Origin of the sequence: Acinetobacter sp. YH12152 (genome assembly GCF_013418285.1) — a bacterium.
GTDB lineage: Bacteria > Pseudomonadota > Gammaproteobacteria > Pseudomonadales > Moraxellaceae > Acinetobacter > Acinetobacter amyesii.
Genome location: NZ_VPCH01000025.1, coordinates 1 through 51373, shown reverse-complemented (window position 1 = coordinate 51373; position 51373 = coordinate 1). Strand labels below are relative to the sequence as shown.

The window sequence follows — 51373 nt, the reverse complement described above, 5'->3', positions numbered from 1 at the left end:
TGGAAGCAGATGAAATATTATTGGCGAGATTTTCAAGTCATGACAGCTGATAAAATAGAGCAATGGGTGGAGAAAGTATCAAACCAATTCGGAAAAGAATACATGTTTACTTTTTAATGACAACTTATGATGATTATTTAAGTTTAGCATCAAGAGGGGATATTGCAGCCCAAATTAAATTGGGTGAAATGTATGAAATGGGATGCGGCGTCGAAAAAAATGATTTAACAGCACAAGGATGGTATCAAAAAGCGGTTGATCAAGGGGATGCTGAAGTTAGCAGCGCTGTTGTTCAAAAAACCATGTAAAACAGAGGTTCATATTGCTTTAGATCTACTGAATCAGTCAGTGGAAAAGGGAAATATAAACGCAAGAACGGCCCTTGCTGAAATATATGAAAAGGGCGAAATTCTTGATCAAGATTATAATCTAGCTATGAACTTGTACAAGCAATCGGCAAAACAAGGCTGTGCAATTGCCCCCTATAAAATTGGTTTAATGTATGAGCTGGGTAATGGTGTAAATCTAGACTTAAAGATAGCAAAGCGCTGGTATCACCAAGCGGCGAATGCTTTTAATCAAGATGCAGAAATTCGATTACAGAAATTAATCCAGTATTTTAATGCTTAACTTCCTAAGCACCTTATTTAAATTACTGATGTTACTGCGTAACATCAGTTAGGCAGAATAACAAGGCACTTTTTATGAAGGGCGATGTGAATCATTTGAATGAGGAAGCTGATGCTTGAAATTAAAATGATCTGTGGTTGAGCCGGAAATTTAATCGGCTCAGTCATTTTTATTGTGATTTTAAGTGATTCGCTATTTTTTGAGATGAATATTTACGGCGAGAGATGATTTATTTTGTATTTATTCAGTGCAAATACCCGCAACAAATTTGTATTTCATTATAAAAAATCATGCCCTTGATGTAAGATAAAATCCATTACAGATTATATGTATTTCGAGTGAATTTCCTAAATTCGAATACTTGATAAAAAAGGAAGTAAGCATGCAGCAAGAAGTCATCATTGTCGGTGGTGGTATGGTCGGTTTAAGTCTGGCACTCATGTTGGCCAAAGCCAAAATTGGCGTAAAACTTTTAGAAGCCATTAAATACCCAAATTATGATGATGCAAACCTTGCGCCTTATCACTCTAGTTTTGATGCGCGAAACAGCGCCTTGTCACGCCGTACGGTGCAGATTTATCAAGAACTTGGCCTGTGGAGTGCTTTGCAGGAGCACGCCACGCCTATCTTAGAAGTGAATATTACAGAGCAAGGCAGTTTTGGTAAGGCACGACTCAAAGCAGAACAAGAAAAAGTCGAAAGCTTTGGACAAGTTATTGAAAATGCATGGCTCGGCCGTGTGTTGCTCACAGAAGTCAAAAAAGAACCGCTGATTGAATTGATTGATGGCGTACAAGTGACTTCACTGACGCAAGATGCAGACTTTGCATATATAGAAGCACAGCGTGCTGAAGAACAGCTCAAGCTGCAATCTAAAATCGTGATCGCAGCAGATGGTCGTGACTCATTCTGCCGTAAAGCCTTAGGTATTGGTGCATCGGTGCATGACTATGACCAAGTGGCGATTGTCACTACGGTGCAAACCTCTAAACCACATGGACATGTCGGTTTCGAGCGCTTTAGTCCGCTCGGTCCGTTAGCGCTGTTGCCACTTCCGGGTGAATACCGCCGTTCAGTGGTTTGGCCAGTGCCTAAAGGAACTGAAGGCGAGTGGATGGGTGATGAAAATGATCAGCATTTTTTAGATGCCTTACAAGAAACTTATGGCGACCGTGCAGGTAAATTCCAAAAAACGGGTAAACGTTTCAGCTTCCCATTGTCCCAAGTGCTTGCAGAAAAACAAGCTGTCGGCCGTGTAGTGCTGATGGGCAATGCAGCGCATACCATTCATCCAGTGGCGGGTCAGGGTTTTAACTTATGTATGCGCGATGCCTATGTACTGCGTCGTTATTTAACAGAGCAAGTTGAAAAAAATGCCGATTTGGGTGATGCAGCTATGTTGCTTGATTATGAAAAATCGCGCCTGACCGATCAGCAGCGGGTGATTAAATTCTGTGATTCAGTTGTTCGTGGTTTTAGCAACCAGAACCCATTTTTAAAATTGATTCGCAATACTGGATTAGTTGCCTTTGATACCATTCCGGGGATTAAGCCTTTGGTCGCGAATTATGCAATGGGGCTAAAAGCATGAGTTTAAATCAAACAAATGTACTGGATGCCGTGATTGTCGGCGGCGGCTTGGTCGGTGGCTTAACGGCATTGCTGCTGGCGCAAGGCGGTGTGCAGGCTACGGTATTGGATGCGGCACCTATTTTGGATGCAGAAAAAACCAAAAGTGTTGCGAATCCTCGAGTTTTGGCGCTCAGTCAAGCCACCATTCATTTACTCAAGACTGTGGGTGTTTGGGAAAAGCTTGCCCGTCAGCAGCCTTATACTGGTATGCAGGTGTGGAATAAAAATGGCTATGGAGAAATCAATTTTGGTCATGTGGCAGAGCAAACACCATCAGTTGAGCAAGCTTTAGGTTCAATGGTTGAACCAAGTGTATTGAATTTAGCCATTCAAGAAAAAATGCTAGAACAGCTTGAAGACTACCGAACCCAAGTTAAGGTCAGTCGAGTTGAGCGTGGCGTTGGTGTGTGGATCATTCACCTCGCAGATGGTACCCAGCTCAAAACAAAACTGGTGATAGGTGCAGATGGTGCAAACTCATTTGTCCGTGAGCAAGCTTTCATCGATCTAGATGTATTGGACTATAAGCAAGCCGGTGTGAGCTGTGCAATTAAAACCTCCCAACCGCATCAGCATTTAGCACGTCAAATTTTCTTAGAAACTGGCCCTTTAGCATTTTTGCCGATGGCGAGTCTGAAAAAAGAAGAAAGCGGTTATTGGCAATCGATTGTGTGGACCTTACCAGATGATTATGCCGATGAATATGTGGCTTTATCCGATGTTGAATTTACTGCGTTGCTCACTCGAGAAAGCCATCACATGCTCGGCGAAGTCTTAGAAGCAACGCCACGTGCTAAATTTCCATTGAAGGCACGAGCTGCACAGCAATATGTTCATGATGGTCTAGCGCTGATTGGAGATGCTGCCCATGTGATTCATCCACTTGCAGGACAAGGCGTGAATATTGGCTGTTTAGATGCAGCAGTGCTTTGCGATGTGCTTTTGACCGATAAAAAACGGGGTGTGTGGGCACATGAACAAAGTTTGAAGCGCTATGAGCACCGCCGTAAAGGGCAAAACGATGCCATGATGCATAGTATGTCCGCGATTGGTTGGTTAGAAACTACCACTTTTTCACCTGTGGTGTGGGCGCGAAACTTTGGTTTAAAACAAGTGGAAAATCAGACAGTTCTAAAAGATGCGTTTATGGCTCAAGCCAATGGTCTGAGTATTCTAAAAGATACAATCTACGCAGCTTAGGTCAAAGTCAGATATTTTTTAGACAGTTGTATAAACAAGGTTACGATTTTGATTAAAAAAGATACGATTTTTTGATTGTGGGTACTAGTCGAAATGCTCAGAGATTGCTAAATTTCTGTTAATTTAAAACCAGCCATTCGCTGGCAAACAGAAGTCATTCGCGGGGAGAACACAATGACTGATATGAATGATTATGATGATCCAGAAGATTCAGTAGTTGATGAAGATGAAGCACAAGCAGCTGAAAAAGGTGCAGGTGACGCAGCTGATTCTGCCTCTGATGGTGACACCTCTGAAGCTGAAACATTAACAGTGACAGCAAAACTAAAACAACGTCAGGCGCTTGAAGATGAAGTTGCTGCGTTCTTAGCGCGTGGTGGTCGTATTACCGAAGTCCCTCCAGACGAATCGGCAAAAGATTAAAAATGAAAAAACACCACGTCATGTGGTGTTTTTTTTGCTTCATTCGCTTGTGCGAGGCTGAAGGTCATTCATTTTTAAACTAAGCATGTTTAGTTATGACGTTGTGTAGTTATTTTAAGTCGTCTTTGGCTTCATATATTTACGACTGATCGCGTAAATAGGATAGAACACAAAATGCAGTAATAGCAAAAACATACAATTAATAATAAATGCAGCAATATACGGCGGTGCATGCATGGCCGCCACAGCAGCGACAAAAGATTGAAAAAGTAATACCGCACTCAAAATGACATAAGCCCAATAGCGATGCCTATCCCAAAATTGGCTCAGTTTGAGTAAATTACCGACTACAAAATAGAGGGAACAATATCCACAGACCATCGTAATCGCGCTATGATCGGCCGTCATTTGCTCGCCACTAATATAGTGCGGATAGGGTTGAATGCCAGTATAAATAATATGTGCAAGAGCCGTGAGCCAAACCAGATTAAAGAGAATGAACACCAGCGGTTTTTTGACAGACAGATTTATGGACATGTTATAAGCAACTTTTTTTCATTCTATTTAAATTATTGTATGGGATAGCTTATAGAACCCGTAGGTCCCATAAGCGGTTCAAATTAAAAATAAAAAAAATTAAGCTTAATCGTTCGCTTGGGTTAACTCTAAAGCACGTTGATAGGCCACTTTCTTTTTAATCCCAGTTAAATCAGCAGCCAACTGAGAGGCAGCTTTAACGGACAAGTCTTGAAGTAAACGCGTCAACAATTTGTCTAACTTTTCTTGCTCTAGGTCTTTTTCTTCGGTCGCACCACCAATCACTAAAACGATTTCGCCTTTTTGCTGATTATGATCAGATTCGACAAAATGAACCAATTCACCTAAAGACATTTTTTTAATGGTTTCAAATGTTTTGGTAATTTCACGTGCAAAGCCCACGGGACGATCGGCACCAAAGACATTCGACATATCTTTTAGGCAGTCCACAATACGGTGCGGCGCTTCATAAATAATCATGGTTTGAGTTTCGTCTTTCAGTTTTTCCAGTGCTAAAAGACGTTGTGACTGTTTAGACGGTAAAAAGCCTTCGAAACTAAAACGGTCACTGGGTAGGCCGACAGCACTGAGAGCTGCAATGGCAGCACAGGCACCCGGCACAGGAATGACACGAATATTTTTTTCTTGTGCAGCACGAACCAATTTAAAGCCGGGGTCACTGATCAAGGGCGTACCTGCATCACTAATTAGCGCCATATTTTCACCTTTTTCGAGGCGTTCAATGAGCTGGTCTATTTTGTTGCTTTCGTTATGGTCGTGGCAGGCGGTTAAAGGCGTATTGATACTAAAATGTTTAAGTAATTGTGCTGAAGTTCGTGTATCCTCGGCGGCAATAATTTTAACCGACTTCAATACCTCAATTGCACGATAACTAATATCATCTAAGTGCCCGATTGGAGTTGCAACAACAAATAACTGAGCACTCATAGGTTTCTCCATGTTGGATAATAAGAACAAAATTTTGGGTCTTTGCCTTTTAAGCAGTCTGTTTACTGCTGCACAGGCAGACGTCTTGGTCATTCTACCTGAATCTGGCCCTATGGCGCGAGCCGCATCCAGTATTAAGCAAGGTTTCAATAGCGCATATCAATCATCAGACTACAAAGTACCCATTAAGTTTGTGGATTCAAATCAAAAGCAAATTGCAGCGATATTGAAGCAACAGGTCAATAAAAAAACTCAATTGGTGATTGGTCCTTTAGCACGTCAAGATGTAGAAGCACTAGTTAAAGCCAAGCCGAAAGTCCGTGTGTTGGCTTTGAATGAAACTACCAGCCAAATTCCCAATGTTTGGCAGTACAGTTTATCGAAACGGGATGATGCCCTAGCACTCCAAAAAGTCTTCGAAAAAGACAAATTAGCGCAAGTGTTAGTGTTACGTCAGCCTGCAACTGAGGCAGAACATGAATTATTGCTCATGTCCTTAATCAGCCAAAGTTCAGTGCCGATTCAAGTGGTTGAACAGCTCCCAACGAAGCTGGACAAAAATCAAGGGGTGCTGTTGCTGGGCAATAATGAATGGTTAAACAGTCAAAAAAAACTACCTAAAGCAAAACTATATACCGTTGCCAATGCGATTGAAGCCACAAAGCCCATTCCTGTAGGGCTGAAATTTTGTGATGCACCTGCATTGCATGACGCGCGTTGGCCTGACCTGATCCGAGCTTATGAGGAAAACCCAGTAGATATGCCATATCAACGTCTTTTAGCTTTTGGCGGAGACACATGGCATATCGCAAAACAATATTTGCAAGAACCGAAATTAAAAAGCATTGAGTTTCAGGGGCGAACAGGGCTAATCAAAATTAGTCAAAACAATATTCAGCGCGTTCCTCACTGCTATGAGCGAAGTAAAAAAGGCATCGTAGCGATCTCACCTTAGGGATGAAACGATGCAGCTAAACTTAGAGCAGATGAATTTGGGACAGATGAATCTGGGGCAGTGGGCAGAACAGCAAGCGCTGCGTTTGGTTGAGCAGCAAGGCTATGTACAGGTGCAACAGAATTATCATAGTCGTTATGGTGAAATTGATTTGATCGTTGCACGTGGTCAAGAATTGGTGTTTATTGAAGTTAAAGCCCGTTCGAATACCCGCTATGCCCAAGCCATCGAAAGTATCTCTATTCACAAACAACGTAAGATGATGAAGACTGCGTTGCATTTTTTAAATGAACAGTCACATTTTCAAAATTATTATTGTCGCTTTGATGCAATTTGTTTTGATTTTTATCAACACTTTGCAAAAACACTACAGCAAGACTTTTCTAAATACCCGTATCATCAGCAATGGATTGAAAATGCTTTTACTTTTGATCAAGAGTTGATTAATCTTTGATAAAACAAACTGTGTAAACGCATAGAAAAATACGTGTGGAAATTTGAGGAGTCGTGCTGAGTGGTTAAGCGTATTGCAATAACGATGCTTTGTGTCGCAAGTTTATCTGGCTGTGCGAGTTTTATTTCGAATGGAACAGGATCAGCACCTGTAGGAACTGAAAGCGGCGCACGCTCATTGGGACAAGTTTTTATTGACTCTTCCATTGTTCGAACAGCAAAAATTAACTTATATAAATTAGATACTCGTTTTAAACAGTCACGTGTCAATATTGAAAGTTTTCATGGCAATGTCTTATTGACTGGGCAAGTGCCAGATAATCATTTAAAAGAATTGGCAGAAGAAAATGTCCGTTCAATGAGTGATGTCAAAACTGTACATAACTATATTACAGTGGGTAATCAGATCAGCTATAGCACCATCATGCAAGATACTGCGGTCACTGCGAATACCCGTGGTTTGATTATGAAAGCGCCTGTGGTATCTGACAGCAAAGTACACATTCATACTGAAGATGCTGTTCTTTATGTGATGGGCCGTTTAAACAGTGCGGAAATCACAGACTTAAATCAAATCTTGCAACAAGTGGGTAATGTAACGCGAATTGTCACTTTAATCGATAATATTGATCAGAACCCAAATCCACAGGCACGTTCAATTAACTCAAGTTACACCACACCTGCTGTAGGTAATGTGCAACCTGAAGTACAAACGCCTGTAGCGATAGATCCGGATGCTGTCGATCCAAATGCTCAATAAAATGTCGGAAATGATGCTGTAAAATATGAATCAATGGTCTCTGCGGCTTCAGCAAAAAATGGATTTGGCTAAATCTATATACCGAAATTTTCGGTTATATGATTTTGGCAGTTATGCATTAAATCGACTGACACCCAAACAAGGATATCATGTTCAAAACAATATCCCTTATGGTCTAAAAGCGCGCCATCGCCTAGATTTGTATCGCACGTCAGCACCTCGTCAGCAACGTCCACTCATCGTGTTTGTACATGGTGGAGCGTGGATGCATGGTGACAAAAAGGACTATGGATTCATTGGTGAAGCTTTTGCCAAAGAAGGCTTCGATGTTGCTGTCATTAATTACCATCTCGCACCTGAATATATTTTTCCGGCTTCAATTGATGATCTTAGCCTTGCATTAAACTATTTGACGCAGTCTCAGCATAAGTTGCAGATTGAAGTGGAAAATGTGGTGTTAATGGGACATTCGGCAGGGGCATTTAATGTCATGTCTGCACTGTATCATCCGACGCCTTATCAGCTACAAGTGAAAGAGAATATTCGTGCAATTGTGGGATTGGCAGGGCCATATCATTTTGATTATAAGGGTGATCCGATTTGTGCAGATGCCTTTGATCAAAATGTACCGTATCAACAAGTGATGCCGTATTATTTTGTTGAGCACAATCAAGTGAAGCATTATCTATTCACTGCGGATAAAGACAATATCGTTGGCCATAGCAATAGTGAAGATTTTGATCGTCGATTAAAAGCCTCAGGCAACCATAGTCAATTGATTCAAATCCCTCGTGTTGGGCACATCACGATGATTGGTTCAGTTTCGAGTCTATTTAGTCGCTTCTTTAAAACCAAAGCTGAAATCATGCGTGTACTCGATGAAATTAGTCCACCTTAATGTCTTTGGTTAAATGATTGAAAATAAAAAAACCGCCAAGTATGGCGGTTTTTTTATTGCATGATTTATTTACTAAAAATAGCTACTTATAACCATGCTTCGGTGTCATCTGCAACAGCAGACCCATGGATGACATGCATAATCATCGAATGGGCGATACTTCCTTTGAATGGAATTTCAGGTAATGCATCAAATTTAAAGAAAGCCGCATCACTTATTTCTTCTTCTTGTAATTGAAGTTCACCTGAAGCATATTCTGCTTTAAATGCGATCATTAAATTACTTGGGAAGGGCCAAGGTTGGCTTGCCAGATATTGAATATTTTTGACCTTCAGCCCAACTTCTTCTTCAGTTTCACGACGAACCGCTTCTTCTAAAGTTTCACCGACTTCAACAAAACCTGCGATCAGCCCATACATTGCCCGGACATTTTTCGCATTTTTAGCCAATAAGATTTCATCTTCACCACGGGTAATGACGGTAATGACACAGGGGTTTACACGAGGGTATTGGTGATAACCGCAAGCAGGGCAAACCATGGCATATTCTGTGGCGTGGACTTGAGTTGCTGTACCACAGTGGCTACAAAATTTATGATTACGGCGCCATTCTAAGAGTTGAATAGCACGGCTGGCTTGTTCAAATTGCTGTACATTCCAAAGTTGTAGAAGCTGGCGAATAGGAATGAGTTGTAAGCCATCAGGAATTGGCTCATTTTCAAGTAGATCACGGGCAATCACTTGATCACCCGTGCCAATATTTAAATCACTTGCGAGTTGCTCAACTTCGGGAAGTTGAAAGTTTTCATCGACCAGCAATTGCTGTTGTTTGAAGATATACGCAAGTGACAATTTAGACATTAGGCTGCTGCTGATTTCAGTTTTTCGCTACTGTCCAATGCTACCTTAAACATGCCCTGTAAAACAGGTTGTTTGTTCTTTAAATTGTCAATCAACATATCTGCGCTTGCCAATGAATCTAATGCTTGATTCACTTCATTTGCTTCAATCGCAGTTGAAGACTCAACTCGTTTCAAAATGAATTGAGCTGTTGAATTCAGCGCATTTTGAGCCGCATCTGCATTGAGGAACAACATCGCACCACCAATTTCACGGAATTGAGTTGCAGTCGCTTCAAGTTGTGTCAAATCTTGGTTTTGTAAATACTGAACCAAAGATTGGCTAGCAGCATCAATTAAAACCTTGGTCTCATTTAACAGAGCAGCGTGTGCTTCATCTAAACGGTCGAGTGAAATATTCATATTATTCACACGAAGTTGTAAGCGGCTAGAAGTGTGATGACGCTCAAGCACACCAATCGAGTTCATGGCAGACAAGATATTGTTCATCAACTGCTGGGCAAAGCTTTCATCTTGTAAAATCTCAGCATTACCTAATGACGCAGCTTGACGCGACAGGTCGTTATACGCTTCATTTAAGTTCAAGACTTTGAAAATATTTGCCAATTCGTTCAATTTCGCTTGAAGTTCTTGGGTTTTTTCAGGCGTCATATTTTGATAGTTAAATTCAATATCATTACGAATTTGCGTCATTTCAGTCGTAACCAATTCACCAATGGTATGCATGGTTTCGAAGTCAGGACCATATAAATGACGACTGAAAACTTGCAATTGGGTGTCGGTAAGAAGGTCTTCACCGATATTTAATTTGCCACGAATATGATGAGAAATGTCATCTTCTTGGCTAATGTTTAGACTTAAGACATTGGCTAAATCAGAAATGGATGCTTTAAAGCGTTCAGTTCCTGCAAAATATTGAGCCATATTGCGTTCAATGCTTACCAAGGTACGTAAGCGAGCATCGGTAATTAAGATTTGATCAATTTGATTAAACGCAACAAAAACCAAGTTCCAATATTGTTTGCTTGGATGTTTGTCTGAAAGACCTGCTAAATACGCACCGACCAATTTAATCGCTTGCAGATCCAGCTCAGTTTCTTCTTGTTTAATCAATTTATTCAACGCCAACTTATACAGACGGTGAACGTATTTTGATTTTTCAAGTGCAGGAGCTTGAGGTAGGTCAAAGTCAGGAGTAATACAATCGAGTAGGGACTCAATGTGTTGGCCTTCCGACGTTAGAGGTTTACCTAAAGATAGTTCTAGACGATTAAGACTGTCCAGCAGGAATTGTGGAATTTTAACTTCACGTAGGCAGATAAATTCGATATAGCGTTTCAGCATGGTCGTGCCTTCGCTCAGTGCGATGACCTCTTGAGTGTTAATTTGCGCAGGATTCCCCATGATCTTGCGCATTAACTCTGCTGAATATTGAGCGATTTTTGCCAAACTTGGCATATCAACTAAAGCTAGTACTTGAGCACATTGTTCAAATTGAATCAGTGCATCATCAATCCCGAAAGGTAAAGTTTGATCTTCAACTAAGGTGCTGACTGCTGATTCGACTAACTTGATTGAGTTATCAACCTCATTTTTTATTATCAGCAAAGCCGTTGGATCAAAATGGATAGAGGTTTGGTAAGACATGTATCTGCACCTTTCCTAGATGTTTTATCTTGTTTATTAACCGCCCCTTAAGGCGGTCCATGTTTATGGTTTTACTATAGCGTATGTAAGAATTGTTTATATACAAAAAGTAACACGAAATTTAGATTTTATTTCGCAAAAAGGCAAGGTGTACCATGTTTTTCTTCAAATTGTTTGACCCATGTCTCATGGGCTTCAAGTTCATCGGCTGAAGGTAAAATCACTGGTAATTCTATTTCAACAGCGGCGCGGGTTTGCGAACCATCTTCATTTTGCGAGTGGGTCAGGGCATCGATATCAAAGGATACCTGACCACCCGTCATTGCTAGGTATACGTCAGACAGAATTTCCGCATCGAGTAAGGCACCATGGAAGGTACGGTCACGTTGTGGAATTTCGTAACGACGCACTAATGCATCGAGTGAGTTTTTCTGGCCTGGATGCTTGGCTTTGGCCATAGCCAAGGTATCGGTGACTTCGCAAACTTCAGATAAGGCCACAAAACCGGCACGTTTGAACTCCATATCAAGGAAGTTCATATCGAAGGTTGCGTTATGCGCAATGATTTCTGCGCCTTTTAGATAGTCAAATAAGACATCAGCAATTTCAGCATACAGTGGTTTATCTTTTAGAAAGTCATCACTGATTCCGTGAATATTTTCAGATTCACCGACAGGTTTTTGCGGGTTGATATAAATATGAATTGAGCTACCGGTCAGTTTGCGGTTAATCATTTCCACTGCACCGACTTCAATAATACGGTCGCCATCTTGGAAATAGAAACCTGTGGTTTCCGTATCCAAAATTAATTGTCGTGGGCCAGATACATCAACTGTTGCTGGTGTAATGACAATCATTGGATGGATTTCAGCAGCTTGCTTAGACTGTATAGGGGCAGCTTCATTCAACGTTGATGCCGTGTTTATTGCTTGTTGTTCTATCGTAATGTCATCAATCTGCTCTGCGTCAATAGCTGACTCGGCTGAGATTTCTTCTGCTTCATCCTCGCTATCAGCAAATTCAAGTCCAAATGGATCATTTAATAGCCAGTCAGGTTCAGCTTTTTTTTTATGTACTTCAGCTGTAGATGATGCCGCTTGTTTGATGTGTTCGAGGGTTTTTTCAGCGCCTAGATTGGCCAATTGATCAGCCATTTCATTTCCCGGATGGCCTGCATGTCCTTTAATCCAGTTCCATTCAATTTCCCGACCCTGACAAGTTGCATCCAGTAATTTCCACAGATCTGGATTTTTAACATCTTTCCAGTTTTTCTTTTTCCAACCATGAATCCATTCGGTAATGCCTTGTTTGACATAGTTAGAGTCTGTCCAAATGATCAGTTTTGCATCGGACGGACAGTGTTGAATGCCTTCAATTGCAGCAGTCAATTCCATACGGTTATTGGTGGTTTCAGCTTCGCCGCCGCAGAGTTTTTCTTCTCCAGTTTCACGGATGATATAGGCCCCCCAACCCCCTAAGCCAGGGTTGCCTTTACATGCACCATCAACATAAAGCGTGATTGTTTGAGACATAAATCAAATCCGGAGAAAAACAAGCATTCAGAACCGTATATTGTATAACGCAAATGACAGAGAGAAATCCATTTCTGGCGATTTTTTTAATTTCTTGTAACATTTATACTGAAATAGCGTTAAATTAACGCCTTGTGTCTGTGTTCTGCTTCACTACAATGGCATATCTAAAAAATAAATTTTATATGAGTTGTCTGGATTTTTTTATGTATAAATCAACTGCGACTGTCTGGCAGCCTACGTTACCACAAATTTTTAAATTTACAGTCTTGGGTTCTGCGCTCGCAGCTCTTGGTCTGACGGGCTGTTCTTCATCGCAAACGACTAAGCAGAACTCAGCAAGTAAACAAGTCGGCTCAAACTTTCTCGATGCCAATAGTTTAGATTCACTCGAAGATTTACTTTCTGCAACAGACATGCGTGCCGTAGAAGGCGATCGCCTTTTAGTACTTAAGCATGGTGATGTCTGGAAGCGTATGACTGTGGGTTTCAAAATGGATTTGAACCACTGGGATACGCGAATTGAAGCGCAGCGTGGTTGGTTTATTTCACGTCAACCATATATTGATCGTTTAAGTGCGCGCGCGTCCCGTTATTTATATCACACGGTTAAAGAAGCAGAACGTCGTGGTTTGCCGACTGAGTTGGCGTTATTACCAGTGATTGAAAGTTCTTATGACCCAGCAGCAACCTCAAGTGCAGCCGCAGCAGGCTTATGGCAATTTATTCCAAGTACTGGACGTATTTACGGCTTAAAACAAACCTCAATGTATGATGGTCGTCGTGACGTAGTGGAATCAACGCGTGCAGCTTATGAGTTTTTAGGTGCGCTACATAACCAGTTCGGTTCGTGGGAATTGGCTTTGGCTGCATATAATGCAGGGCCGGGCCGCATTCAACAGGCGATTAACCGTAACCGTGCGGCAGGTTTGCCAACGGATTATTGGTCACTAAAACTGCCCCAAGAAACCATGAACTATGTCCCACGTTTTTTGGCTGTTGCTCAAATTATTAAAAATCCAAGTGCTTATGGCGTAAGTTTACCGCCAATTGCCAACCGTCCACACTTTCGTGAAGTGGCTGTAGGGCCTGCAAATTTAAATGAAATTGCATCTATTACCGGTTTAAGCCGTGCAGAACTCTATGCACTAAATCCCGGGCATCGTGGCGATGTGATTGACAGCAGTAGCCCAATGCGGATTTTAATTCCTGCGGATGTGAGTCCATCAGTTGATGCACGTTTGAAAAAATTACAATCAGGTGGTTCATCAGGTTATTGGGCAAGTAATTCAACTTATAACTTACCAAAAAATAATGTTGAAATAACACCGTCACGTGTTACTCCGCCGGAATTAAATAGTAAAACTTTTCAGCCCGCTAAAGTGACGCCACCTACGCTTAAAACACAGCCGACAGTGACAGCTTCTGCCAAACCACCTGTAGTCACTACAACGGTAACGCCGAGTGTTCCATCAGGAACGAAAGGCAAAACGCCAATAGGATCATCTGCTTTGGCTGCATTTGCATCGAATAGTGATATTCCAAGTGCGCCGCGTATTCCAGTCGCTGTAACACCTTCGATGCCTGTGAAAGCCGTATCTGTCGAGCCACCACTCAGCGCAAATGAGCGTGAGCAAATCATGGCGGCTATTAAAGCTGAAGGTGAGACCAAAACAGTCGATGAGGTATTAAAACCAGTAGCGACTAAAGCAGAACAAGAAGAAGTCGTTCAGGAAATTAAAGCTATTGCGCCGAAAGGCACTGAAATTGTCGATCCTTATGATGGCAAGATTAAGTTGACTGCGATTCAGACCAGCCAGTCGATTGCAGATCAACAAGGTAAAGAACTGACCAAAGGGTTCTCTTACCCGAAAAGCGTGGCTGAAAATACAGGTGCAGATTCCGAAGAAGCCAAACGCAACCAAGGTAAAAATGTCATTCGTACAGATTCTGAAATTGTAGTTGTACCACCTAAAGGTAAACGCAGTACTTATACAGTTTTGGCGGGCGACACATTAGCGTTGATCGCGATGAAAAATGGCGTGAATTGGCGTGATATTGCAGCTTGGAACCAAATTTCGCCAGATTCGACCTTGTATGTCGGTACGACCATCTATTTATATGATGCGAAACCGATTGTGCAAAATAATGAAGAATCGAAAGCTAAGCCTATCGCAGATAGCTATGTGGTGAAAGCAAATGACAGTCTTACAGCTGTTGCGAGTCAATTTGGTTTAAGTACGAAGCAACTCGCCGACTACAATGGTTTAACCACCACGAGTGGTTTATATGTTGGACAGAAATTATCCCTAAAAGAAACGCCTGCATCGAAAGCAAAATTGGAAGCTGATAAGAAAGCCGCTCAAGTTGTCGAAAAACCTGCAAAAGTTCAAACCAAATCCTACACGGTAAAACGTGGTGAATATCTAAAACTCATTGCAGATCGTTATGCGCTGTCAAATCAAGAGTTGGCAGATTTAACAACTGGCTTAACGGCTGGCAGTAGCTTGATGGTGGGGCAAAAAATTAATGTGCCATTACAAGCTGTAGCAGAAGTTGAGAAGCTCGAAAGCAAAGTCGTGAATCGCATTGAAAATGTCAAAGTTGATCCTGCGTATAAAGTTGAAAGCTATAAAGTGCAGCGTGGTGATACGCTTTACAGCATTGCGACGCAGTCAAAAATCAGTTTGTCAGAATTGGCGAGTCTAAATGATATGTCGGTAAATAGTGGGCTGATGGCTGGGCAAAGCATTAAAGTTCCTGCAAGTTCAACTGTTCCGGATACATATGTGGTGCAGTCTGGCGATACACTGACAGGCATTGCTAGTCGCTATGATTTAGGCATGGACTATGTCGCAAATTTAAATGGTATAGAGCGTAGTTCTGGTCTACGCGTTGGGCAGAAATTAAAATTAACAGGTGATGTCGCACCGGTTAAAGTAGAAACCAAAGCTGAGGCGACCAAAATTGAAAGCAAAACCAATACACGAACGAATTCCGTTGATGCGACCGATATTCATGTGGTGAAATCAGGTGAAACATTGGGTGTGATTGCGAAGAAATATCATCTTCAATTACGTTATTTAGCTGAATTAAATGGCCTAAATACCAATAGTGCGATTCGTGTAGGGCAGCGTTTAAAAGTAGATGGTGAACTACCTGCTGATGTAGCTAGTAAAGCAACTGAAACCAAAAAAACGGAAGCTAAATCCTCTACGAGCAATGTGAAACCAACAAATACTGAAAGCTATACTGTGAAATCAGGCGAGTCTTTAAATTCGATTGCTAGTCGGACAGGTTTAACTGTGGCAGCATTGGCTGAATTAAATAACTTGAACCCGCGTGCAGGACTGCGTGTCGGTCAAAATTTACAAGTCCCTAAAACTATTAGTGAATACCGTATTAAACGCGGCGATACGCTGATTGGTTTGGCAAGTCGCTATGGACTTGATACATCAAAACTCGCTGAAATGAATGATATGCAACCGTCTGCTCAGTTACGTATTGGTGACGTGATTAAAGTACCGAATTAAGCAACGACTACAGGGAGTTGTCAGTGATGTTGGTGTCGTTCAAATCAGCACATCAAGCTATTGGGATTTGTGTGCTTACTCTGTTCGGTCAAAGTGTGTGGTCTGCGATACAGACCACGCCTTATATTGCGATTCATAGCACACCCAAATATGACTCTGTCAAAGTCATGCCTTATGCCAATGCTTCTGCACCCAAAGGTGGATATTTAAGTACTTCATCAAATGGGACATTTGACAATTTAAACAGTATGAATGGTAAGGGCAGTGCGGCTGAGGGGGTAAATTATTTATTTGACTCCCTTATGGATAGCTCTTTAGATGAACCTGGCGTGATGTATCCATTATTAGCTGAGAAGGTAACGTTCGACCCCGATCATACGAATTTTGTCATTTATCACTTAAATCCAAAAGCACGATTTAGTGATGGTTCAGAACTCACTGCTGAAGATGTTAAATTTAGTTTTGATACTTTTCAGACCAAGTCAAACCCAGGTTTACAAATGTATTTGGCAGATTTAGATAAAACCCAAGTGTTATCTAAATATGAAGTCAAAATGACCTTTAAGTCGGGTAATAACGCTGAAATGCCATTAATATTGGCGCAAATGCCGATTTATTCCAAAAAAGATTGGGCAAAAAAAGATTTTACTAAAATTACTATGCAGCCGATTTTAGGTTCTGGCCCGTATTTACTTGATCGAATTGATTCTGGCCGTAGTATTAGTTTTAAGCGCAATCCTAATTATTGGGGACGTGATTTAGTGATTAATCGCGGACGATATAATTTTGATCATTTGAAATATGTCTATTACCGAAATTTAGATGTTGCTTTTGAAGGCTTTAAGTCTGGCCAATATACTTTGCATGAGGAATTTACAGCACGAAAATGGGTGACGGAATATAAGTTTCCGTCCATCACTGCAGGAATGGTGGTGAAGTATCGTGATAAGCATGAAAATCCAATTGCAACTCAAAGTTTTGTATTTAATACGCGTCGATCGCCGTTTAATGATATTCGTTTTCGACAAGCTTTAACCTATGCTTATGATTTTGAATGGCAAAATAAAGCTCTGTTTTATGGTCAATACCAGCGCCTACAAAGCTATTTTTCAAATAGTGAGTTAGAAGCTAAAGGGGTACCCTCAGATGCTGAAATGCAAATTTTAAAACCATTGTTAACGAAATTAACCCCTTTAGAGCGTAAAGGGGTGTTATCAAACTGGAAATATCCCGTTTCGGATGCTAGTGGATTTAATCGAAATAATTTATTGACTGCTCGTCAGCTATTAATAAATGCTGGTTATCGATTTAAAAATGGTCAATTATTAGACCGACATGGTCAAGCCATTCGTATTGAATTTCTCATTCACCAAGATGGCTTACAGCGAACATTAATGCCTTTTGTGCGCAATATGAAACGTTTAGGTGTGACTGTAAACATTCGCCAAGTGGACGTGCCTCAATATATAGAACGGATGCGTTCGAAAGACTTTGATATGACAACAAATGTTATGCCACAGTCGCTCAATCCGGGTAATGAGCAAGCGCAATTTTGGGGAAGTGCATCGGCAGATCAGCCTGGCAATTACAACTATGCTGGCATTAAAAGTCCGATCATTGATGAAGTCATACAACAGGTGATTCGGGCACCAAATCGTGAACAATTGGTGGTGCGTACCAAAGTATTGGATCGATTATTAAGAGCTGGGTATTATCAAATTCCAACCTATGGTAAAGGTGAAAAATGGTTTGCGTATTGGAATATGTATCAACAGCCAAAAGTAAAACCAAAATTATCAACAGGTATTGATTATTGGTGGAGTAATGAAGCGCAATCGAAAAAAGTTGCAAACTATTTGCGCCAACAATAAATACTAATGAATGACAGGGAATGTTAAAGCAACATGGGCACATATATTTTAAAAAGATTGCTCCTGATTATTCCAACATTGTTTTTCATTTTACTGATTAACTTTGTCGTGATTCAGATTGCACCGGGAGGACCTGTTGAACAAGCCATACAGCAAGCTGAGTCCTTTCAAGGTATGGGAAACACAGGTGGTGGTGAAACTGCGACGACAGGCAGTAAATACCAAGGTGCTAAAGGCCTCAGTGAAGAAATGGTGGCAAAAATCGAAGCGCAATATGGTTTCGATAAACCATTATTCGAACGTTTTTGGCTCATGTTAAAGGGCTATGTGACGCTAGATTTTGGTACCAGTTTCTTTAAAGATAAGCCTGTGACCCAGCTACTTTGGGAAAAGCTGCCTGTATCCTTATCCCTTGGCTTATGGAGTACCTTGCTGATCTATATGGTGTCTATTCCATTAGGCATTAAAAAAGCCCGTCAACATGGTCTGTTATTTGATAAAAGTACGTCTATTTTATTGGCTATCGGCTACGCCATTCCTGCTTTTGCCTTTGCCATTTTACTCATTGTATTTTTTGCAGGTGGTTCATATTTTCAGTGGTTTCCTCTACAAGGTTTAGTTTCAGAGAATTTTGCTGAGTTAAGTGTATTTGGCAAAATTTCAGATTATTTTTGGCATATGGTGTTGCCTTTGTTTGCTATGGTAATTGGTGGTTTCGCTGGCTTAACTTATCTGACCAAATACTCTTTTATGGAAGAATTAAATAAGCAATATGTTCTTGCTGCTCGTTCTAAAGGTTTGACCGAATCACGTGTGCTGTATGGGCATGTATTTCGTAATGCAATGCTCATTGTTATTGCTGGTCTACCAGAAGCATTAATTGGCATCTTCTTTGTGGGAAATCTATTTATTGAAATTATTTTCAATCTAGATGGTCTGGGGTTATTAGGATTTGAAGCCATTGTACAGCGTGATTATCCAGTGATTTTTGGCACCTTGTTTATTTTTACCTTGATGGGGCTGATATTAAGATTAATCAGTGATGTCATGTATCAAATGATTGATCCACGAATTAATTTTGATTCGCAGGGGGCAAAATAATGTCTCCGATCATGCAAGCACGTTTTCAACGTTTTAAAGAAAATAAATTAGGCTTTACATGCTTTATCAGCTTTGCCTTGATTTTTATGTTGTCATTAGCTGTCGAGTTTATTGCCAATGATAAACCGCTCTTGGTCAAATACGATGATTCTTTATACGTTCCCGTATTAAAAAGTTATCCAGAAACTGCTTTCGGTGGCGTATTTGAAACTGAGGCAGATTATAAAGATCCTGTGGTACAGCAACTGATTGATGATAAAGGATGGGCTGTATGGCCACTGATTAAATTTTCCTATCAAACACCGAATTTAGAGTTGGCTGTGCCTGTGCCATCTGCACCGACTGCACAAAATTGGCTCGGTACCGATGACCAAGGGCGTGATGTGCTCGCACGTATTTTATATGGACTACGTGTGTCGCTCTTGTTTGGTTTTGCATTAACTTTTGCTTCAGCCATATTGGGCATCATGGTTGGGGCGATACAGGGCTATTATGGTGGCTGGGTAGACCTCATTGGTCAACGGATTTTAGAAGTCTGGGGCGGACTACCGATGCTATTCATGGTGATGATTTTGGTCAGCATGTTTACTCCGAGTGTGTATTGGCTCTTTGTCATTATGCTGCTGTTTGGCTGGCCCACTTTGGTCGGCTTGGTTCGTGCAGAGTTTTTGCGTGCTCGTAATTTTGATTATGTCCGTGCAGCACGGAGTCTTGGCGTTACAGATAGCACCATTATGTTTCGGCATATCTTACCAAATGCGATGAGTTCCAGTCTTTCACAGCTACCTTTCATGCTCACGGCAAATATTACGGCACTGACAGCCTTAGATTTCTTAGGTTATGGCTTACCGCCTGATGCCGCGTCCTTAGGTGAGTTATTGCTTCAAGGGAAAAACAATCTGAATGCACCATGGCTTGCCTTATCGGGGTTTTTTACCTTAGCGATCGTGCTGTCTTTATTGATTTACATTGGGGAGGCGACACGTGATGCATTCGATCCTAGACGTCAATAATCATCAAGTTAATGTACCTCCCATCGTATTAGCGGTTGAACATTTACATATTTCCCATGCAGCACAGGTCTTGGTTGAAGACCTGAATTTTAATTTGCATGCAGGTGAAACGATAGCCATTGTTGGAGAAAGCGGTTCTGGTAAATCGATTAGCAGCCTAGCTATACTCGGTTTGTTGCCAAGTGATCTGCAGGTCACAGGCAGCGTCAGCCTGAATGGACAGAATATTCTTGGACTGAGTCCTGAGCAGCATCGAAACATTCGTGGACAGAAAATTGCCATGATTTTTCAAGAGCCGATGACGGCCTTAAATCCCTTACATCGTGTGGAAAAGATTGTTGGTGAGTCATTGTTGTTACAGGGATGGTCGAAGGCAAAAACACGACAGCGCGTTATAGAATTATTAAATGATGTGGGTATTCCTGATGCTGAAGATAAGTTAAGGCGCTATCCACATGAATTATCAGGCGGGCAGCGGCAACGTGTCATGATTGCCATGGCATTGGCCTTAGATCCTGATATTTTAATCGCTGATGAGCCAACCACGGCTTTAGATGTCACTTTGCAGGTGCAAATCTTAAATTTATTAAAGTCGCTACAACAGCAGCGCAATATGGCGATGATATTAATTAGCCATGACCTGAATTTGGTCAAGCGCTATGCCGAACATGTGATTGTGATGAATCGTGGGCAAGTGGTGGAGCAAGGTGGTGTTCAGGAAATTTTTGAGCAGCCGAAGCAGGCGTATACCAAAAATTTATTAGACCATGATTTTGGTTCAGCAATACAGGTTTCGCAAACGCAGACACTTTTAGAATTACGCCAGTTAGGAGTGAAGTTCCCAGTCAAACAAGGCTTATTGAACCGCATTAAAAATTATGTCGTTGCGGTAGAAGCTTTGGATTTAACAGTGGCTGAAGGTGAGTCGATCGGTATTGTTGGTGAGAGTGGTTCAGGGAAAAGCTCTTTAGCACTGGCTATTGCTCGGCTCATAGAAAGTGATGGTGAAATTATGTTAAATCAACACGCCATCAATCAACTTTCAGAAAAACAGCTCAGACCTTTACGTCGTGAATTTCAAATCGTCTTTCAAGATCCATTCAGTAGTTTAAATCCACGGCTCAATGTAGAGCAAACCATTGGCGAAGGTCTGGCCTTACAGCATTTATCTGCAAATGAAATTGTACAGCGTATAGATGAAGCTTTGCAGAAAGTCGAATTAGCCAGCTCATTTAAGCAGCGTTATCCACATGAATTATCGGGTGGGCAACGGCAGCGAGTTGCCTTGGCGCGTGCGTTGGTATTACGTCCTAAATTATTGATACTCGATGAACCTACATCGGCACTTGATCGGACGACACAAAAAGCTATCGTGAAGCTACTACGGCGTTTGCAGCAAGAATATAATATGAGTTATTTATTTATCAGTCACGATTTACACGTGGTCAAAGCCTTGTGCCAAAAAGTGTTGGTACTGCGACATGCCAAAGTCATGGAGTTTCAAGACACTGAAGATCTATTTGCACGACCACAAACGGACTATACCCGTAAATTAATTGAAGCCAGCCAATACTAAAATCAAACTTATGGATATTTTGACAAGTGTCATTGTCAAAATATCCTTGACCTTTAGAAAATAATAATTAGAGTAAATACTCAGGACTTATTATTTCATTTTGGACATTGTCATGAGCCATTTAGCTGAAAGCTTTAAAATTCGTAATACCACATTTAAAAATCGCATCATTAAAGGTGCAATGAGTGAAGCATTGGCCAATACCGCAGGCCAACCCAATCACTTACATTTTGGATTATATGAAGCTTGGGCGAAGGGTGGTTTAGGCTGTGCCATTACGGGTAATGTCATGGTGGATTTTCGTGCTAAAAATGAGCCTGGGGTTGTTGTCGCTGAAACTGAGCGAGATTTAGCACAATTAACACAGTGGGCTGAGCTAGGCAAGAAGCACGGCATGGTGCAATTGGTTCAACTTTCACATCCGGGCCGCCAATGTCCAAAAGGTTTAAATAAAGAAACGGTTGCACCGTCTGCTGTGCCATTTAGTCCGATGTTAGCCACAACGTTTGGAACACCGCGCGAACTTCGTGAAGATGAAATTTTAGATATCATTCAGCGTTTTGCACGTGCCGCACACATTTGTGAAAAGGCAGGCTTCGAAGGCGTGCAATTGCATGGTGCGCATGGTTATTTAATTAGTCAGTTTTTGTCGCCACTGACCAATAAACGTCAAGATCAGTGGGGCGGTTCAAATGAAAATCGCATGCGCTTTTTGCTTGAAATCTATAAGGCAGTTCGCGCAGCGACGACCGATGATTTTATCATTTCGGTCAAACTGAATTCTGCTGATTTCCAACGCGGCGGAATTAGCGAAGCAGATGTGATTGAGGTCTTTAAGGCAATCGATGCCGCAGGGATTGATATGATTGAAATCTCGGGTGGTTCCTATGAAGCGCCAGCGATGGCGGGTGCTAAAGAAGAAAAACGTAAAGCCAGTACCATTGCTCGTGAAGCTTATTTCCTCGATTTTGCGGACAATATCCGTAAAGAAGTGAAATGCGCGTTAATGGTTACCGGCGGGTTTAGAACCGTGCAAGGCATGAATGCTGCACTAGACAGTGGAGCTTGTGATTTTATTGGTATTGCACGTCCTTTCGCTGTAGAAGTCGATTTGGCTGATCGTTTATTGGCGGGGCAGGATGTTCGTTACGGTGTGGACAAAATTAAAACTGGCATACCGATGATTGATAAAATGGCGATTATGGAAATTATTTGGTATGCCGCTCAGTTTAAATCGATTGGTGAAGGCAAACAGCCAAATCCTAAACTTTCACCCTTAAAAGTGTTTTTTAAATATCTTAAAGGAAATTTAACAGCGGTCATTAAAGGGCAAGTCAATTCACGTAAGTCGGCTTAATCAATCATTGAATTATTAGAATAAGGGCAATCGGCATACATCCATGTTATGGTTGCCTTTATTCATATCAATATTGCTTACAATAAAAATGTCTAAAATTTTAATATTAATAGTCATTCTTTCGGGGCTCAGTTCTGCCCTCTATGCCCAGTCCGTATTTCAGACGGGGGATATCATTTTTCATATCTCAAAGTCACAGCAAAGTTTAAGCATTCAAAAGGCCACACATTCGCCCTATAGTCACATGGGCATGATCGTAAATAAAAATAACCAAACCTGGGTGCTCGAAGCTATTCAACCTGTGCAATATACCGCTTAAAATCAATGGATCACGCGTGGGGAGAATGCTCACTATGTCGTAAAAAGGCTCAAACAACCCTTAAATGTGCCGCAGAAAACGAAGTTGGTACAACATGCAGAAAAGTACTTGGGCAAACCCTATGATATATATTTTGAATGGGATGACCGTGCAATTTACTGTTCTGAAATTGTTTGGAAAGCTTATCAGCATGCTTTAGGAATCGAACTTTCTCCATTACAACAACTGAAACAATTTGATTTAAAACAAAATGAAGTCCAGCGTCTAATGCGGCAGCGCTATGGTCAAAATATTCCGCTGAATGAGCAGGTGATTGCCCCTAAGGCCATTTATGATTCAAAACTTTTAAAAGAAATATTTAGAAATTAAGGCAATAAAAAAGCCCAAGTCGCAATGCTTGAGCTTTTTAATGAGTGATTAAAACCAACTCGAATATGGCGTCCCTACGGGGATTCGAACCCCGGGTACCGCCGTGAAAGGGCGATGTCCTAGGCCTCTAGACGATAGGGACAGTACAGAAAGCAAATTTTAAAACCGTTTATTTCAGTCTAAGTTTTTAGACTAAATAATGGCGTCCCTACGGGGATTCGAACCCCGGTTACCGCCGTGAAAGGGCGATGTCCTAGGCCTCTAGACGATAGGGACTTAATAAAATGTACTTCTGAAAATTGGCGTCCCTACGGGGATTCGAACCCCGGTTACCGCCGTGAAAGGGCGATGTCCTAGGCCTCTAGACGATAGGGACGTTTCAGAGGTGGGCGTATATTAGGGTGAAAATCGGGGGGTGTCAAACGCTTTTCTATAAATAAATTCAGTTTTTGTTGTTGAGTGCATAAAATTAAAACAATTTGCTAAAAATGTTTGAAAAATACATTATTTATGTCGGTTTTTTCAACACTTGTAAGATTGTAGCAATAACTTCTGGATGCGTTAAATATCCAGCAATATCGTGTGGGTGTTCAATCGATGTCTGAATTTGCTGGTTGATAATGGCGGGTTGAAAATCAAATGGTGCCTGACTCAGTGGAAAAGCGCTGAGAAAATCATCATGTGAATAAAAGTTTAACCAATCGCCTGAAATTGCATCAGGTCGCTGTAAAGGCTGAGGTAAGTGGGCTTGGATGACACGAAAAGCCAAAGGTGAGCCCAAGGTGATAAAGCGCTGTATGTTGAGTTCAGGATGTAACAGTAAAAAATGATACGCAATCACGCTACCTAGCGAATGTGCAATCAACAGGGTGGGTTTCGTTTGATGTAATTGCTCATGCAGACGAGTATGAACTGCCTGAATAAAGTGTGGATTGGATAAATAGAGATAAGTTTCGACCAAAAATTTATGCAAAAGTGTGGCATGTAATTTTGGGAAATAATTCATTAAAACTGCAAAATCGCGTAGGACAAGATCTTTGCCAAGTGCAGTGATCGATTTGAATGATTGGCTTAATCCAATAGCATCATTGAGGGTGATGTCAGGTAGATTATTTTGTACAGCATGATGCTCAAGTACTTTTGGTGATTTTTCTGGGAGTTCAGTGCGATGGATAAACGGAAAATGTGGCCACGTTTGAGGTGTCAAGGTGCTGGCTTGAAGCATATTCTGCAAATGATAACGCGTGAGTAAGTCTCCATAAAAAGGCATGCGCATATGGTGCTGTATATACGATAAAAAAGTCTCTTGATGGCTTTGCTTTAAGCCTTGAGACAACAGTGCAAGCCAATGCTGTTCGAGCGTACGTGCAGTTTGTTGTTGTTGATTCATGCCATGGATAAAGATGATCTGCATATTGCACCTCATCGACGGACCAGTTTTTATTCTACTTTTATTAAAATATAGCCATAAAAAAAGAGCAACCGAAGTTACTCTTTTATCGTGTTTGGTATGACAACGCAGATCAATCTTTGTTGTGATACAAGGTGTAGTAGCTGATATAACACGCCACAATGAAGATCATACAGCAGATAAAGCCAGTTAACATTTCTGGGTCAAATACCATACTAATACAGGTAATAAGACAGAATACAAAACCGAGTATCGGCACGATTGGGAAGAGTGGTGCAGCAAAAGCTAAATCTTTTGCAGTTTTGCCTTCTTTATACCACTGACGGCGGAAGTTGAATTGGCTTAAACAAATACTCATCCATACCACCACCATGGTAAATGCCGCGACACCTAACAAGTTTTTGAAGATGGTTTCTGGTGCAAATTGCTCAGAAAGTAAGCCCGGCATACCACCGATCATGGTCACAATCACGGCAACATAAGGAATACCCCGCGAGTTCACTTTAGAGAACACTGCAGGTAATTGCTTACTATAGGACAATGACCACATCATTCGAGATGCAGCAAATAAACCTGAGTTTGCAGCAGAAAGTAGGGCTGTGATAATCACAAAGCGGATAATGTCTTCTGCATAAGGAATACCAATGTGCTGGAATACCGTTACGAAAGGTGAACTACTTACACCTTCGGCAGATAAGCCGGCCTCTTGGTGTGGTAATAGTGCAGTAATAACAACAATGGTACCCACAAAGAAAATCAATAAGCGGAAAATCGCCGTGTTAATGGCTTTAGGCACATTTTTCGCTGGATCTTTGGTTTCACCCGCAGCAACACCAATCAGTTCAGTACCTGAGAATGCAAAGTTAACAATCAACATTGTAGCGAAGATTGGGAACAAACCTTCAGGGAACCAGCCTTGTGCAGTGAGGTTGCTAAACAGCGGTGCAGCTTCATAGCCTTGATAGCCTAAAACACCAAAAATGGCCAATAGACCTAAAATAATAAAGGCTACAACGGTAATCACTTTGACTAAAGCTAGCCAAAATTCAGATTCAGCAAACCATTTGGTTGAAATCATATTCAAGCAGAATACAAAAGCACCAAAGATTAAGGTCCACATCCACATAGAGCTGTCTGGGAACCATTCCTGCATTAAAAGTGCAGCAGCGGTAAATTCAGTTCCTAGCGTTACTGACCATGTCAGCCAATAGAGCCAAGTGATGGTATAACCCGTACCCGGTCCGATATAGCGTTTAGCATAAGCGCCAAATGAACCAGATTCTGGCATATGTACAGCGAGCTCGCCTAAGCAAAGCATCACCATATAGGCGATAATACCGCCTAAAAAATACGAAATAATGGCACCTACAGGCCCCGTTTGTGCAATGACTTCACCCGAACCAAGAAATAAACCAGTACCGATTGCGCCGCCAAGCGAAATCATCACCAGATGTCGAGTACTCATAGCGCGTTTTAACGGCGCAGAATTGCCCTGATGCGAAGCATCATTCGGAGAATGTGATGACTGCATAGAGAAAAAGGAGAATCAAATAATGAAGCGAGTAATTGTAGAGAAGAATGCAATGATGATGCAATCAATTAATATAAATTATAGATAAATAAACTTTAAGTTTGTCAGAACTGACAGAAGAATTGGCGTCCCTACGGGGATTCGAACCCCGGTTACCGCCGTGAAAGGGCGATGTCCTAGGCCTCTAGACGATAGGGACGTTTTGAGGTGGGTGTATAGTACATAGCCCATCTATATTTGTCAAAATAGAGTTTCATTGTTATATTCTAAATGTATATAAATGAAACAAAAACAGAATTTTTTTAATGAAAAATAATTTTAATGAGTTTATTTCTGGAATTTTATTTGAAATCAATCAATTTAATGTGGGCAAAGTCCATGAAAGATTCTATATAGTTTTATTGAATTATTTGCATTGGTTTGAAGTTTATCCAAATAATTTTTCTTCGTATATCAGTAAATCAGAGTTTGAAAGAATTATTGATGAACTTTTATTTAGGGATTTAGATGGGGAAAGTAGAATTACGTACAATCATCTTAAATCTTTAGATGATTCTCATTATTTTTTAGATATCCAGAGCTTTTTTAAATTATATCTAATCTTAAAGGTTCGAAGATATCAGTTGTCTAGTGATGATGTAGAACTTGAAAAATTAGAAAAAAAATTGGATGTATGTTTTGAGCCAATGTTGTGGAGTAAAGACAAACAAGATTTATTGGTTATTAATCGTGATTTTCCTGAATTTAAAAAACAGATGAATTCAAGTCGGGTGCTTTTGCCACTTTCATTAATAGTTTTTAACTTTACTTTTGTTGAATTAATATCTAATACAAGTTTGAGAGTATCTATCCAAATATTTCTAGCAATAGTAGCTGCGTGTCTTTTAGCTAATGTTTCTAAAGGTGCAAAATCCGAAAAGGACTCATTGGAGTTGAAAGTATGGGATTATATCTTGGTGTTGAGCGAGAATAAAAATTCATTAACGAAAAGCAGTTGAACGATTTCCTTAAATTATAGTCTGTACAGTGGTTTTTGTGGATTAAACTGCTCCCACAAATCATTTTTGAATTTATATGGAAACCCTAATTTTTCTCTCATAGGGAAGAGAAATAGTTTCATAAAAAAAGGTGGCTAATGAGCCACCTTAGCTATTTTATTTATCGTGATATAACCAATAATAACCTGCATAACACGCTGCCATAAAGATCAGACAGCCAATAAAGCCAGAAAGCATTTCAGGATCTGCAGCCATACTTAAACCTGTTGCGGTACAGCAGACAAAGCCAAGAATTGGAACCAGCGGGAACCATGGTGTACGGAATTTAAGCTCTGAAACGGTATGACCTTGTTTCAGCCATTGGCGACGGAAGTTAAATTGACTCCAGCAAATACTCATCCACACGATCACCATGGTGAAGGCAGCAACCCCCATCAAGTTCTTGAAGATGACATCTGCCCCAAATTGTTCTGACAATAGACCCGGTAAACCACCAATCATAGTGACCAATACAGCAATATAAGGCACACCAGTTTTGCTTAATTTGCCGAAAGCACGTGGTAATTGTTTTTGTGCGGACAGCGCCCACATCATACGTGATGCAGCATATAAACCAGAGTTAGCTGTAGACAGTAAAGCCGTAATAATGACGAAACGAATTAAGTCTTCTGCATAGGGAATGCCCATCAGGTTAAATACGGAAACGAATGGACTGCTACTTAAGCCGCCATGTCCACCGACATTTAAACCTGCATCGGTATAGGTCAACAGTGAACTGATGACGATAATAGTGCCGACAAAGAAAATGATTAAGCGCCATACCGCAGCATGAATGGCTTTAGGCACATTCTTTTCAGGGTTTTCAGTTTCACCTGCAGCGATACCAATCATCTCCGTACCATTAAAGGCAAAGTTCACGATCAATAGCGTGGCAAACAGAGGGAACAAACCATTTGGCAGCCAACCATGTTCTGTCAAATTGTGGAACATTGGAGCTGATTCATAGCCTTGGAAAGGTACGAAACCAAAGATGCAGGCAAAACCAAGGATGATGAAAATCAACACTGTTGCAACTTTCACCATTGATAACCAAAATTCTGACTCTGCAAACGCACGTGTAGAACTTAGATTAGAGATCAGTACGCCAGCTGCAAAGATCAGTGTCCATAACCAAATAGAGGTTTGTGGAAACCATTCCTGCATCAAAATAGCCGCCGCAGTAAATTCTGTACCTAAGGTGGCAGACCAGCCCAACCAGTACATCCAAGACACCATATAACCGGTACCCGGGCCAATATAATTAGTCGCAAAAGCACCAAAAGAGCCAGAAACAGGTAAATGTACGGCAAGTTCACCCAAACAGAGCATGACCATGTAGGCAATCAAACCGCCAATAATATAGGCAAGAACAGCGCCTAAAGGCCCAGCTTGTGAAATAACTTCACCTGAACCCATAAACAAACCAGTACCAATTGCACCACCAAGTGAGAGCATCACAAGGTGTCGAGTCGTCATCGCACGTTTAAGCGATGGACTTTTACCTTCAGCAGACGAGTGTTGCGAAGGTTCAGAGGGAGATTGCATAGTGAAAAGAAAATTGAATGAAAGGTATATTTTATGATTGAATGCAGTGAAATGATTGATAAATCGAATTTTTCTTATAATGTAATAATACTGATCTAAAATTTAAATCTTTAGCACTGACCATTGGATTAATGGTCAGGAGTTTGATACTCAGCTTCAGAAGTTGCAGGTACTTGAGTTTGTTCAGCTACAGGGGCTTTGTTGTCATCGCGGCTCACAATATACAGATAGAGTGCAGATGGAAATAAGATGGCTAAAACCAAGAGCAACTTTTTAAACATAGGGTATTCTTACATCAAAATAGATCAAGCTGAAGTATAAACAAAACCAGTCAGGCTGTAATTAATTAAAGTTTACGGTTTTTCTGTTCTAGATTGGATAGGATGACTTGGTAAATGTCGGGGTAGTGTTGTTTAAAGTTCCGTTGTTGCATGATTGTGATGGTTGAAGCATTTGGCTCGATACCCAGTTTTAAAATTTTTTGGGTTAAAGCGAGTTGAGGGGAGCGACCATCAAAATGTGTATTTAGTAAGTTACCATCGGTATATTTTACTGTGAGTCCGATATTCAGGAGATAATCAAAAACATCAGGCAAACCAAAACCGGCAGCTTTGTAGAGTAAATTATATGTTTCTGCACGATAGCCACGGCCGTATGTTTGATGTGTTTTTAATAATCCTAATGCATTATAAAATTCTAATTTGGCAATAATTTCTTGTTCATTAATAGAACCATCGCCATTTTTTAAAGTCCTATTGATGGTATTAAAAGTGACATCGTTTGAGCTGGGTTTGCAATTAGCAGCAATCAGTCGCTTGATATCTTGAAGTGGAAGTATAAGATGCGCTGTGTCACACATTTTTTTAACTTCTTTATTTTTCATTTTACTGCTTTGAATATTTTTATTTTCAAATTCCTGCACTATGGCTGACCAACCATATATGTTTATAAATTTATAATAACGAGATGCATCATTTGTCATCCCTTTGATCTTTTTAAAGTCTTGAATGTTTTTCACTGATGGTGCATTGGTAGAGAGATTTTGTGGTAATGGAGCATTTGCAAAGCAATGCATACTCATTAGCAGGCAGCTGGTAATAACGATGTTTTTCATGGTTTGTGTGCTTTTAATAAATTGTAAACGTCAGGATATTTGGTTGAAAAGTCATTCTGTTCCATTTGTTTATAAACGTTACTATTGGGCTCGATTCCTGCATTCAGTAGTTTTTGAACCAAACTCACAGAAGGGTTACGGCCTTTGATATTGTCTAAAATTAAATTACCATCCACGCCCGTGTAATCGACTCCAATACTCAGCAAATAATCAGAAACGTCTTCTAGTCCCCAACCAATTGCTTTAGATTGCAACGAGCTTTTTTCTTCATACGGGCCAAATTTATACGTAACGTGTGTTTGTAAAACATTTTCCGACTTATAGAGCTTTAATTTTTCAATGATTTCGTTTTGATCTATTTTGCCTTCTGCATTGGTTAATGCGCCATTAATAATCATAGAGGATGAACGGCCATTGAGTGGTTTGCAATTTGCTTTAAATAATCGTTTGGTTTGATCGGCAGTACTTAGACTCAGTGCAATTTCGCAAAGTTTTTCTTTTTCCCCTTTAGGCATTTTGCTTTTAAGGATGGTTCCATTTTCAAAATCACGAACGATTGACTCCCAACCGTATTTGCTTGCTGTTCGGTAATACTGTATTGCTTCTTCGCTCAATTTTTTTGGTTTTTTCGCTTGTATTTGAGAGTCATGATCGTTGGTTTCGGGAATATAAGATTCTTGGTCATCATTCAATGCTGTTTGATTTGTATGATTGGCATCGTGCTCAACAGTATTTGAAGGATTTGTCGGTAGGCTGGATTCGGGTCTAAAAATGTAGATGAAGATACCGAGACATACTAGGCACAGGCCAAAGAGTAAGATTATTTTTTTCATGTTTTAGTCTATTTTAAAATGAATCAAGAGCGTTTTTAAGGCGCTCTTGATAGGGAAGATTAAAATTTAAATGTGACATCAGCAATGAACTGTCGCCCAATTTCAGATCTAAGTCTGTTGGTCGACTCACTAATACCTGGGGTGGTATAGATATTATGTCGATTGGTAATATTGTTAATGGTTAAACCGAATATTGCTTTGAGATCTTTAGCGAAATTGAAATCATAAGTGGTACGCATATCCCAACTAAATCGAGGTCTAATCGTATCTGTAGCATAGGCTTCCAACAGGACACCATCATGCTCAACTTTGTTTTTTAGTTTATACGTATCTTTATATTCAGATTTGTAGCTTAAGAAGTTATTAATCTTTAATGGTAAATTTGAAAACTCAATGTCCCAACCAAAACGAGCAGTCCAAGGCTGATTGAAATTTTCAACAGGACGTTCATTAAATTGGATGAGGCTGCCGTTAAAGATAATATCACGATCTTCAGCAGCCGTATTACTGTTAACGTTATATGACTCAGAATAGTCTAAATAATTTTTTTCTGATTCAGTGTAATCAAAGCCAAAGTTAAACCCGTGCAGAGAGTTTTTATATACGACTGGCAGCGTATTTCTGAGTGTGAGTGTGTAAATGTCAGCTTTTGCTTTACCACTATTGCTATATTCAAAATGATCGATGGTGTTGCTGGTTGTTGGATCAATAAAACGATTTTTTGTGATTTCATCTTTGCTATCGCGATTCACCCATTTCAAACCAAGGTTCCAGTTTTTAACTTGGCTATTAATGGCAAACACAATTTCGTCAGCATAAGGGGTGTTTAAATTTGAGCGCAGAACATTAGAGCTGGCTAATGTTAAATCGGATAAACCTGTTTGAGTCCAATAGTCTTCAGTTTGATTTTTTGTGCGTTTTAAATGTATTCCAAAAATGCAGGCTGATCTTGCAGTTCAGTGGCTAAGGTATAGTTTGCATAATATCGATTCCATCCCGTAGTGAAGGACAGAAGATCATTTTTTAGCGGTTTATAGTTAAAGGCAGTACGTGGCGCAATATTTAAATTTTTCGACAAGCTATCATAATCTGCACGTAAACCTAAACGCGCTGAAAAATGATCCCAAGTCGATGTGTTTTCAATAAAGGTATGCACACGTTGTTGGTCAATATTAACTTTACCTTTTTGATAATACTTACCATTAGTTTGGTATTGGCCTTGATTGTTATTTTCATCCGTTGCTTCATCACAAAGAATATCACCTGCCGTACAGCTAATGCCTGAACTAGAAGTAAAAGTCTTAGGCTGATTATACATATAGGCATCGTTAGGACGTTCCCATGCGACTTTAGAATAGTCATAGCCCATACCAAAGCTTAATTGTTGCATGCTGTTGCCAATATGAACGGTATCAAACACATTTTTTAGACTATACGAAAATGTATCTTGGTGTAATTCAATATCACTACTTGTGGCACCTTCACCAGGATTGGAACTCCAGTTTTTAGTTGGTGTTTGCTTCCAAAGAATGCCGGTAGTTGAATCATTTTCACGTGCTTGGCTTAGCGTTTGATAGCTAATATTTTGTTTTAATGTTGAATTATTGAGTTTACTTTCTAATTCACCAAAAAATGTCAGCGTTTCTGTATTGCTAATACTTTTTGAATTTATTCGCTTATCAACGAAATTTAGACTGTCCAAATCCCCTAAATCAAATCCAAACTTCGCTTTGGATGTGTCCGAAGGTGTGTAAAAAAGGGTAGTCCCTAAGTTGATATTATTACGCTCACTTTTGACTTTACTGCGATCTTCTAAACCACTCATTACTGGTACGATAGATTCACGTTTAGAGGCATAACTATTGATGCCCCATTGTTCAGAGAGTTTGCTGTATAGGTTCAGGCTTAGGCCGTGTTTTTTATATTCTTTATTATTTGATGATGTTGGATCTTCAAACTCTGCAGCTTCTTCTTCATCGGTAAAATGATAACGTGACCAATCACTTTCCGTGTAGTCGTAAGTAAGGGAGCCGTGGATTTTGCCAATTTCAGTATTTGGGGCACAAGTTTCAGCATTAACTACACCACCTGTAAATTCGCCGTATGCTGCAGAAACATTACTATCGATCAATTCTAATTTACAAATTAAATCGGTATTTAGGGCCATCCCTTGTGAGCCACCATCAAGCTTGCCTGAATAGGAGTCGCCACTTGCCAGAGGGTCAATGTTATTGGTGGTATTGACGCCGTTAATTACAAATTTATTTCGGTAAGTTTGCGCGCCATTAATAGAAATCTCGGATGATCGTAGCTCAGCCTGTGAATCTGCAGAACGTTGTTCACGGCTAAACTGCACATTTGGATTAACTTTTAAAAAGTCTGTGATATTTTTCGAGCTATTCGGCGTTTTTTCTAAATCTTCTTTGGTGTAGACGGTTTTACCTACTTCTTGTTTGGCTTTGACTTCAACTTCAATCGGCGTCATTTTGAGGTTATTGCTTTGAATAACTTGAGTTGAATCAATTTCATTGGCATAAGCTTGAGATGCTAAAGCAGTCAAAATTGCGATATTAAGAGGAGAATAGGCAAAGCGCATGGCTGTCAATAATTATGCAGATAAAAACGATAGCGATTATCATTAACTTTACAAAAATAATCAATAGAAATGAGAATTATTTGCAATAGGTGTTTTTTTAATACACAGCGATTTCAGTGAATGAAAATTTTAACTAATCAGTAGAGGTGGTGATGTGTATTCAATAGACTTGAATATTCAGCTTGGAGAAAGTCTGAATAAAAATTGGCGTCCCTACGGGGATTCGAACCCCGGTTACCGCCGTGAAAGGGCGATGTCCTAGGCCTCTAGACGATAGGGACGTTTAGAAGATGGCGGTATCTTATTGATCCGCCATCATAGTGTCAAGTAGGTGAGGGCCGAGTTTGTTCAAAATATAACAGAACAGTTCAGCGGTCTTCTGAGTATCGTAAAGTGCAGAATGTGCTTCTTTGCCATCAAACTCAATACCAGCTTGAATACATGATTTTGCCAGCACAGTTTGTCCAAACATTACAGCGCTCAAAGTCACTGTATCGAATACGGAAAAACTATGGAAAGGATTTTGATTTTTTGTTCCTGTACGTGCAATCGCTGCCTGTACAAAACCTAAGTCAAAATGGGCATTATGACCAACTAAAACCGCGTGTGTGCAGTTTTGTTGACGACGTACTTCATTCACTGACTTAAAAATACGTTTTAATGCTGATTTCTCATCTTCAGCCATGGCCATACGCATCGGATTAAATGGATCTACACCAATAAAATCCAGTGAGCGACGGTCAAGGTTGGCACCTTCAAACGGATTGATATGTGCATGGTGGGCTTCACCCGGTACAAAATTACCTTCTGCATCATACACAATAGGAATAGCTGCAATTTCCAGTAAGGCATCGGTCTGTGAATTAAAACCTGCTGTTTCGACATCGACAACAACAGGTAGGAATCCACGGAAACGTTGACCAATGACTGGTCGAGTTTCATCTGTCACACTTTTCTCCATTGGATGGTCTTACCCGCATACAACGGAATAATTTTTTCGCCATCCAAGTAGTCTAAACTTTCAGGGATCACTTGATCTTCTTTTACCAAGGTAATGGTATTGGTATTTCGAGGGAGTCCGTAGAAGTCTGCACCAAAGTGGCTTGCAAAACCTTCTAAACGGTCGATTTTACCGACTTGATCAAATGCTTGAGCGTATAGCTCAATTGCTGTTGGTGCACTATAACATCCTGCACAGCCACATGCATTTTCTTTAGCATTTTTTGAGTGCGGCGCACTGTCTGTACCTAAGAAAAATTTAGGGTTCGCACTGGTCGCGACTTCGAGCAAAGTTTGCTGATGGGTTTGACGTTTTAAAATCGGTAAGCAATAGAAATGCGGTTTAATACCACCCACCAACATATCATTACGGTTAAACAATAAATGTTGCGGTGTGATTGTCGCAGCGACATTACGGTCTTGTTCTAATACAAAATGCGCAGCTTCACTAGTAGTGATGTGTTCTAGCACCAATTTTAATTTAGGGAACTGTTTTAACAGTGGAGAAAGTACTTCATCAAGGAAACGTTTTTCACGGTCAAAAATATCGACATGGTTATGCGTCACTTCACCATGTAAGAGTAATGGCACTTGGTGTTCTTCGAGTTGCTCAATCACACCATATACTTTACTAATGTCACTGACACCACTGTCCGAGTTCGTGGTTGCACCTGCTGGATAGAGCTTAATGGCATTAACATGCTCAGATTCTTTAATTTTTTTAACTTCACTTGCAGGGGTGTTGTCTGTGAAATAGAGCACCATACGCGGGTCAAAGTGAACGCCGTCAGGAACATGTGCCATGATACGTTCACGGTATGCATTTGCTTCTTCAACGGTTTTTACCGGTGGTACGGTGTTTGGCATACAAATCGCGCGAGAGAATTGTTGTGCTAAATCAGGAACTGTACGCTTTAGGGCTAGACCGTCACGTAAATGTGCATGCCAATCATCTGGCTGAAGAAGAGTAATCGTATTCACAGCGATTCCAAGCTTGGAAATAAAACAAATGATAATGCAAATAATGTGAAAATGGTAACGAGATTTATGTACAAATGACTGAACAGATATAAATAAAGAATAAAAACTGTGGTATTTTTAAATGACTAAAAAAATTAGATAAATGCTTGGAAATGGAATACAAGTATAACCTTGCAAAGTTGCAATACGATAAAGAAAAAATAGAGGAACTGATTACACGGCAAACTCGTCGTGTAGGGGAAATGTTTCCTAAAAAACTGGAAACTCAATTTTGGACTTTAAGTCTCGATCGTGCACAAACCAACATACGTCATTTTTTTTGGATGGGAGTGTTGATCTACTTTGTGCTCACGATGCTGATCATTCCCGGAGATTACTGGATAATTAATCAACAGCATTTTGTGCATGATTTTATTCGTTGTTTGCTTGGTCAGCTCAATGGTGCGCTGTGTCTTTTGGCTTTATATACCTTTGCCCGTTACGACCGTCTGAAGCCTTATTTTTCACATGCCAGTATGTTTGTAGTGTTTTGGGCTGTTATTTCAATGTCTTGGCTCACCATGACCGTGTATACCGAAGCACTTAAACATCAGGCCATGATGATCCTTTGTATGATTTACATCTTGAGCTATATTTTGACGGGGGTTAAACCAGTCCAAATGTTGATGTCTGGCTTGTTGGCTGCTGTGGTCACCATGTTGATGCTTTTTTCATTAGAAGTGAAATTTGATGTGATGGTGTTGGGGCGTGTACTGATTGGAAGCTGTGTATTGGGTTTTGCAATCAGTAAGATGCTTTGTGCACGTGAACGGATGATATTTTTGAATATGCTGCGCGCGGATATTAGTGAAAAAATCCATCGTATTCATACCACAGAGCTTTTACATTTAAGTCAGCATGATGAATTAACCAAGATTTCAAACCGACGTACTTTTGATGAAATGCTTGATACCTTTTATGAGCAATCTCGACGTAATAACACCTCGCTTGCTGTGCTATTTATCGATGTTGATCATTTTAAAAACTATAACGATTTCTACGGTCATCAAAAAGGCGATGATGTAATTTCAACCATTGCCAAAACCATTAAAAATGCCATTCGACATATGGATTTTGTAGCGCGATATGGTGGTGAAGAATTTGTGGTTTTATTGCCTGAAACCGATGCGCATGGTGCTTATGCGGTAGCGTCAAATATTTATAAAGCAATCGATCGTTTAGAAATTCCACATGCCAAATCACAGGTTTCAAATCACGTCACTATTAGTTTGGGTATTACGGTATATCGTGCTGAAAATATGACGAAGGATGAACTGTTAAATATTGCCGATCAGGCGTTGTATCGTGCGAAACAATTAGGCCGGAATCAAATTTACTATCAGTCGATTCGTTCAGCGCATGTGGCTTAATGTTTAATAAAATTGAGAAATTCTTTGAAATCGGCAATAAAAAAACCGCGCAAGCTACGCGGTTTTTTTATGACTCAACAAATCTTATTTGTTTTTGTCTTTTAATTGAGGCACTGCAGAACCTGTACCTACTGCAAGTAAGCCAGAGTTTGTGTAGATGCCTAATTTAGCGCGAGTATCTGTGATATCCAAGTTACGCATAGTCAATTGACCGATACGGTCAGCAGGACTAAACATAGAGTCACCTTTCTCCATAGTTAAACGCTCAGCTTCATAAGTGAGGTTAGGAGATTCAGTGTTTAGAATAGTGTAGTCATTACCACGACGAAGTTCTAAAGTCACAGTACCTGTGATTGCTTTAGCAACCCAACGCTGTGCAGTTTCACGAAGCATTAAAGATTGAGAATCGAACCAACGACCTTGGTAAAGAAGACGACCTAAACGCAGACCGTTAATGCGGTATTGTTCGATGGTGTCTTCGTTATGAATACCAGTCACAAGACGCTCATAAGCGATGTGAAGAAGCGCCATACCCGGAGCTTCGTAGATACCACGAGATTTTGCTTCAATGATACGGTTTTCGATTTGGTCTGACATACCTAGACCGTGACGACCACCGATACGGTTGGCTTCAAGAATGAATTCAACAGGGTTTTCGATACGTTTGCCATTTAATGCAACAGGGAAGCCTTCTTCGAAAGTTACAGAAACTTCTTCAGCTTTAACTTCTACGTCATCTTTCCAGAAAGCAACGCCCATGATTGGGTCTACGATTTTGATACCCGCATTAAGGTATTCAAGATCTTTTGCTTCGTGAGTCGCACCTAACATGTTTGAGTCAGTTGAGTACGCTTTCTCTTTTGACATTTTGTAGTCAAAACCATTGTCGATTAGGAACTGTGACATTTCTGCACGGCCACCTAATTCGTCAATAAAGGTTTGGTCTAACCACGGTTTGTAAATTTTAAGTGCTGGGTTAGTCAATAGACCATAACGGTAGAAACGTTCAATGTCGTTACCTTTATAAGTCGAACCGTCACCCCAGATGTTTACGTCATCTTCTTTCATTGCGGTTACAAGCATTGTACCTGTAACTGCACGACCAAGAGGAGTCGTGTTGAAATAAGGCATACCACCAGTTGAAATGTGGAAAGCGCCACATTGAATAGCCGCAATACCTTCTAATGCAAGTTGTAAACGACAATCAACTAAGCGAGCTTTAACTGCGCCATACGCTTCCGCTTTTTTTGGAATCGCATCGTAGTCGTCTTCATCAGGTTGACCTAAGTTTGCTGTGTAAGCATAAGGTTCTGCACCTTTTTGTTTCATCCACAAAAGCGCAGCTGAAGTATCTAGACCACCAGAGAAGGCAATACCAACTTTTTTGCCAACTGGGACATTCTGCAAGATAGTTGCATTATCAGTCATTGTTAATCCTAACGATATAAATATAGGCACCGAGAATGGGTGGCCTGAAAGAATACATATATGTGCGCGATTGTAGCACTTTTCTGCACGGTTTTTCTAAAAAATCATGAGATACAAGCGATGAAGTGGAAAAAAATGATCGTTGAAATCTATTGTTGAATACTTCATCTAGTTTTTGCAGGCGGAAAATGCATTTTCTGAAAGAAATAGGATGCAAATATAAAGAAATCTATTTGATTTAAATAAATGGTCATACCATTATTGGGTTAATTTGGTTTTTATACTTTTCATTGAAATGAGACTGAAGTCAAACAAAGCTTGGTTATTAGACTAAAGTATATTTTATAGAATTTATTCATAAATAATAAATACAAAACAGATATTTAAAAGTTGATATGGAAGTTTTTAAAAGGGAAAATAATGTTTTTGTATTATTTATTGGTCATACCAAAAACAAGAAAAGCTTGAATGATTGAGTTTAATTAATTAAAAATTGCGGAGTATTTCAGCAATAGTATGAGTTTTTATGTCTTTGATTTTTATATTGGTCATACCAATTAGAAAAGACCACATGCTGATATTGCTCAATAATTAAATCTTAGTAAGCATTTCAAGGAGATGACAATGCTTCAATGGCAGCAAATATATGACCCAATGGGGAATATATGGATATCAAGTTTAATTGCGCTCATTCCGATTATCTTTTTTTTCTTGGCGCTTGCTGTATTTCGTTTAAAAGGCAGTGTGGCAGGTACGATGACCGTTGTACTGGCACTGTTGGTGTCTTTATTTGCCTATGACATGCCTGCGCTTATGGCATTGGCTTCGATGGTCTACGGTTTCTTCTACGGTTTATGGCCGATTGCATGGATCATTATTGGTGCGGTGTTCCTGTATAAAATTTCAGTCAAAACTGGGCAGTTTGACATTATCCGTTCTTCGATTCTTTCCATTACTGAAGATCAACGATTACAGATGCTGTTAGTTGGCTTTGCTTTCGGTACTTTCCTCGAAGGTGCGGCGGGCTTTGGTGCCCCTGTGGCGATTACTGCAGCACTATTGGTAGGTTTAGGCTTTAAGCCTTTATATGCGGCAGGTCTTTGTCTGATCGTAAATACAGCGCCAGTGGCTTTCGGTGCGATGGGTATTCCAATTATCGTTGCTGGGCAAGTGTCTGGTGTTGATACGATGGAAATCAGTCAGATGGTTGGTCGACAGCTGCCATTTATGGTGCCGATTGTACTGTTTTGGATTATGGCGATTATGGATGGCTGGCGCGGTGTGAAGGAAACTTGGCCTGCAGTTGTGGTTGGCGCGAGTAGCTTTGCGATTGCACAGTACCTAACCTCGAACTTTGTCGGTCCTGAATTACCCGATATTACCGCGGCGATTGCCTCTTTAGTGTCATTAACGATTTTATTTAAATATTGGCAGCCTAAACATATTTTCCGCTTTGCAGATCAAGATGCGACGATGAGTGAAGATGTTGCTGCACAAAAACAGCAAAAATATAGCTTGGGTCAAATTGCAAAAGCGTGGTCGCCATTTGCGATCTTAACGGTGATGGTTACGATCTGGAGTATTAAACCGTTTAAGGATTTATTTACTAAAGACGGTGCCTTACATGATTTAGTTATTTCGATCAAAGTGCCATTTTTACATCAATTGGTTCAAAAGATGCCACCTGTCGTACCTGAAATGAAGGACTACGATGCCATCTATAAATTTGATTGGTTTTCGGCAACAGGTACGGCAATTGTCATTGCTGCGATCATTACCATTATTTTCTTAAAAATGAAGCCGAAAGACGCGATAGTGACCTTTGGTGAAACCATTAATGAATTAAAAATTCCAATTTATTCGATTGGGATGGTCTTGGCTTTTGCATTTATCGCCAACTATTCAGGGATGTCAGCAACATTGGCATTAGCACTTGCGCATACAGGTCAAGCCTTTACTTTCTTCTCGCCATTTTTAGGATGGCTTGGTGTATTTCTAACGGGTTCAGATACGTCAGCCAATGCACTATTTGCTGCATTACAGGCAACTACTGCACAGCAAATTGGTGTACCAGAAGTATTACTCGTTGCTGCCAATACCAGTGGTGGTGTGACTGGAAAAATGATTTCACCCCAGTCCATTGCAATTGCATGTGCGGCAGTTGGCTTGGTAGGTAAAGAGTCTGATTTATTCCGTTTTACCGTAAAACACAGTATAACGTTCACAATCATGATGGGGATTTTAATCACCCTACAAGCTTATGTGTTCCCTTGGATGATTCCATAACACGCATTGTGTAACAACGTTAAGGAAAGCAGATGAAAGTCTCTGATAAAACTGTTCAAAGTCTTCGTGTATTGATTGAAGAAAGCAATATGCAAGTTGGAGATCGTCTGCCTGCTGAACGGAAACTGTGTGAACAACTTGGCGTCTCACGCACCTCTTTACGCGAAGCGATTTCTCAATTGACCAGCATGGGCGTGTTGGTCAGTAAAGTCGGTGCGGGGACTTTTTTAAAGCAATTACCTGCGACTTGGTCGAGTTATCAAATTGTGCAGCCCATCAGCAGTTTGATTAGTGAAGACCCTGCCTACCGTTTTGATGTGCAAGAGGCGCGCATTATTTTGGAAGGTGGTACCGCATGGTATGCGGCACAACGTGCTACAGCAGAGGACTTGGCACATATCCGACATTATTATGATCAGATCAATCATTTTCAGGCCTTAGGCAATGACGATGAAGCCGCGCGTGCAGATGCCAAATTTCATTTAGCAATTGCTGAAGCTTCACACAATTTAGTGTTGATTCAGATGATGCGTGGTCTATTTGATCTGTTGCAATTTAATGTCGTTTTAGGTCGTCGAAAAGTTTATAGCGAAGCACACCGATTTGATCAATTGCATGATCAGCATTTTCAAGTCATGAATGCAATTGAACGTCGTGATCCTGAAGCTGCACGTAAAGCAGTCTGTGGACACATTGAGTTTGTAGTACAACAGGTGCGTATGATTGATGAAGAAGAAGCTCGACGTCAGCGTGCCAGTCGATTAAACAGGATATAAGCATGATTATTTCTTCTGCCAATGACTACCGTGAAGCGGCACGTCGTCGTTTACCGCCATTTTTATTCCATTACATCGATGGCGGGGCGTATGCCGAATATACCTTAAAGCGTAATGTAGAAGATTTATCAAAAATAGCGTTGCGTCAACGTGTGCTAAATGACATGTCACAGCTGAGTCTAGAAACCCAACTGTTTAATGAAACCTTATCGATGCCTGTGGCTTTATCACCTGTGGGTTTAACAGGGATGTATGCACGCCGCGGCGAAGTTCAAGCAGCCGTTGCCGCAGATAAAAAGGGCATTCCATTTACGCTGTCTACCGTTTCAGTTTGTCCAATTGAAGAAGTGGCGCCAGCGATTCAGCGTCCCATGTGGTTTCAGTTATATGTGCTACGTGACCGTGGCTTTATGAAAAATGCCTTAGAACGTGCCAAAGCAGCAGGCTGTTCAACTCTGGTGTTTACCGTGGATATGCCTGTTCCGGGCGCACGTTACCGTGATGCACACTCGGGGATGAGCGGCCCAAATGCTGCCATGCGCCGTTATATGCAGTCGTGTTTCCACCCACACTGGGCGTGGAATGTGGGTTTATTAGGTCGTCCGCATGACTTAGGGAATATTTCTAAATACTTGGGCAAACCAACAGGTTTGGAAGATTATATCGGCTGGTTGGGTAATAACTTTGACCCATCAATTTCATGGAAAGATCTTGAGTGGATTCGTGAATTTTGGGATGGCCCGATGGTCATTAAAGGCATACTTGACCCTGAAGATGCCAAAGATGCAGTGCGTTTTGGTGCAGATGGCATTGTGGTGTCAAACCATGGTGGTCGTCAGCTCGATGGGGTTTTATCATCAGCGCGTGCATTGCCACCAATTGCCGATGCAGTAAAAGGCGATATTAAAATTCTTGCGGACTCAGGTATTCGAAATGGTTTAGATGTGGTGCGTATGCTGGCTTTGGGTGCGGATACCTGTATGCTCGGTCGCGCCTTTGTTTATGCGCTCGGTGCAGCAGGTGGTGAAGGTGTTTCCAATCTTTTAGAACTGATTGATAAAGAAATGCGTGTTGCGATGACCTTAACAGGTGCAAAAACCATTGCGGATATTACATCTGATTGTTTGGTGAAGTTAGAGAAAGAGTTGGCTGGGTGATTTTTTGAATCGATCTCTTGGGAAAGTTATTCGTCATCAAAAAAAATTAAAAAATGAAAGTTCCCTCTCCTTGTAGGAGAGGGTTAGGGAGAGGTATTTATTGATTAATTCTCCTAACCCTCTTGTGTAGCATTGCTACTCATCCCAAAGGGAGAAGGGATATTCATTATAGATTTTAATAACAATGACTAAAAACTTTTGATATGTGCAAATAAACCTACGTTGTTTAAATTATTTAAATCAATATTTTTTTATTGCATAACAATGCAATTCCTCTTTAGCGAGGAGAGAAAATAATGAAAATGGAAAATTCTACGAGCATGCAAACTCAATCATTACAAACCATTCAAAACCTCATCAACATCGTCGGTAAGCAACACGTTTTAACTGAAGATAAAGACACACGTTTATACCGCCAAGGTCGCCGTTACGGTGCAGGAAAAGTATTGGCTGTGGTTACACCGGGCTCTTTGCTTGAGCAATGGCAAGTGCTGCAAGCGGCTGTGGATGCAAATTGTATTGTGATTATGCAAGCCGCCAATACAGGTCTGACAGGTGGTTCAACGCCGTTTGGTGATGACTATGACCGTCCTGTGGTGCTGATAAGTACTCGCCGTTTGGTTGGCATCCAAGTGATTAATGAAGGCAAGCAAGTGATTTGTCTACCGGGTGCAACATTAGACAAACTTGAAAAAGATTTGCTGCCATTTAATCGTGAACCACATTCGGTGATTGGTTCTTCGTGTATTGGGGCATCGGTTTTGGGCGGCGTATGCAATAACTCAGGGGGTGCTTTGGTACGCCGCGGTCCTGCCTATACAGAGCTTGCACTGTATGCACAAGTGAATGAGTCAGGTGAGTTAGAGTTGGTCAATCATCTAGGTGTCAATCTTGGCAATACGCCTGAAGAAATCCTCACAGCGCTGGAAAATAAAAATTATCAAATCAATGACATTGTGAATAATTCAAGTTGCTGTGCATCAGATCAACGCTACTCACATGATGTTAAACAAGTCGATGAAAATACACCTGCACGTTTTAATGCAGATCCGAGTCGACTATTTGAAGCATCAGGTTCAGCGGGTAAAGTCTGCGTCTTTGCAGTACGTTTAGATACCTTTGAAAAAATTCCTAGTCAGGTGTTTTATGTGGGAACCAATTCGCAAGATGATTTAACAGAAATTCGTCGTTTTCTATTAAAAGATCTTGCACGCCTCCCGATTGCAGGTGAGTACATTCATCGCGTGGCATACGATATTGGGGCTGAGTACGGCAAAGACTCTTTTGTATTTATTGAAAAATTTGGCACTGCAAAAGTTCCTGCTGCTTTTGCCATGAAAGATAAAGTCGATGGCTATTTAGAAAAACTGGGCTTGCGAGGTTTGTCGGATAAAATTTTACAACTCGTTACTAAATTTATGCCGAATCATCTGCCAAAACGGATGAATGAATTCCGTGATTTATATGAACATCATTTGATGATTCGTATTGAAAATCAGGATGTTGATCAAGTTGATGCGTATTTGAAAACGTATTTTTTAGACAAAACCTCAGGCAATTATTTTAAATGTACGGATGAAGAAGGACGTAAGGCTTTTTTACATCGCTTTGCGGTGGCAGGTGCTGCCATTCGATATCGTGACACGCATCGTTCAGAAGTGGAAGACATTGTTGCACTGGATATTGCATTACGTCGCAATGATCGTGAATGGGTGGAAACTTTGCCGAAAGCCATGGATGAGCAAATTATCCATAAACTCTATTATGGTCATTTCCTCTGTCATGTTTTTCATCAAGATTATATTGTGAAAAAAGGTGTAGACCCTTTGGCAATGGAACATGCAATGTGGCATTTACTTGATGATCGTGGCGCTGAATATCCTGCAGAACACAATGTTGGACATTTATATGTGGCGAAGCCTGCATTAAAAAATCATTATCAAAAACTGGATCCGACTAATAGTTTTAATGTCGGGATTGGACAAACCAGCAAGCTGAAACATTGGAAATAATGGTTTTAAAAACAACATGCCGTGATGTGATATATCACGGCTTTTTTATGAGTGAATAATTTATGCGTTACACGGTATTGACCATAAATGCGAAGAATATTTTCTAAATTGTCATCCCAAAATATAAAAAAACCGCTAAAGTGTTATGCAACAAGTTGCAAAGCCAAAATAAGGATTCAGCATGACAACGACTAGCTATGCAAATATTTTAAAGCCTTTACATTTGGGTTTTACCACGATTAAAAACCGTGTCGTGATGGGGTCCATGCATAGTGGGCTGGAAGATCGTTTTTATAATTATCCTAAGCTTGCGGCTTATTTTGGTGAGCGGGCGAAAGGTGGTGTCGGCCTGATTATTACAGGCGGTATTTCGCCAAACCGTCAAGGTTGGCTGTTACCTGCTGGCGGAACCATGAATACTTTAGGTGATATTGCTCCGCATCGCTTGGTGACCCATGCAGTACATAAACATGGTGCCAAAATTTTAATGCAAATCTTGCATGCTGGGCGTTATGGCTATCAGCCTTTTGCAGTGTCAGCAAGTCCGATTAAATCTCCGATTTCACCTTTTAAACCACGTCAATTAACGGACAAACAAATTCTTTCAACCATTGATGATTATGTCAAAACGGCAAGTCTTGCACATAAGGCCGGCTATGATGGTGTTGAAATTATGGGTTCAGAAGGCTACTTGTTGAATCAATTTTTAAGCCGTCATGTCAACCAACGGACAGACCGTTGGGGCGGTGAAATTGAAAATCGTATGCGCCTTGCGGTTGATATTGTGAAATCAATACGTGCTGAAGTGGGTGAGAAATTTATTATCTGCTTCCGTTTGTCATTGCTTGATTTGGTTCATGATGGGAACACCATGGCAGAAGTCATTACTGTTGCTAAAGCATTGGAAGCAGCTGGTGTGACGTTATTGAACACGGGTATTGGTTGGCATGAAGCACGTATTCCGACAATTGTGACCTCAGTGCCTCGCGCAGCGTTTGTGGACTATACCGCTGAAGTCAAAAAACATGTTGCGATCCCTGTCATTGCGTCCAACCGTATCAATATGCCAGATACAGCTGAAGAAATTTTAGCTTCAGGCAAGGCAGATATGGTGCAAATGGCACGTCCATTCTTGGCAGATCCATTTTGGGTAAATAAAACGGCGACCAACCGTGTCGATGAAATTAATACCTGTATTGCCTGTAACCAAGCCTGCTTAGATCATACTTTTAAAAATCAGCGTGCGACGTGTTTGGTCAACCCACGAGCGGCATATGAAACTGAATTGGTTTATTTAAAGACCAAAAAACCGAAGCGTATTGCAGTCGTCGGTGGTGGCGTGGCAGGCATGTCTGCAGCTACGGTTGCGGCAAGCCGAGGCCATGCGGTGACATTATTTGAAGCTGGTGCAGAGGTGGGTGGTCAATTTAATTTGGCAAAAGTCATTCCCGGCAAAGAAGAATTTCATGAAACGATTCGCTACTTTAAAGTTCAAATCGAAAAAACGGGTGTGGATTTGCGTTTAAATACGCGTGTAAACCGTGAACAGCTTGAACGTGAAGGGTTTGAGGAAGTTGTTATTGCAACAGGTGTGGTTCCTCGCAGCTTAAAAATTGAAGGTAGTGATGCACCGAATGTCTTGTCTTATGCAGAAGTGCTGAAAGGCGCAGCTGTGGGGGGTAAAGTTGCTGTGATTGGTGCAGGCGGCATTGGCTTTGATGTATCTGAATTTTTACTCAAACCACCACATCAGCCACAACCAATGCCTTTAGCTGATTGGCAGCGGGAGTGGGGTGTTGATCCAAATCCAAACTACATAACAGAAGGTGGTATGCAGGCTGCTGAGCTCGAACCTCCTGTTCGTGAAATTTATTTATTACAACGTAAAACAACTGCAATTGGTGCTGGGTTAGGTAAAACATCAGGCTGGGTACATCGTGCACAATTAAAGAAAAATGCGGTTCGTATGCTGCGTGGTGTTCAATACAAAGCCATTACTGATGAAGGTCTTTGGGTTGAACATGCAGGGCATGATCAATTATTACGTGTAGATACGATTGTCGTTTGTGCAGGTCAGGAATCGGTAAAGCATTTGATGCCAGAACAGGGTGAGAAAACCCTTGCCAATTACCATATTATTGGTGGTGCAAAACTAGCAGCAGAGTTAGATGCGAAACGCGCAATACGAGAAGGTGCGGAGCTTGCGGCTAAACTTTAAGGATTTGGCGAAACAATATTCATTTGAATGGTTTAGTTGTAATTTTTACTTGTCAGATGAATAAAACCTCCGTATTATGGCGCACATGGAAGCGTGGCAGAGCGGTTTAATGCACCGGTCTTGAAAACCGACGAGGGCGCGAGTCCTCCGTGAGTTCGAATCTCACCGCTTCCGCCATATTCAAAAAAGCCCCTGTAGTGATACAGGGGCTTTTTTTTGTCTTAGATTTTAATTTGAGACGGCAATCTTATTCATTAGTATTTTTAAGCAATGCTAAAAATGAATATCAGACTTAAAATTCAGGTCAGATATTAATGCAACGGTTGTCAAAGCTTGAATTAAAAATAAGAGAAAAGAATGTTTATAGATTGATAGTGTTGAATTTATTTTTAATGGCCTATTTATTTAAATCTTTCACAAGCATTGGGCAGAGCTATGATCGCTTATTTTGAAAAAATATCAATTGTATTTTATTTGATCAATTGTTTTGAAGTGTTAGCACGGCTTGGCAAGAGAATTGAAAGTGCTATATTTAAATCACGGTAGGTCATAAAACGACGCTACCAATAAGTTGGACGGATCAATGACAGCTCGTTGAGTTTCGTAATATTTTAGTCTTAAGATATTGCAGACAATAAATCAGCACTAGCCTTCCAACATAGAGCCCGCAGCGATGCGGGCTTTTTAATGCCATTTTAGATTTGAGAATATAGTGCTTTTGTCAAACAATAATTAAATAGTCAACCTATGTTGTTGATATATAATTACTAAAGTAAAATAAGTTTACATTGCCATGAAATCTAACATTTACAAAGCAAGTTAATGTGTAAAGGTGTGATATAAAAAATGCAATTATTAAAACAAGTAGAGACGTTACAATGACACAGATGATTGACATAAAGGTAAAGGACCAATTTAGTCAGGTTTATGAAGCACAAGCTTTGGTGCGTAATCCTTCAGAAGAAGATTCAAGAGGGCTGTTTCATCGCATTGAACATATCATTATTGCTGGTGAAATCATCCTACCCAGTATCGAACTACTTTTTGAAAGTCAAAAATCGGACAGTATTTACAAGCTTTTAGAAGCTTAAATTGAATGAATAAAAAAAACTCACCTTATGGTGAGTTTTTTTTATTTTAGAGTTAAAAATTTAAGTTGTTTGATCTACTTTAAATTGATTCAAAATATAAGAGAGTAACTGATATCGCGTCATCGGATTGCTAGAAGACAGTTCAACGTCTTGTTTACGCACTTGAATTTCTTGAGTTAAAACTCCAGCTTGAAAACGTTGCACGATCATATGATCTTTTGATACATCATGGTCGGTCAGCACTAGTTTTGGTCCAAGGTGCAGATGTCCAATCGCATCTAGACATTGTTCAAGGCTGCTATATAGGTTGAAAAGGATGAGTGCCTGATCATTAGAATAATTGGCTAAATTCATTTTTATTATCCATGGTCAAAAATTATTGAGCAGGAATAGTGTATATGAATTGAGCAACAATAATCTGTATGGATTATTTTTCATTTAATGTCTATCTAGCTAACTTTGGTTAAATCATTGAGACAGCTTAAATCTTTATGAAAAATAAGTTGGAATTCGCTTTAAATTAAAGCGGCTTGAATAGCAATGGGACATCATAACGGGCAAATTCTTCAATGATACTGTTTAAAATCAATTGAGCTTGAGGTTCCGCTGCTGTAAAGGTGAGTTCTTGGTTCGTTTGGCTGTTGAAGCATTCAACTTGTTCTATACGCCAAATTGTTTCAATGGCTGTATTTTGAATGATCACACGTCGAGGTTGTAATTCGTCACTAATTTTTCGTGGCATGACATAGGTAATGGCCAATTGAACATTGGGCAATTCATCTTGTGAGGTTAAGAATGTAAACACCCAATTGCCAATTTTGCTGAGTTGCATTGGATTATCGAAAGAATCAAATTCTAAACAAAATTGTTGTGACATTGACATGCTCAAACGCTAGGAGGTCGGTTTTATTCTTGCGATTTTTACTGTTAATTGACATTAGGGGAAGGTCGTATAAAACAGCAGTTAAAACCATAAAAGAAATAAGTGAATCGATAAAGTTAATAAAATTCAATTTCTTATATTGATATGTGTGAGGAATAACTCACCTCATTAAGTTGTTTTTTGAATGAGAAGTGAGGAAAAGTCTCTAAGTCAAACCAGTTGTTGCAGATTTTTTATACTGTAATTAATTTGCTGTAATGCATGTTGTAAGAGTTTAGGTTGAATATTGGATTCATTTAGACAGGTTATCCATTGCATCTGACAGGCTTTTAATTCTGCAATGTCCGTGGCCTGTTGAATATTAAGCATTAATTTTTTTGCCATCAGCCCACAATAACGCTGTAAGTAACTGCACATAAAATTCTGTAACTCATCAAAATCGTGCTCGATGAAATCAACAGTTTTTTCCGGTAATACAGGGTCGTTCGTTGTCGTAGTTTCAGGTGTGGCTTGTGGGAGTTGATGGGGTGTAGAGCCCATCGCATCCATTGGCAGGGAGTCAGTTATTTCGTGCTGTGAATGAGTATGAGGAACTTCCATCGTTGGCATTGAAACTTCATTAAAAGTCACATGTTCTTGCGCTGTGAGATCAGATGCAGGGCTAAGGTTATTGAGATCGGGCGTTTTGCTAGGCGCTATTTTAGGAGTATTAAAAGCAGAAAAATCGGAGTTTTGAAGGCGTTGATGATCATGTGCTGTAATTGGCTGAATCAGCCCAAGTTCCATTAGTTGCTCGAGCAATGTCTCTTCAGCAATCCGCTGCTGATAATGCAATGGCATTTGGTTAAAGTCATCACTACCAATTAAGAGTAGCAGACGACGTTGTCTTGCATTTAATGCGAGCTGTCGGTCTTTTAAAGTTTGAAAACCCAGCTCAGTTTTTTGATAGTTGAACATGCCTTAATTCCATAGCTCAAAAGAATTAAGGCAATCCTATGCAGTGATAATGACAGTAATATTAAGAAAATATTAAATAATCAATGATTTATAAAGTAATAACAGCAGAGTTTTCTAAAGCTTTACGCAAATAAGGGTCTAAGTCATCTTGGCGTAACAGCCATTGCACATAGTCTGCAGGTAATTCTGCAATTGCGGTACCACGATGTTTACCAAAATTAATACTGCGAGGAATGCGAGCATCTTCCGAAGCTTCGTATAATTCTTCGATGCTGTTGATTTTTAAGTGATGCACAATATGCATCAAAATATTGGCAGTTAAAATAATATCCATATCTGCGCGGTGAGCTTTACGGATCATTTCACGGGCTTTTTCACTGCCTTTGGTGATCATATATATCAAGGCAGAAATATTATGCGCTTCTGCATCAGGCCATACTCGACGAGCTAGCGCAAGGGTACAAATGGCTTTGATTTTTGAACTATCTACACCGCATTTTTCGAGCGCTCGAATATCGTAGTCGATATTATGCCCAATGATATATGTCGTCTCTGATGGGAGTTCAAAACTGCTGTAGTGGGGCTGACCTTCAAGATCTGATTCTAAAATATGATGAACAGCCATCGCTGCAAAAGAAATAGCTTCATCACAACGATATAGTTGATCAAAAATTTTAGATTTATCTAGGGTAATTTTGGCATCTGCCACCTGAATTGGAGCATAGGCAATCTCGATGGGTTGTCCATTTAGTGTATGGGTTTCTGTGTCGAGAATGATGGCTTGCATGTCCAGTTCCAGCATGTTGAATAATGTTTATGAATGTACATGATCACATCCACACTGACAAACCCATGCTGTGATTATTTGTAGGAATATTATGAAGATGGCTGCGCAGTGTTTAAATAATCTGCTTTTATCGCATCTGCCGAAATAAAACCTTTACAGCGGGATAAAGCTAAACCATCTTCTAAATCGACTTATTTTAAAGGCTTTTGTCTATCACGATATTCAAAAATGGCACATAACATATGATCATAATCTAAAATGATAAAACGCTATTATTGGAATGTGATCTCATAGCAATTAAACATCTGTTTTAACAATCTTTGAAAAAAGCTTTGATTTGCACTAAGTTGATTCAGCTCTCGAATACGTCCATTGTCTGAATGATGATGAATTTTGAGTAGTCATTTTTGCTGATAGGTACTTGCTGCAGTCATACGTTTATAAGTGACTTTTGCAGTTTGAGATTTTCACTTTTGAACCGCGGACAAAATAGCCTAAGACAAAACCTAAAATAGAGAAAATCAATATGTGCTACATGCATAGTCCATAAATCTATTTTGTTAAAAAATCTAATCTAAAAAATTAGGGTCTGTTGACATTTGTTGATTAAAAAAATAGCGAGATAGTAAAATTAAATCGCCAAACCCAATTTTACACTCGCTATGCCTCGAACAATGCTAAATGATCAACACTGGTCCAAGTTACTTGC

The 51373-nt window shown here is 40.3% G+C and carries 44 protein-coding genes, 6 tRNA genes and 1 pseudogene; 26 read left to right on the top strand and 25 right to left on the bottom strand.

The window, feature by feature from the left end:
- From FTU83_RS09800 to FTU83_RS09775, 6 genes and pseudogenes are all read left to right on the top strand, one after another.
- Positions 1 to 117: pseudogene (locus FTU83_RS09800) on the top strand (transposase); the annotation flags it as partial.
- Entirely contained in the window at positions 117 to 308 is a 192-nt protein-coding gene (locus FTU83_RS09795; RefSeq protein ID WP_218945798.1) for a hypothetical protein, read from the top strand. The pseudogene FTU83_RS09800 and the gene FTU83_RS09795, both read left to right, overlap by 1 nt.
- The gene (locus FTU83_RS09790) at positions 268 to 630 is read left to right on the top strand and encodes a tetratricopeptide repeat protein (RefSeq protein WP_180106263.1); all 363 of its coding nucleotides are present in this window, start codon (positions 268 to 270) and stop codon (positions 628 to 630) included. The genes FTU83_RS09795 and FTU83_RS09790 overlap by 41 nt, the downstream gene beginning before the upstream one ends.
- A gap of 382 nt (positions 631 to 1012) precedes the next feature.
- Positions 1013 to 2221, top strand: a complete 1209-nt coding sequence (locus tag FTU83_RS09785; protein ID WP_180106265.1) for an FAD-dependent oxidoreductase — start codon at positions 1013 to 1015, stop codon at positions 2219 to 2221.
- Positions 2218 to 3462 carry an FAD-dependent monooxygenase gene (locus FTU83_RS09780; protein ID WP_180106267.1) on the top strand — a complete coding sequence of 415 codons (1245 nt, stop codon included), beginning with the start codon at positions 2218 to 2220 and terminating at the stop codon, positions 3460 to 3462. Before FTU83_RS09785 ends, FTU83_RS09780 begins: the two co-directional genes overlap by 4 nt.
- A 174-nt stretch (positions 3463 to 3636) precedes the next feature.
- A complete protein-coding gene (locus FTU83_RS09775; RefSeq protein WP_078189169.1) occupies positions 3637 to 3885 on the top strand; it encodes a hypothetical protein in 249 nt (82 codons plus the stop codon).
- 114 nt (positions 3886 to 3999) lie between these two features.
- On the opposite strand, the gene FTU83_RS09770 is transcribed toward FTU83_RS09775, so the two are convergent.
- Both FTU83_RS09770 and rsmI read right to left on the bottom strand, forming a co-directional pair.
- Complete coding sequence (locus tag FTU83_RS09770; protein ID WP_180004161.1) at positions 4000 to 4422, bottom strand: hypothetical protein; 423 nt, start codon at positions 4420 to 4422, stop codon at positions 4000 to 4002.
- A 105-nt stretch (positions 4423 to 4527) separates the two neighbouring features.
- Complete coding sequence (gene rsmI, locus FTU83_RS09765) at positions 4528 to 5370, bottom strand: 16S rRNA (cytidine(1402)-2'-O)-methyltransferase (protein WP_078189168.1); 843 nt, start codon at positions 5368 to 5370, stop codon at positions 4528 to 4530.
- Positions 5371 to 5380: 10 nt separating this feature from the next.
- Here rsmI and FTU83_RS09760 point away from each other — a divergent pair, with 10 nt between their 5' ends.
- Genes FTU83_RS09760 through FTU83_RS09745 form a run of 4 tightly spaced genes read left to right on the top strand, consistent with a single transcriptional unit; the run spans position 5381 to position 8436 of the window.
- Positions 5381 to 6325, top strand: a complete 945-nt coding sequence (locus FTU83_RS09760; RefSeq protein WP_180106269.1) for a penicillin-binding protein activator — start codon at positions 5381 to 5383, stop codon at positions 6323 to 6325.
- A gap of 46 nt (positions 6326 to 6371) precedes the next feature.
- A complete protein-coding gene (locus FTU83_RS09755) occupies positions 6372 to 6779 on the top strand; it encodes a YraN family protein (protein WP_180106304.1) in 408 nt (135 codons plus the stop codon).
- 60 nt (positions 6780 to 6839) lie between these two features.
- Positions 6840 to 7538, top strand: coding sequence for a BON domain-containing protein (locus tag FTU83_RS09750; RefSeq protein ID WP_078192932.1), 699 nt, complete (start codon positions 6840 to 6842; stop codon positions 7536 to 7538).
- Between the two features lie 25 nt (positions 7539 to 7563).
- A complete protein-coding gene (locus FTU83_RS09745; protein WP_180106271.1) occupies positions 7564 to 8436 on the top strand; it encodes an alpha/beta hydrolase in 873 nt (290 codons plus the stop codon).
- A gap of 86 nt (positions 8437 to 8522) precedes the next feature.
- Here FTU83_RS09745 and nudC read toward each other — a convergent pair whose 3' ends face one another.
- From nudC to dnaQ, 3 genes are all read right to left on the bottom strand, one after another.
- Complete coding sequence (gene nudC, locus FTU83_RS09740; protein ID WP_180085800.1) at positions 8523 to 9296, bottom strand: NAD(+) diphosphatase; 774 nt, start codon at positions 9294 to 9296, stop codon at positions 8523 to 8525.
- Positions 9296 to 10942: a chemotaxis protein gene (locus tag FTU83_RS09735; RefSeq protein WP_180106273.1), complete on the bottom strand. Its 1647-nt coding sequence runs from the start codon at positions 10940 to 10942 to the stop codon at positions 9296 to 9298. Before FTU83_RS09735 ends, nudC begins: the two co-directional genes overlap by 1 nt.
- Positions 10943 to 11070: 128 nt before the next feature.
- Complete coding sequence (gene dnaQ, locus FTU83_RS09730; protein ID WP_180106275.1) at positions 11071 to 12474, bottom strand: DNA polymerase III subunit epsilon; 1404 nt, start codon at positions 12472 to 12474, stop codon at positions 11071 to 11073.
- Between the two features lie 206 nt (positions 12475 to 12680).
- On the opposite strand from dnaQ, the gene FTU83_RS09725 reads away from it, so the two are divergent.
- From FTU83_RS09725 to FTU83_RS17600, 7 genes are all read left to right on the top strand, one after another.
- Positions 12681 to 16007 (top strand): LysM peptidoglycan-binding domain-containing protein, encoded by a 3327-nt coding sequence (locus FTU83_RS09725; protein WP_180106283.1) that lies wholly within the window; start codon positions 12681 to 12683, stop codon positions 16005 to 16007.
- Between the two features lie 26 nt (positions 16008 to 16033).
- Entirely contained in the window at positions 16034 to 17878 is a 1845-nt protein-coding gene (locus tag FTU83_RS09720) for an extracellular solute-binding protein (protein WP_180004175.1), read from the top strand.
- A gap of 33 nt (positions 17879 to 17911) precedes the next feature.
- Positions 17912 to 18979: a microcin C ABC transporter permease YejB gene (locus tag FTU83_RS09715; RefSeq protein ID WP_180004177.1), complete on the top strand. Its 1068-nt coding sequence runs from the start codon at positions 17912 to 17914 to the stop codon at positions 18977 to 18979.
- On the top strand, positions 18979 to 19992 hold the full coding sequence (locus FTU83_RS09710) for an ABC transporter permease (protein ID WP_180004178.1): 1014 nt from the start codon (positions 18979 to 18981) through the stop codon (positions 19990 to 19992). Before FTU83_RS09715 ends, FTU83_RS09710 begins: the two co-directional genes overlap by 1 nt.
- Positions 19967 to 21568: an ABC transporter ATP-binding protein gene (locus FTU83_RS09705; protein ID WP_180106306.1), complete on the top strand. Its 1602-nt coding sequence runs from the start codon at positions 19967 to 19969 to the stop codon at positions 21566 to 21568. The genes FTU83_RS09710 and FTU83_RS09705 overlap by 26 nt, the downstream gene beginning before the upstream one ends.
- Before the next feature lie 112 nt (positions 21569 to 21680).
- On the top strand, positions 21681 to 22925 hold the full coding sequence (locus FTU83_RS09700; RefSeq protein WP_111885862.1) for an NADH:flavin oxidoreductase/NADH oxidase family protein: 1245 nt from the start codon (positions 21681 to 21683) through the stop codon (positions 22923 to 22925).
- A 328-nt stretch (positions 22926 to 23253) separates the two neighbouring features.
- On the top strand, positions 23254 to 23613 hold the full coding sequence (locus tag FTU83_RS17600) for a YiiX/YebB-like N1pC/P60 family cysteine hydrolase (protein WP_373685367.1): 360 nt from the start codon (positions 23254 to 23256) through the stop codon (positions 23611 to 23613).
- A 66-nt stretch (positions 23614 to 23679) separates the two neighbouring features.
- Here the strand turns inward: FTU83_RS17600 and FTU83_RS09690 are convergent.
- The 6 genes from FTU83_RS09690 to FTU83_RS09665 all read right to left on the bottom strand — a co-directional run bounded on the left by FTU83_RS09690 (position 23680) and on the right by FTU83_RS09665 (position 26754).
- Positions 23680 to 23755 (bottom strand) — tRNA-Glu (locus FTU83_RS09690).
- Between the two features lie 58 nt (positions 23756 to 23813).
- Positions 23814 to 23889 (bottom strand) — tRNA-Glu (locus tag FTU83_RS09685).
- Positions 23890 to 23913: 24 nt separating this feature from the next.
- Positions 23914 to 23989, bottom strand: a tRNA-Glu gene (locus FTU83_RS09680).
- A 132-nt stretch (positions 23990 to 24121) separates the two neighbouring features.
- On the bottom strand, positions 24122 to 25027 hold the full coding sequence (locus FTU83_RS09675) for an alpha/beta fold hydrolase (protein WP_180040730.1): 906 nt from the start codon (positions 25025 to 25027) through the stop codon (positions 24122 to 24124).
- Positions 25028 to 25136: 109 nt separating this feature from the next.
- Positions 25137 to 26555, bottom strand: coding sequence for an amino acid permease (locus FTU83_RS09670; protein ID WP_180040731.1), 1419 nt, complete (start codon positions 26553 to 26555; stop codon positions 25137 to 25139).
- Between the two features lie 123 nt (positions 26556 to 26678).
- Positions 26679 to 26754 (bottom strand) — tRNA-Glu (locus tag FTU83_RS09665).
- Between the two features lie 106 nt (positions 26755 to 26860).
- Between FTU83_RS09665 and FTU83_RS09660 the strand changes: the two genes are divergently transcribed.
- Positions 26861 to 27553 carry a hypothetical protein gene (locus FTU83_RS09660; protein ID WP_180106285.1) on the top strand — a complete coding sequence of 231 codons (693 nt, stop codon included), beginning with the start codon at positions 26861 to 26863 and terminating at the stop codon, positions 27551 to 27553.
- Positions 27554 to 27709: 156 nt separating this feature from the next.
- Here FTU83_RS09660 and FTU83_RS09655 read toward each other — a convergent pair whose 3' ends face one another.
- From FTU83_RS09655 to pyrC, 9 genes are all read right to left on the bottom strand, one after another.
- Complete coding sequence (locus FTU83_RS09655) at positions 27710 to 29137, bottom strand: amino acid permease (protein WP_180106287.1); 1428 nt, start codon at positions 29135 to 29137, stop codon at positions 27710 to 27712.
- 128 nt (positions 29138 to 29265) lie between these two features.
- A complete protein-coding gene (locus tag FTU83_RS09650; RefSeq protein WP_168379378.1) occupies positions 29266 to 29418 on the bottom strand; it encodes a hypothetical protein in 153 nt (50 codons plus the stop codon).
- 65 nt (positions 29419 to 29483) lie between these two features.
- Positions 29484 to 30251: a hypothetical protein gene (locus tag FTU83_RS09645; protein ID WP_180004184.1), complete on the bottom strand. Its 768-nt coding sequence runs from the start codon at positions 30249 to 30251 to the stop codon at positions 29484 to 29486.
- The gene (locus tag FTU83_RS09640) at positions 30248 to 31084 is read right to left on the bottom strand and encodes a hypothetical protein (RefSeq protein ID WP_180106289.1); all 837 of its coding nucleotides are present in this window, start codon (positions 31082 to 31084) and stop codon (positions 30248 to 30250) included. The genes FTU83_RS09645 and FTU83_RS09640 overlap by 4 nt, the downstream gene beginning before the upstream one ends.
- Positions 31085 to 31143: 59 nt before the next feature.
- A complete protein-coding gene (locus FTU83_RS09635; protein WP_180106290.1) occupies positions 31144 to 31887 on the bottom strand; it encodes a hypothetical protein in 744 nt (247 codons plus the stop codon).
- A 116-nt stretch (positions 31888 to 32003) separates the two neighbouring features.
- Complete coding sequence (locus tag FTU83_RS09630; protein ID WP_180106292.1) at positions 32004 to 33680, bottom strand: TonB-dependent receptor; 1677 nt, start codon at positions 33678 to 33680, stop codon at positions 32004 to 32006.
- 205 nt (positions 33681 to 33885) lie between these two features.
- Positions 33886 to 33961, bottom strand: a tRNA-Glu gene (locus FTU83_RS09625).
- Between the two features lie 20 nt (positions 33962 to 33981).
- Positions 33982 to 34641 carry a ribonuclease T gene (gene rnt / locus FTU83_RS09620; protein ID WP_078192915.1) on the bottom strand — a complete coding sequence of 220 codons (660 nt, stop codon included), beginning with the start codon at positions 34639 to 34641 and terminating at the stop codon, positions 33982 to 33984.
- A complete protein-coding gene (gene pyrC / locus FTU83_RS09615; protein WP_180106294.1) occupies positions 34626 to 35660 on the bottom strand; it encodes a dihydroorotase in 1035 nt (344 codons plus the stop codon). Before pyrC ends, rnt begins: the two co-directional genes overlap by 16 nt.
- Before the next feature lie 152 nt (positions 35661 to 35812).
- Here pyrC and FTU83_RS09610 point away from each other — a divergent pair, with 152 nt between their 5' ends.
- The gene (locus FTU83_RS09610) at positions 35813 to 37069 is read left to right on the top strand and encodes a diguanylate cyclase (RefSeq protein WP_180004192.1); all 1257 of its coding nucleotides are present in this window, start codon (positions 35813 to 35815) and stop codon (positions 37067 to 37069) included.
- 84 nt (positions 37070 to 37153) lie between these two features.
- Here FTU83_RS09610 and argG read toward each other — a convergent pair whose 3' ends face one another.
- Positions 37154 to 38497 carry an argininosuccinate synthase gene (gene argG, locus FTU83_RS09605; protein ID WP_078192912.1) on the bottom strand — a complete coding sequence of 448 codons (1344 nt, stop codon included), beginning with the start codon at positions 38495 to 38497 and terminating at the stop codon, positions 37154 to 37156.
- 618 nt (positions 38498 to 39115) lie between these two features.
- Here argG and lldP point away from each other — a divergent pair.
- The 7 genes from lldP to FTU83_RS09570 all read left to right on the top strand — a co-directional run bounded on the left by lldP (position 39116) and on the right by FTU83_RS09570 (position 48037).
- Positions 39116 to 40783, top strand: coding sequence for an L-lactate permease (lldP, locus tag FTU83_RS09600; RefSeq protein ID WP_180106296.1), 1668 nt, complete (start codon positions 39116 to 39118; stop codon positions 40781 to 40783).
- Between the two features lie 32 nt (positions 40784 to 40815).
- On the top strand, positions 40816 to 41559 hold the full coding sequence (lldR, locus tag FTU83_RS09595; RefSeq protein WP_078189144.1) for a transcriptional regulator LldR: 744 nt from the start codon (positions 40816 to 40818) through the stop codon (positions 41557 to 41559).
- Between the two features lie 2 nt (positions 41560 to 41561).
- Complete coding sequence (gene lldD, locus FTU83_RS09590; protein WP_078192909.1) at positions 41562 to 42716, top strand: FMN-dependent L-lactate dehydrogenase LldD; 1155 nt, start codon at positions 41562 to 41564, stop codon at positions 42714 to 42716.
- Positions 42717 to 43036: 320 nt separating this feature from the next.
- Positions 43037 to 44728 carry a D-lactate dehydrogenase gene (gene dld / locus FTU83_RS09585; RefSeq protein WP_180106308.1) on the top strand — a complete coding sequence of 564 codons (1692 nt, stop codon included), beginning with the start codon at positions 43037 to 43039 and terminating at the stop codon, positions 44726 to 44728.
- Between the two features lie 181 nt (positions 44729 to 44909).
- Positions 44910 to 46946 (top strand): NADPH-dependent 2,4-dienoyl-CoA reductase, encoded by a 2037-nt coding sequence (locus FTU83_RS09580; RefSeq protein WP_180106298.1) that lies wholly within the window; start codon positions 44910 to 44912, stop codon positions 46944 to 46946.
- A gap of 87 nt (positions 46947 to 47033) precedes the next feature.
- Positions 47034 to 47123 (top strand) — tRNA-Ser (locus FTU83_RS09575).
- A 701-nt stretch (positions 47124 to 47824) separates the two neighbouring features.
- A complete protein-coding gene (locus tag FTU83_RS09570; RefSeq protein WP_111885766.1) occupies positions 47825 to 48037 on the top strand; it encodes a hypothetical protein in 213 nt (70 codons plus the stop codon).
- 60 nt (positions 48038 to 48097) lie between these two features.
- Here FTU83_RS09570 and FTU83_RS09565 read toward each other — a convergent pair whose 3' ends face one another.
- From FTU83_RS09565 to FTU83_RS09550, 4 genes are all read right to left on the bottom strand, one after another.
- A complete protein-coding gene (locus tag FTU83_RS09565) occupies positions 48098 to 48391 on the bottom strand; it encodes a hypothetical protein (RefSeq protein WP_078192906.1) in 294 nt (97 codons plus the stop codon).
- Positions 48392 to 48557: 166 nt separating this feature from the next.
- Entirely contained in the window at positions 48558 to 48914 is a 357-nt protein-coding gene (locus tag FTU83_RS09560) for a hypothetical protein (protein ID WP_180106300.1), read from the bottom strand.
- A 216-nt stretch (positions 48915 to 49130) separates the two neighbouring features.
- A complete protein-coding gene (locus FTU83_RS09555) occupies positions 49131 to 49877 on the bottom strand; it encodes a hypothetical protein (RefSeq protein ID WP_180106302.1) in 747 nt (248 codons plus the stop codon).
- An 88-nt stretch (positions 49878 to 49965) separates the two neighbouring features.
- Positions 49966 to 50664, bottom strand: coding sequence for a 3'-5' exonuclease (locus FTU83_RS09550; RefSeq protein WP_180004204.1), 699 nt, complete (start codon positions 50662 to 50664; stop codon positions 49966 to 49968).
- Between the last annotated feature and the right edge of the window lie 709 nt (positions 50665 to 51373).

Coding starts and splice junctions, on each gene's coding strand:
- FTU83_RS09580 (WP_180106298.1), top strand. CDS start 44,910: ATGACAACGACTAGCTATGCAAATATTTTAAAGCCTTTACATTTGGGT.
- FTU83_RS09735 (WP_180106273.1), bottom strand. CDS start 10,942: ATGTCTTACCAAACCTCTATCCATTTTGATCCAACGGCTTTGCTGATA.
- FTU83_RS09655 (WP_180106287.1), bottom strand. CDS start 29,137: ATGCAATCTCCCTCTGAACCTTCGCAACACTCGTCTGCTGAAGGTAAA.
- dnaQ (WP_180106275.1), bottom strand. CDS start 12,474: ATGTCTCAAACAATCACGCTTTATGTTGATGGTGCATGTAAAGGCAAC.
- lldD (WP_078192909.1), top strand. CDS start 41,562: ATGATTATTTCTTCTGCCAATGACTACCGTGAAGCGGCACGTCGTCGT.
- FTU83_RS09775 (WP_078189169.1), top strand. CDS start 3,637: ATGACTGATATGAATGATTATGATGATCCAGAAGATTCAGTAGTTGAT.
- FTU83_RS09670 (WP_180040731.1), bottom strand. CDS start 26,555: ATGCAGTCATCACATTCTCCGAATGATGCTTCGCATCAGGGCAATTCT.
- argG (WP_078192912.1), bottom strand. CDS start 38,497: ATGACTGATAATGCAACTATCTTGCAGAATGTCCCAGTTGGCAAAAAA.
- FTU83_RS09720 (WP_180004175.1), top strand. CDS start 16,034: ATGTTGGTGTCGTTCAAATCAGCACATCAAGCTATTGGGATTTGTGTG.
- FTU83_RS09710 (WP_180004178.1), top strand. CDS start 18,979: ATGTCTCCGATCATGCAAGCACGTTTTCAACGTTTTAAAGAAAATAAA.
- rnt (WP_078192915.1), bottom strand. CDS start 34,641: ATGGAGAAAAGTGTGACAGATGAAACTCGACCAGTCATTGGTCAACGT.
- FTU83_RS09770 (WP_180004161.1), bottom strand. CDS start 4,422: ATGTCCATAAATCTGTCTGTCAAAAAACCGCTGGTGTTCATTCTCTTT.
- FTU83_RS09660 (WP_180106285.1), top strand. CDS start 26,861: ATGAAAAATAATTTTAATGAGTTTATTTCTGGAATTTTATTTGAAATC.
- FTU83_RS09790 (WP_180106263.1), top strand. CDS start 268: ATGCTGAAGTTAGCAGCGCTGTTGTTCAAAAAACCATGTAAAACAGAG.
- FTU83_RS09645 (WP_180004184.1), bottom strand. CDS start 30,251: ATGAAAAACATCGTTATTACCAGCTGCCTGCTAATGAGTATGCATTGC.
- FTU83_RS09795 (WP_218945798.1), top strand. CDS start 117: ATGACAACTTATGATGATTATTTAAGTTTAGCATCAAGAGGGGATATT.
- FTU83_RS09725 (WP_180106283.1), top strand. CDS start 12,681: ATGTATAAATCAACTGCGACTGTCTGGCAGCCTACGTTACCACAAATT.
- FTU83_RS09700 (WP_111885862.1), top strand. CDS start 21,681: ATGAGCCATTTAGCTGAAAGCTTTAAAATTCGTAATACCACATTTAAA.
- FTU83_RS09560 (WP_180106300.1), bottom strand. CDS start 48,914: ATGTCACAACAATTTTGTTTAGAATTTGATTCTTTCGATAATCCAATG.
- FTU83_RS09675 (WP_180040730.1), bottom strand. CDS start 25,027: ATGCAGATCATCTTTATCCATGGCATGAATCAACAACAACAAACTGCA.
- FTU83_RS09705 (WP_180106306.1), top strand. CDS start 19,967: ATGCATTCGATCCTAGACGTCAATAATCATCAAGTTAATGTACCTCCC.
- FTU83_RS09610 (WP_180004192.1), top strand. CDS start 35,813: ATGGAATACAAGTATAACCTTGCAAAGTTGCAATACGATAAAGAAAAA.
- FTU83_RS09780 (WP_180106267.1), top strand. CDS start 2,218: ATGAGTTTAAATCAAACAAATGTACTGGATGCCGTGATTGTCGGCGGC.
- FTU83_RS09715 (WP_180004177.1), top strand. CDS start 17,912: ATGGGCACATATATTTTAAAAAGATTGCTCCTGATTATTCCAACATTG.
- FTU83_RS09755 (WP_180106304.1), top strand. CDS start 6,372: ATGAATCTGGGGCAGTGGGCAGAACAGCAAGCGCTGCGTTTGGTTGAG.
- FTU83_RS09550 (WP_180004204.1), bottom strand. CDS start 50,664: ATGCAAGCCATCATTCTCGACACAGAAACCCATACACTAAATGGACAA.
- FTU83_RS09785 (WP_180106265.1), top strand. CDS start 1,013: ATGCAGCAAGAAGTCATCATTGTCGGTGGTGGTATGGTCGGTTTAAGT.
- lldP (WP_180106296.1), top strand. CDS start 39,116: ATGACAATGCTTCAATGGCAGCAAATATATGACCCAATGGGGAATATA.
- FTU83_RS09630 (WP_180106292.1), bottom strand. CDS start 33,680: ATGCGCTTTGCCTATTCTCCTCTTAATATCGCAATTTTGACTGCTTTA.
- FTU83_RS09640 (WP_180106289.1), bottom strand. CDS start 31,084: ATGAAAAAAATAATCTTACTCTTTGGCCTGTGCCTAGTATGTCTCGGT.
- dld (WP_180106308.1), top strand. CDS start 43,037: ATGCAAACTCAATCATTACAAACCATTCAAAACCTCATCAACATCGTC.
- lldR (WP_078189144.1), top strand. CDS start 40,816: ATGAAAGTCTCTGATAAAACTGTTCAAAGTCTTCGTGTATTGATTGAA.
- nudC (WP_180085800.1), bottom strand. CDS start 9,296: ATGTCTAAATTGTCACTTGCGTATATCTTCAAACAACAGCAATTGCTG.
- rsmI (WP_078189168.1), bottom strand. CDS start 5,370: ATGAGTGCTCAGTTATTTGTTGTTGCAACTCCAATCGGGCACTTAGAT.
- FTU83_RS09555 (WP_180106302.1), bottom strand. CDS start 49,877: ATGTTCAACTATCAAAAAACTGAGCTGGGTTTTCAAACTTTAAAAGAC.
- FTU83_RS09760 (WP_180106269.1), top strand. CDS start 5,381: ATGTTGGATAATAAGAACAAAATTTTGGGTCTTTGCCTTTTAAGCAGT.
- FTU83_RS09565 (WP_078192906.1), bottom strand. CDS start 48,391: ATGAATTTAGCCAATTATTCTAATGATCAGGCACTCATCCTTTTCAAC.
- FTU83_RS09650 (WP_168379378.1), bottom strand. CDS start 29,418: ATGTTTAAAAAGTTGCTCTTGGTTTTAGCCATCTTATTTCCATCTGCA.
- FTU83_RS09745 (WP_180106271.1), top strand. CDS start 7,564: ATGAATCAATGGTCTCTGCGGCTTCAGCAAAAAATGGATTTGGCTAAA.
- FTU83_RS09570 (WP_111885766.1), top strand. CDS start 47,825: ATGACACAGATGATTGACATAAAGGTAAAGGACCAATTTAGTCAGGTT.